The sequence below is a fragment of the Vibrio sp. 970 genome (assembly GCF_033339075.1).
Genome location: NZ_JAWOTW010000003.1, coordinates 403,701 through 461,371, shown reverse-complemented (window position 1 = coordinate 461,371; position 57,671 = coordinate 403,701). Strand labels below are relative to the sequence as shown.

Below are 57,671 nucleotides of genomic sequence, written 5' to 3'. Positions count from 1 at the left end.
AGCTCAAGGTAGCCAGCAAGATGACAAAGCTGTTTTGGCAGAGCGCCAAGCGTTGGAAAAGTTGGGATATAAGGTAATACAGGTTAAAGCTAAAGGCGGGACAACAACGTTTGCCGAGGCGATGCAAAAGCTTGCGAAGGAAACTGGTCACCTGCCTAAGGAGTAAGTGAGTGTAACCTGCCACAGCCTTACAAGTTCTCCCACCAGACTATTTTTTCATTCAAAAGAGCCAGACCGTTAGGCTGACTCTTTTTTGTCCCCAAATGAGCTGAAATCAATTTCGAAGTGGATAATAGAGTCCAAGATTTTCAAGTATTTAATCTAATAGAAGGCAAGATCACACTCCTACGCTTATTGACAACATAAAGGGGGAGAATGTCTATTCCTTTACTTTAAATGTACTTAAACATTAACTGTTCAACTTGTGCCATACAGGCTCTTTATCGTCTCCCTCAACCACACGATTTTAGGGTTCTGGTTATTGCGCTTGTGCCAAATCATAGTAAATGGAATCAGTAGCTTGTGCTGATAATCTTCAGCAACGGGGATAGGCAACGCTATTAAGTTGGGGTGAAGCTGTTCGCAGTATCGCTGACAATATTTTGGTGCTGTGGTTAACATTTGATGGTCGGGCTTTTCTGCAACAAATAAAGCTTGCTCGAAACTCGCCATCGTTAGGCTAACGTTTCGAGTGTGTCCCTGCTCAGCCAAGATCTCATCTAACACCCAACTGTCATTTTTCTCCCATGCTACATTGATATGGGCATAGCTTAAGAAAGTATCCAAATTCCACTCTTGCTTGAGCGCAGGATGATCTTTGCGGACATACACCATAGGTAAATCTGAGAACAACACTTCGAAGTTAATGAAATACGGTAGCAGTTCTAACGACTCTTTGGAGCGAGGATGGCTTTCGCGGCCAGTAAAACCAATATCCACTTCACCGCTAGTGATGGCATCTAATGAGTCCTCATCCCAGTTATGGTACTTTACCGTTGAGTCTGGGTAAAAGTCATGGATTCGTTTGGTCAGTTCGTCGACCATGATGAGTGACAATGGCGACTCTACTCCAAGATGAAATTTAACTCCGCTTGGAACATCATCACCTCTGAGTGAAACAATCTGGTTACCGATCTGCATCCAGTCTGACAAAAGCACTTGCACGTTTGTCGCGAGATTTGTTGGTTTTAGGCCTTGCGGCGTATTCACAAAAAGCGGGTCATCAAACCAAGCGCGTAGTTTGCCTAGAGACTTACTCACGGTTGAGGGAGTTACATTAAGTTTTTTCGCCGTTTTAGTAACACTCTGCTCTTGCAGTAGCAATTGCAGAGTGAGCAGTAAATTAAGATCAAGTCGGGCAAGAGATTTCTTCATGAGGCTCACTAACGTTATGATTTGGAAATAATAATATTACGGAGAGTCCAATAACGCCACTAGCAACCAACGCTATCATTAACATCATCACGGCCGACACACCTAGCGTCGCCATCAACCAAATGTAAAGTGCAGACCAAGAAACCTGACCTATGCCAAGCATAGAGCTTGCAAGTCCAGCTTTGCGTGAGAACTGGCTTAACGCTTGGCTCATCGCCACACCAAACCCCATTGGAAAACTCATGCTGAGCAGAGTGAATCCTACCATATAAAGTGTCGGACTATCGCTATTCAAGTGAGCCGCGAGAATAACGATAGCCGACAGAAAATTGGTCATTTGTGCAGCGAACATCAATGTGGTTTGTTTGAAGCAAGAAAGAGCAAATGGAACTGAAAACGATGTCGTCATACCTACCATCGCGAGTAGTGCCATCGTTGTTGAATATTCGCCTCGAGTAAAACCAATTGAATCCATTATTATCATTGGTGACGTATTTACATAAGAGAGAATAGCTGTGACGCCTAAAGATGTATAAATAACGCGCGATATGAAAAAGCGGTTAGATAGTGATTCGTTCGAAGCTTCACTCACCTTTAAAGTTGTGCGCTTGGTTTTAGGCAAGGTTTCTTTCAAGACAAAGCAAGCAATTAAACCTATCACAACACCCATTATCGCCATGGCAGTGAATAACACGGGCCACGGAAACTTGATCATAATCAGATTGCCGATCACGGGGGCAAGTACTGGAATAGAGCAGATAATTCCATTAAGCATCGATAGAACCTTAGCTCGCTCTGGGTCCCCTAGAGTGTCACGCAAAATGGCAAAGGCCACTACATAGCAACATGCGGCACCTACGCCTTGGAAAAAGCGCATTATTAGGAAGCTATTACTGGTCTCAGCAGAGCCCGCGAACATTGATGCAAGGGTAAAAATCACTGCACCGCAAATGGCAACAGGTTTGCGTCCTAAACAATCAGCAGTTCGCCCAACAAAAACCATAGTCGATGCTAGACCAGCGAGGTAAATAGAAAAAGCAATATGAAGTTGTGATTCGCTGGCAGACAGGTCATGGGCGATTTGTGGTAAAGCAACCAAGTAGAGATCTATTGCCGTAGGATAAAGCAACACAAAGGCGAAGCTACATATCAGATATCGGGATAAATTAATTTTTTCCATTACTACCTCGTGAAGGAATTGGGCTTACGAGGATGATATGCAACATTACTCATCTTGGCGCGTTACCTTTCTGACAACAGGTATTTCCATATACGACATCAGTAACGATTGTGGCTATAGCAGTCAAATTTGCCCTAAGAAGAACCGTGGTATTGGGAGAAAGTAATCTATACAACCGAGTCCACTACATTAGTTAAATAGACAACGATGGACATTAGTGACCTGGAGTTTTCTCAAGCTATATTAAGCTCTCAAAACCACAGGGCTTAAATAGTGTGGTTAAGCCTTTGATTCGGATGTGGCCTGCCTTTGTAATCTCTTTCCCCAAAATACAATGTGTTTTGTTTTACAGGAGTCAGAATGCCTGACTCCTTTTCCCTTTGCTTGTCGTGAGCTCTACCATCTTGGTCGTAGAGTATTGGTTATCGAAATCATTAACTCATGTTAGTGAAAGGAAGTTCCTGAACCCTATAGTGCTTCTTTCACCAATCTTCTGTTTGGGCCATTATCTCTAACATCCAGACGCGAAATAGCATAAGATACACGGCCTTTACTAGCACTGAGCCACTCATCGTAATGACAGATAAAACACAGCAAGCGACATTTGCCGATCTTGGCCTGATTCCAACATTAGTCGAGCGACTAGAAGCGTTGGAATACAGCCAACCGACGCCCATTCAATCCCGTTCTATTCCTGGTATCCTTGAAGGGAAAGATATTATTGGTGGTGCCAATACGGGGTCTGGTAAAACCGCTGCTTTTTCGCTGCCAATCTTGCAAAAAATTGTTCAGCAAGACGAATCAAACAATCGCCGTGGCAACTTCGTTTCCCACCTGATTTTAGTACCAACTCGTGAGTTGGCATCACAGGTGGCATATAACGTCAAATCTTACTCATACCATCTCAGAGATAAGATCAAAACGGTTGCCGTATTTGGTGGTGTATCGGTGAACCCACAAATGCTAGCGCTTCGCGGTGGCTGTGACATTATCGTAGCTACGCCGGGTCGATTACTTGATCTGGTATCCAGTAACGCGATTAAGTTGAACCAAGTAGAAACGCTCGTCCTTGACGAAGCCGACCGAATGTTGAGCCTCGGATTTACCGAAGAACTGAATAAGATTCTTGCGTTACTACCAGAGAAGAAACAGACGCTGTTATTTTCTGCAACTTTCCCTGATAAAGTGACGACGTTGGCTCAGCAGTTGCTCCGCGACCCTGTTGAAGTTCAGTTGCAGAGCGCAGAAGCCAGCACTTTGGTGCAGCGCGTGTTTAGTGTAAATAAAGGTGAGAAGACGGCGGTACTCGCGCACTTAATCAAACAGCATCAGTGGCGACAGACTCTGATTTTTGTGAATGCTAAGAATGCCTGTAATCATTTAGCTCAAAAGTTGTCAAAACGCGGTATTACCGCTGAAGTTTTCCATGGTGATAAAGGGCAGGGCGCTCGTACTCGTGTCCTTGACGGTTTTAAGTCTGGCGAGATTCAAGTTCTTATTGCCACCGATATCGCAGCACGCGGCCTTGATATAGAAAAACTTCCAGTGGTGATTAACTTCGATCTTCCGCGTAGCCCTGCTGATTATATGCATCGAATCGGTCGTAGTGGTCGTGCTGGTGAAGTAGGTTTAGGGTTATCTCTTATCGATTACGACGACTACCACCATTTCAAAGTGATAGAAAAGAAAAATAAGTTTCAACTTGAACGCGAGCAGGTAGTCGGTTTTGAAGTGGAAGACGATCAGAGTGAAGCCTACTTTTTACCAATGAAGCCGCGAGCGAAGCCTGCAGGTTCGGGTAAAAAGAAGAAAAAGCGTAATCAATAGAAAACGTAAACTACATGTGAGTTTAATTACGGGAGTTGTTGGAGAAATGGAATGCTCACTAGCTTGAGTCTTCGCTTCTAGCCATTCCTTTAAAGAACAATAGAGCCCTGCTGGAGCTACCAGTAGGGCTCTATTGCTTTTGAAGATAGTGTTATTGGCGACGAGCAGGGCGCCCGCGAGGTGAACGCTTTTTAAATGCAGACGCTGCTTTGGCTTGTGACTTAAGAATAGAGTCAACGGTTAGCGGCATTGGCTCTTTAGGTTCAAGGCCATGAGGGAAGGTACGAGCTCTTGGTGGTAAGTTGTATTCTTCTTCGCTCGCGCGTGGCATGCGCTTAAAGCGATAAAGGTAAAAGTTTTCTAATTTTTCTCTCGCCCATTCGGTTTTCTTTAAATACTTCACGCTACTTGCAATCGAAGGCTTAGTGTTAAAGCAATTAAAGCGCATTGCTGTATCTAGAATGTCCCAGCCGTAAAAATCCACTAACTCTTGCAACATAGTCTCTAGCTTTAATCCGTGCAGTGGATTGTTCTGTTGCAGCTCGATTCTCTCTTCGTCAGTCATCATTTTTAAGGGCCTTACTCATTAAAGGGCGGAGTTTAACAAAGTATACAATGTAGAGATATCGATAGTTACTTTGCGATGGATGCGAGCACAGTGCTCTCTACCTTGAAAGTATAAATCGGAATTGGCCGCTCTACTTGGCTCTCTGCTCAAAAATGACTCTTAAAAGTTCAAGCGTCCCAGCTCGATGTTAAATTATTGTGTAATAAGTGAGATTTTTGTTGTTCTTTTACTAATGTCTAATATTCCTACCCATAGCAACACATGCTTAATAAGCTCAAAATCAAAATTGGTTCATGCCGCTTTCTTAGTATGGCCTAGAAGTTTGATGTGGGTGTTGTCTCGTATTGGTCGAAGGCCTGTCTACCAAGCGAAACTCTAGTTGACGTAGTTCAACGTTGAAACATAAAAGGATGACTCAATGTCTGACAAAAGTAAGACTTTTTACAGGGATGTGCGCAAAAAACCGCATGAATTTGAAAACCGAGAAGACTTTCTAAATCATGATTTAACCGTCATGAGTTTCCGTCGCTGGGGAATTCATTTGCCCTCACGTGATTACAGTATTGAAATCGAAGACTGGGTACCGGCATTAGCAGCAACCATTGGTAAAGTGGTTATGGTCACTGCCATGGTTTCCGCTTTTGCTGCTCAGTTTGGTTTATCTCCGGAATTCATTGCAGAAAACGTGCGTTACGAATTACTTATCGCTGGAGCCCTGTTCGTCATCCTGTTTTCTGCCATCCTAAACCCGAATGCAAACTTAGCGGGAACCCATGGCCCAATGATACCGCTGATTCCTATGATTGCAGCTGCAGGAGGGCACCCTCTCGCGCTAGGTTTGATGGTATGTGTTTTTGGGTTAATTCTCGCCTTAACCAAAGGTGGCTCTAAACTCATGACTCTGACTGGTATCGGGGTTCGAGGAGGGTTGTTGATCTACCTTGGTGCCGTTGGGTTGCTCGGGCAAATTAATAAGACGGAAGCGTGGGCTGCAAGTACGGACCAAGGTTACATTTCGTTTGTGGTCATAGGCCTAACCGTTATGGTTTACGCTTACTTAGCCAAGATCAATAAACGTTGGCTCGCTATCCCATTGTGCTCTGCACTCGCGGGTATTGTTGCTTATTTGATGGGCGCTGAGTTTGCCTTTACCACAGAACCGGGCCTGCCTAATTTCAGTCCATTCTACTGGTGGGGTGAAGATACAGGCTGGCAGCTAGGCTGGCCAACCCTAGAGCACTTTATTGCCGTGACTCCATTTGCTCTACTGGCAGTCGCTATGTGGTCCCCTGATTATCTCGGCCATCGTGTGTTTCAAGAACTTAACTACCCAAAAGAAGCGAAAGGTGTACTCATGGATGTCGACGACACGATGGTCGGAGCATCTGTTCGTCAGGGGGTTGGTTCACTCTTAGGGGGCGGAAACCTAGCTTCTTCTTGGGGAACGTACATGATTCCTGCCGCAATTGCCAAGCGTCCTATTCCAGGTGGCGCTCTGTTGACGGGTTTCATGTGTATTGCGGCGGCGGTAATTGGCTACCCAATGGATCTAGCAATGTGGGAACCTGTTCTGCGCGTTGCTTTGATTGTGGGTGTATTCTTACCACTTTTAGAAGCGGGTATGCAGATGATCCATAAGCATAAAGATTCACTCAGTGCAGGTATCTGTATTTTTGCCTGTGCATTCGTTAATCCAGTCTTCGGTTGGGCAATCACGATGCTGTTGGATAACCTCGGGCTTATCGGCGACCATGAGCGTGCTAACGAACTATCGCGCAAAGATAAATATCTGATTCCTGGCACTGCGTTTATCGTTTGTGCAGGCTCCCTTGCTATTGTTGGTCAGCTTCCAGGCATTCCAGCTCTTATCGGTTAATCGAATTATGCTCTAAAGGTATAGTGAGAGCAGTGAGTAAAGGGACTTGCTTCTTAAAATAGTAGACAAAAACAAAAAGCTACCTAGTACCAGGTAGCTTTTTGCATGTAGGGTTAGGCTACGGAGTTAGGCTATATGAGTGATTCAATGCCGTATTTTGCGCCGTAGTGTTCAACGACAAAATCAATGTCTTTGTCACCACGGCCTGATAAGTTGATCAAAATCGAGCCGGTTTCTCCTTGCTGTGCGAGTTTAATTGCGTAAGCGACAGCGTGTGAGGATTCAATAGCAGGGATTATTCCCTCTTCACGAGACAGCTCAAAGAAGGCATCAATCGCTTCGTCATCACTGATTGAGCCGTAATTGACACGGCCAATGTCTTTTAAGTAACTATGCTGAGGCCCAACCGATGGGTAATCCAAGCCACTTGCTACAGAGTACACTTCCTGAGGTTCGCCTTACGCATCTTTAAGCATGTAAGACTTAAATCCGTGCATGATACCTGGCTCACCGAGTGTGAGTGTTGCAGCATGCTCGCCAACCTTTTGCAAAGAGCGGCCCGCAGGTTCAACGCCGTGAATGGCGACTTGTTCATCCTGTAAGAAAGCAGTAAATAGCCCCATCGCGTTAGAACCACCTCCAACGCATGCGACGAGATTATTGGGTAACTTGCCGGTCATTTCTTTGAATTGAACTCGTGCTTCGTTACCGATAATTGATTGGAAATCTCGTACCATTTTAGGGAATGGGTGAGGGCCAACGACAGAGCCTATCGCATAAAGTTGTGTATCAGGATCTTTCAGATAAGCTTCGAATGCAGAATCTACCGCTTCTTTGAGGGTTTTGCGCCCATGAGTGGCAGGAATGACATTAGCACCAAGGATTCTCATGCGGACGACATTCGGATGCTCTTTGGCGATATCAACTTCACCCATGTAAATATCGCATTTCAAGCCAACCAATGCCGCGGCTGTAGCAAGCGCAACACCGTGTTGCCCTGCGCCAGTTTCAGCAATCAGTTTCTTCTTACCCATCTTTTTAGCGAGAATGGCTTCCCCTAAGCAGTGGTTAATTTTATGTGCGCCTGTATGGTTTAAGTCTTCGCGCTTTAGGTAGATGTCTGCTCCGTATTTTTTAGACAAGTTTTCCGCATGGAAGATTGGGCTAGGTCGTCCAACAAAGTGCTTATACAGGCGAGCGAGTTCCGCTTTAAATTCAGGATCTTTGCTGCATTCCTAATAAGCTGCGTTGATGTCATGCATGATTTGTTCAAGCTCAGGTGGAACAAAACTACCACCGTATTCACCAAAGTATCCTTCTTCGTTGGGCATAGTGAGATCAAACGAGTTTTTCATTATTTACATCCTAGTTAGCGAAAGTATTGATACTTTTATACCCAAAATTTAGAAGTGGTTGTGTGATCAGTTGCTTAAATCAGAGTTCGCGATCTAGTGCACTAGTTAAAAAGTACAGCTTGTGTAGGGGATAATAGTTGTGATGTAGAATCAGGTGGTTTGAATCGGTGCAAAAAAGCCTCGAGAGATCCTAGGCTGTCATAAGAACCTCTCGAGGCAAACAGAGTGCTGGAAATACACTCTGCGATGGTGTCTGGAAACAAAAATTAGATTCGTTTCCTTTGTCAGATATTAGGGTTTTAGAATGAGTCGATGTCAGCGAAATGTCACAAGTTAATTGCGGTATTAAAAGCTTATTTTTTATTTTTGATTAATGGATTAGAAAGTAACCTAAAACAGACTAACCTACCGTGTGTTCTGCATCTTTTAAATTGAACATGATCTTTCTTTGTTTCGAATCGACGTTTTTAACCAATACGTGCACTTTAGTCCCTAAAGTAAACGTGGTGCTCTGGCTAGAAATTTTTTGTTTGACTGCATCAAATTCGAACTCACCATTTTGGAAACTTGATAAAGGAATGAGACCTTCGATTCGGTTTTCCTCTAACTCAACAAATGCTCCGAAGTGTGTGAATCCAGACGCTGTCCCTATAAAGTGTTGTCCGATAAATGGCTTCATGTAATGGCATTTCAGTGCAAACTCAATCTCTCAGCTAGGGATAATGTGCTCGTAATTATTAGAATTTATTGATTGAGCAGATATATTTAATTTCATTTTTTCTCTTATATTCGCCAATCGCTTTTATTTTATAAACTTTATTTTTATGAGCAAAGCATGAGGCGAAGTGATTCAGATATGAATGAGATTAATTTAGTTCCAAACTGGAATTGCAAGGTAGGCGGTGTGATTACCTAAAGATGTATACCAAAGTGACTTTATTGAAAGTGATTAATGATGGTGTGGGAGAGGTAAGTGATTTGGGTATATAAACTTAGATAGAGAATAGTAAGGGCAGTAATAAGTGGAAGGGGATTGTGGCACCAACAACATTGATGCCACACAAAGAATTACAGTGCAGTTACTTCAGCTGCTTGTAAACCTTTGTTACCTTGTTCAACAACGAACGATACTTTTTGGCCCTCAGTAAGAGTTTTGAAGCCTTCAGAAACAATAGAACGGAAGTGAACGAATACGTCATCACCGCCATTGTCTTGAGAAATAAAACCAAAACCTTTAGTTTCGTTGAACCATTTTACTGAACCAGTTAATTTATTAGACATAGATACCTCTATATTTGATTGTTTTAAATATTGAATTTTTAGCTAATATCAAGTGCTACTATATGATTTTAGAGATAACTATTTTGTCGCAGGAACGTAAACGAGGAATTCGATGTGGAACTGAGAGAAACTTTGATCTTTAATTACATTAATAGCTCTTTCCGTAAGAGCTGATGTGCAGTATACCGACAAAATTAATAAAGGCTAGCCTTTTCTTTTTTATTTTTTGAGTACACCAAGCGCATTGCTTTCAAAGCATACGCTTGGTGTATAAGACGGCGTGATGTTATAGGTGGCGTCGAGCGCTTAGTGTTTTCTGGTTGGGCCGTTACGAACGATGTCTTTACCATTGTCATATACGTGCTGCGAAACCCAGCGACCGAGGAGCAATTGGTGCTTTTCTCCTAATACGGCAACAAATGGACGGCCATCGGTATTAGAGGTGGCTAGCGCAACGCCAGTGACACCTTCAAGACCCAGAGCGCCGCTTTCTACTAAATGCAGAAATGCCTCTAACTCTTCAATCGTTTCGATTACATGGTTATCAATATTCATTGTATTCAATCTCTTCGAATTGCATTGCGGTCGCGTACTCTACCTAAGTTAAGCGTGGAAACCAAGCTTCTACGTGCGTCATGTAATGAGAGAACCTTGCCCTGCCACTAATCATCAATAAGTTAGTCTCGATAGTCCGGAACTTGCCTAGATTCAATGAGGCAGAAAACACTCTCTGGTTAGACATGAGTCACATAATGTTGTCTGGTTTATCTCATCAATACTTTTGCTATTGGATGGGGTGAAGGGGAGTGCAATAATTTGTGAAACTCTTTTCCTAAAGGCTGTTATGAAGAAAGTCCTGATTACCGGTTTTGAACCTTTTGGTGGTGACGCCATTAACCCCGCCTTAGAAGCGGTCAAGCAATTAGAGGCCGCGGCCATAAAAGGAGGTGTGATAGTTACTTGCCCAGTCCCCGTAGTTCGATATGACTCGGTGAAAGTCGTTATTGAAGCAATAGAAGCGCACCAGCCAGACTGTGTGATTACTGTAGGGCAAGCGGCCGGGCGTAGCGCGATAACCCCAGAGCGTGTCGCAATCAATGTCGATGATTTTCGTATTCCAGATAACGCTGGTCATCAACCGATTGATGAACCCGTGGTGGCTGATGGTCCTGATGCTTACTTCTCGACACTACCGATAAAGCGTGTTGTGCAAACATTGCAAACGCAGGGTATACCTAGCCAGATTTCCAACAGTGCTGGAACATTTGTATGTAACCACCTTTTTTATGGCATCCAACATTACTTGAAAGACAATCCGATTCGTCACGGGTTTGTTCATATTCCATTATTGCCAGAACAAGCAGCAGATGGCAGTCAGCCTTCTATGTCTCTGGAGATGATAGTCGAAGGGCTAAGGCTGGTGGCGCAAGTTTGTATTGCCAATGAAAACGACATATTGGTCAGCGGCGGGTCGATTTGCTAGTAAGTGTTTTAAAATCCAGTAAGTATATGAAAGATAATAATAAGCTCGTCGTTTGATGTTGTAGTAAATGTTAGCTTTGTCAAATTTCACAAGTAGCGAAAGGAGTAGCATTGAATAGTCAGGTTGGATGTTGTTCAAACTGGCATTCCTCTAGTACAGGAGGTGTTAGGGGCTAACTTTACGAAAGGCGAGTTATTATGAAAAGCAACAAAAGTAAGTCAATCGCACTTATCTCTGTCGTTGTTTTCGCGTTGGCTATTGCTGCGCTTAAATTCGAAAACACGCTCGGAGTTCTTCCCATCGTAGTCGCTATTATCGCGTTTTTTACTTGCGTTATTTATACCAGTAGATACCTGTCTGATATGAAGCGTTCAGAGTTGATAAGTCAACCCAAACAAGCTCGAAAAATGTGTTCCAACGCATCACGCAATGAGCTTGATGCGTGCGATAAAAAGCGTTGAAGCGAGTCACATTCTCCGTATACTTTGCTGGAGCATTAATGCACTAACGTGTCGGAGATAAGCATGTCAAATCGAGTACCAACCAACATACTGACCGGATTTTTGGGTGTCGGTAAAACGACCACGATTTTAAATCTACTGAAGAACAAACCGGAAAAAGAAAACTGGGCGGTTTTGGTCAATGAATTTGGTGAGATTGGCATCGACGGTGCATTGATGACCGACCAAGGCGCGCTGATTAAAGAAGTGCCGGGTGGTTGTATGTGCTGCACTGCGGGTGTGCCGATGTCGGTAGGTATCACCGCATTATTGCGTCAAAAACCGGACCGTTTATTGATTGAGCCGACAGGCCTTGGTCATCCAAAACAGGTTATCGCGACGCTTACCTCACAGCAGTATGAACCTTACGTTGATCTTAAAGCGACGATTGCCTTGGTTGATCCGCGTAACTTAAGTGATGAAAAGTATCTTTCTAACCAAAACTTCGTGGACCAGTTAGACAGTGCAGATGTGGTTATTGGTAGTAAGGTTGACCTATGTTCCAGCCACGACCTTGATGTGTTTAATGACTGGGTGACGGACCAATCCCCTTCAAAAGTATTCAGTAAGCTTATTCATGACGGTGAGTTGCCGATAGAAGTCTTGGATATTGAGCGGGTTTACGGCAGCGCTTCTTCCCATATCGAGTCACATCATCATGACCACGCTCATCAAGAGCCTCAATTCCAATTGGCGCCTGGTGAAGCCTTTGTGCGCAAAGAGAACAAAGGGCAGGGTTATTTTAGTTGTGGGTGGTTGTTTGGGGCAGAGTATAAGTTTGATTTTGAAAAGCTTTTCTCTATGCTTTCGGACTTGACCGCAGAGCGTGTTAAAGCAGTGGTCAATACGGATCAAGGTTGTTACGCGTTTAATGTTGCCAACCGAGTCGTGTCGGTGAATGAAATCAGCTTAGAAGGCTTTGAATCACGATTAGAAGTGATAGATTCTCAGCTGTTGCCATGGGATGAGCTTGAGCGAATTCTCCTTCAGTTATCTGGCATCAAACATTAAATCGCGCAAAGGTTAAACGAAAACGGTGAACCACTAATATATCTGTGCTCACCGTTTTTTCTTTTGTAGGATTTCAATGAGAAAAGTGAGATAAATCACTCAAATTCGGGTATAGTGCACGGCTAAATTTTTAAAGCTATTTTTAGTGGTTTGTTTAAGGAATACGCTCAATGTCATTTTCATCTCAAGGTTTTGCGCCAGAAGTGGTTAAAGCACTGGCAGAATGCGGTTATGAAAAGTTAACGCCAATTCAACAGAAGGCGATTCCAATGGCTCGCAAAGGCCATGATATTTTCGCTACAGCACAAACAGGTACTGGTAAAACGGCTGCGTTTTCTCTGCCTATGATTCAGCAGTTGCTAGACAGTAACCGTAGCGCTTCTCGTAAGACTGCTCGCGCACTTATCTTGGCTCCAACTCGTGAGCTTGCTGAACAAATTGCTGACAACATCAAAGCTTACACGAAGTACACGAACCTGTCGGTGGCTGCGATTTTCGGTGGCCGTAAAATGTCTTCTCAAGTAACGGCATTAGAAAACGGTGTAGATATCCTAGTGGCTACACCAGGTCGATTGGAAGAGCACATTGAACAAGGTAATGTCTCGGTCGCACACTTAGAGTTTTTAGTGTTTGATGAAGCAGACCGTATCTTGGACATGGGCTTTATTCACGCAGTACGTAAGATCATGCTAGATGTGGATACTGATCCGCAAATTATGATGTTTTCAGCAACGACTTCGAGCCAACTAAATCTGTTAGCAAAAGATATCCTGCGTAAGCCTAAGCGTATTGAAGTTGAGCGAGCGAATACGACAGCACAGACAGTTGCTCACGTGTTATATCCAGTTGATCAAGAGCGAAAAACGGAACTGCTTTCGGAGCTGATTGGTCGTAAGAACTGGAAACAAGTGTTGGTATTTGTGAACTACAAAGAGACCGCAAACGAAGTAGTAAAAGAGCTGAAACTTGATGGTATCAAAGCGGTGGTTTGTCATGGTGACCGTGCTCAAAGTGCTCGTCGTCGTGCGTTAGAAGAGTTCAAGTCCGGTAAAGCACGTGTCATGGTGGCTACCGATGTCGCTGCTCGAGGTCTAGATATTGAAGATTTACCTCACGTTGTGAACTATGACATGCCTTTCCTAGCGGAAGATTACGTTCACCGAATTGGTCGTACAGGCCGTGCAGGTAAACAAGGTCATGCCGTTTCATTTGTAAACCGAGATGAAGAGCTCACGGTTGTTCAGGTTGAAAATCTAATCCAGCAGCGAATTCGCCGTATTGAGCTTGCAGGCTATGAACCAAAACAGCGTGAATCTTACATTGAAAAGCTGCACTCAAAACCAGCGTTTAAGAATCGTCAAGGTCGTCGTAATAACCCGAACCAGTCGGCAACAGACCAAGGGTCGGCAGAGCGTCGTCTTGCTATGGTGAAGCGCCTGAAAGCGCGTCGTGGCGCAAAGTAAATTACATCCGTTTTAGATGAAAAGAGCCCCTCAATATAGGGGCTTTTTTTGTTTTGTCGTTTCGCGTTAATTTAGGCCAAGCATATTTGGCTCACCACGATAAATAATGCGATCGTTTCCTCGGTGAACACCAAACGTAACTGTAACAGGTGGATTTTCCTCTTCACTTGTCGTGTTATCCCAATCGTATTTCAGCCAAGGGATGCGATTACCTGAGCCGTCTAAATCCAGGTGGAATTGTATTTGCTCGCGTGCTGAGTCAATTTGGCTTGCAACGATATCGGTCATTCTGCCAATACTCATCGTTCCAACGCCAGAAAGCAGGGCGTTGTTTGCTAGCGCATGAGACCAAATTGGCGTGCTGAAGTAATATTCACCACTCGCCGTTGTTGAGCTGTCATCGAAGTTAGTCGTAAATCGACCGTTTTGCCAAATTTCCACATCAAGTGGCACTTTGATCACCATGCCTTGGTTGCCACCTACATCTTGAAAGTTCAAACGACCGAATCGAATGTCTGGTTGTTTTGTGAGCACTTCGCTATCGTCGAAGAAGTTTACCTCATCAACGGCTTTAGTCGTGACTAAACCTATTTGGCTGCTGTCACTGTTAGTCCCTTTATTAAATGGGCCATCAGGGTATTGTTTATCTGTCGTGTTCTTTTTCCAACATGGGCTATTGTTACAAGTCGCATTGGTCGAGGGCTTCTCGATCACAAACGTTCCAACACTCGCGCTACCCAGTAGTTTCCAGTCTACCTTCTTAGGCTTAGGCGGCAAAAACCGATCGGAGTATGAGCTTAGCTCGCCTAAGTCGAAATGTTGTTGAAGGTTAGATGAAAAGTGGACGTAGTTCTTCACGTTTTCCTTATTCGCATTGAGTGCGACAACATCGTAAGTGACTTTCTCAAAAGGTTGATTCATGTAAGCAAAAGTTTGGCCATGTGGGTAGTGCCATTCTTGGTCTTGCACTTGAAAATATTTTGGGTAAAAACGACCGATGTAACGATAGCTTTCGTTAACAGTCATACCTAGATATTTACTTTCTAGGTTTGCTTTTACTCTCAAGCTCCCGACTTCTTCCCAATATAATCCATTAAAGACGAATTGATCATTCTTGGCTGAATTATGCGCCTGAGCCAGTGAGTCACTACTTTTTAGCAATTTTGAGGTTTGGTTCGCTGTCTCTGATGGCGTATGTTGCTCACTCGACAAGACAACCGATGCTGCTGGAGCGTCATCAAGCATAAAATTACGGGTGATAGAAGCATCACAATAGCGTGCTGATTCAACAGACCCACTTACAGAGCCGTCAGGTTGCCAAATGATTGGTTTCACCGTTAGAGAGAAAAGTTCTCCGGCAGCAAGAAACCCTTCTCCTTGTTCAGAGGTGCCAGAAGGCAAAGCACGTTGGTTGTCACAAATAGCGAGTGTCCATGGTCGCGAGTGCACATTAAATGTCCCTTTCACTTCCACTTTGCCTTCTTCTGGACATTCTTCAAATCCCTCACATTCAAAATGATCGGACAATGTCACTTCAAATATGCCGGACTCGTTCGTGATAAGACCATGTTCAGACAAGCCGTCTTTAAATTCCGCTGAATAGCTAAAGTTTCCTTCACTTCCTCCTAATGGTTGAACCAATGGATGAAAAATCTTAGGCGTACCATTGTAGTTGCTTGCCACTACAGGTTCGCCGGTGGAGGCACAAGCAAGCAATCGCGTATGCACGTTTTCTGGTTTACCTGCAATAACGCGTATTTCATTTAAAGTTGCGCTTTTCGTCTTTGAGTAGGCCTCAAACATAAATGGCGTAAACATAAAGCGAACAGTTTGATGCTTGCTCGTGTCTTTCGCCATAGTGAAAGTTAGTGTGTAGTTGGTATCTAACGAGATCGTATCAATATTATTCGGAACCACTCGAACAACAAGTTCACCATTCTCGTCAGATATAAATTGGTTGGCTCCTAATGTCTGCTGACCTTTAACCACCTCTAAAGTGAACAAGTCAGGGTGTGATAGGACAGCACTGACTTCTGCGCTTACAACTTCTCCATTATTGGTTGTTGTTGCTGTAAATTGCGGAAGATCGTCGCCGCACATCAGTGCCATGTCGTCCGATGGTGTGACGCTGAGGTTTAAGTCGTTCTCCGATGGAGGCTGCATGCTGCAATTCGGAACATCTTGAGGGGTGATTGGACAGACTTGGGAAGAGTAGTGACAATCAGCCTCGCCCAATCCACAGTATTGCGTGTATTTGTTGTCTTGTGCTTTCGTTTGTGCACTTCCTGGCGTTTGTTGGATTTCACCACAAACTTGACTAGGCTGATTTGGAGCGTTGTTGAAGTTCAATGTTTGGAAGTATTTAATTGCTGCGGTGGAACTATAGAATGAGCCACTTAATGTAGCTGACGATCCTACAGATTCAGCCGTACCATAGATCGACATATCTTTTATAATCAGAGATTTGTGCGCAGAAACATCACCGACGACAAAATGGTCTTGTAAAGGATGGTTTGTTTTTAGGTGTAGTGTTTCGCCTTGTGATTCGACCTTACCACAGATGTTTGTATTAAATATATTGGTCGTGCTGTGAGTCAAAATGTCACCAATAATGGTGTTGTACTCACCATTAATATGAAGGGCCTCACCTGTTAGCTCTATATCCCCATCGATGAGTACGTTATGCAGCTTTGTTGGATAAGCCGATAGAAGATCACCATAGATAACAGTGTGCTTGTTTTGGTAATCGTCGAGGTTTGATGCTTTCTCATTGTTAACCGTTAATCCGGTAGCGAGGGCGTGTAGAGAGATACGTTTATTGGGTTCACCAATTGTATTATTCCCCTCTAACACAATGCCATAATCTGCTTTTAATGTTATCTCTTTTTCCGGTAATGAGGAGACAATTTTATCACCAGCGGGTAGGACTAGTTTCCCTGTACAGCGATAAGTCGTGCCATCGCTTTCGATACTAAAACTCTTGTGTGAGCAAAGTTGGCCTAACTCAGATAGATCTTTTACGTCATAAGTGGTGGCGTGTGAGGTTAGCGGTAAAAAAAGAACCGCAGTGAAAATACTGCAAAGACGCATCATCAAATGTCCTAATGAGTGGAACAAGATGGCATCAAGCGAGCGTGAGCAAATGCTCACTGAAATTGGAATAGCTGCGGTACTTTTTTGTTCTGAAGCCGCTTAGTTATTGAACTTTGGTTATTTTTTATTTCGTATGTCATACCAAAGTTTAGCGGCCTTATTACAACGTAAGTGTCAGGTTAGTTCAAGAGGCAAGTGTGATGTGTGTCGATTTATATGTGTAACTATTTGTTAGTTAAGGATAATAAGTAAGCATGTTGGTTCAGAATCAGGAAGGACGCGATCCTGATTCTGAACGTTTATAACGCTAGGCAGCGTGAACGATGAGTGGAGCCATCTGATATAACTCTTCTAGTATGGCTTTCGTTTGTCTCGAATACACCAGACAATCTCGATCGCCAACGAGCTGAATTGCTCTCACTTTACCTGCAACCAAACATTGCCTAATCGTGCGTAGAACCATTTGGATATCAATTTCTGACGCGCCATCAAGGCTGTTTTTGGTTTTTAGAGATCCAAGGTCGATACTAATGATTATTTGGTCGCAGTGGTCTAGGTAATTGCCGATCTGTTGCTTAACATTATTGCGATGACGAAAAGAAAACTCTTTATCGGTTACCCAGTCACAACCTTGATCCTCCGCGTATTCCCACGTTTCTTGCTTTGTATCTTGTTCGCTAACACCAGCAAAAAATAATCGCACGTTTTGATAGCGAGAAAGAGCAAAATGAAATGCCGAGCCTAAACGTGGTTCAAGTGTTGGTTTCAAGTTCATGTCATGTCCAATATTTACCACACCCACTTCGTCTCGATAGGACACGACCACAGGTAACATGGACAAGATTGCCTCGGTACAGTTAGTGACTAAAACAGGAATTGAGTGGCGAGAAAGCGAAAGGCTTAATGCTTCCTGAAACTCGCCATTTTCCAGCTTGTCGTGGTTGAAGTGACCAAAGTTTTCAGCGGTTTCATGATCATGTTGTTGGTAAAGCCAATCACTAGCATTTTCCAAACTTTGATCAGCTAATTCAAACGCGCCCTTAGACATGGGTGGCAAATACTCACACACTGTCATAAAAGAAAAAGGGTAATGTTGCGGCTGTTTCACTGTGTGATGGAGTTTATAGCGTTTGAAAAAGCTTAACATGATGAATTACCTTTCTGGTGGTAGTGCCCTTGCCGCTTGCAGTACATGTAAAATAATGCGCTGCTTATCCTTTTCGACTCGGTGGGCCGGAGCCATCACCGAGACTGCGCCAATCAGTTTGCTTCCTTTCATTACCGGTGCGCTAATACCTGAAACACCAGGGTCAATCTCAGAAGTACTGACGGCATATCCGTGTTTACGGATGGTTGTGAGCTCTTTTTCCCACTCGTCGCGTCGGTGATCTTGATTAAAGTATCTCAAGATTTTCTCGCATCGACTTTGAGGCATAAAAGCGAGCATCACTTTAGATGAGGCACCGCGCAGCAGAGGTTGACTTTGACCCTGGACGAAGCTGCAACGCAGCGCCTGCATACTTTCTTTCTGTCTGACACAAAGCGCACGATAACCCGCTGGTACCATATAAGCGGCCATTTCCCCGGTTTGTTGTACCAACCTAGCCAGTATGGTTTCGACCATGTCGAGCCCATGTTGCGCGGTCTCATAGCTGTGCATGAGTAATAATGCCGCCGGACCAACGACAAATGTCTTGTCGTGAACGCTTTCTTCGATCAAGTTCCACTCTTTAAGCAGTTTTAAGTGTCGGTAAAGGCTGCTTAAAGGAACGTTCAATTGCTCGCTTAGCGTTTTCGCAGAAACTGGGAACGGACTAACTGCAACTTGCATTAACAACTGCAGTGATTTTTCGTTTACCTGGTTAGCATTAGCTTTGTTTGTCGTCATGAGAGTGTTGTAACGTGTTGTAGGAGTTACGACAAATATAATTCTTAATCACTGAGAAAAGAAAAATAATTTTAATGGGTAATTCTTACATGATGAGAAACAGACAGGTAAAGACTTTCGCAAGTACCGATAGACATAACATGGTGTCGAATTAAAGTCTCAGGTTTGAGGCGCTTGATACTAAATTGGAACAGGAGTGATTAAGACATTGTTTAGTTTGCGGTATTACTCAGCGTTTCGCATACTGAGTTAATCCAAACAAATAATGTTAAAAACGTGAGTTGCTAGCGGGTATCGGAATCGAGGTACCATCTCAGTAAATCGGTTTTATAAAAGGTTACTTTTATATGCTGAATAAGGCGATTTTTAAAAAAGCCATCATTTTTCTTCTGCCTATTCCTTTGGTTATTGGAGAGGTTTTGTATTTAGCTCGTGAAAGCGTGCAAAACAACCTCAATCATTTATTAGAAAAAAATGTGCAAATTGCAGATGAAATTTTATTCCAAATAGAGACAGAAAACCGCACGGCGCTGCTACACCCTGAACGATGTGAAGAGCTCCAGCAAAGCTTAATGTTTGAACGAGATATTGAAGAAATGCTCATTGTGAAAGAGGGAGTCATTACTTGTTCTTCGAAATTGGGAAGTATCTCTAAACCGTTAGCTGAGCACATCACCTTTCCCAAGGGACAAACGCTAGCGCTTGGTAGTGTTGATAGCTTGTACGATCAGTTTTTGCTAGTGGTAACGGAAGGAGAGCGCGGTTATCAAGCCGTAACGATTATCGATCATGACTACTTTAATGCGACAATAGGGTTTAACAACGATTTACGCCTAAAACGTTCTGCGCTGTTTATCCATGAGCAAGTTTCACCTGAAGGAGCATTAAGAGCGGGAAGTAATCCTATCGGTATCAAATCGTCGCAAATGTTTGAGTATGAAGCTTTGAGCGAAGCCAGCGATCTTTTCGTCAAACAGAGAACACTTTCCTATTTTTTGTACTCAATTCCAATTATTTTCGTGATCTACCTTTGCTTGTATGCGTTGAATAAGTTTATTGATCCTCATCGCAATTTGATACTGGATCTTAAAAGAGCGATAAAAAGAGGAGAGTTGACCCTGTATTACCAACCGCAAGTTAACGTTGATACCGGCCAGTTATTCGGGTTTGAAGCGCTAGTGCGATGGGAGCATCAAAGTAAGGGGTTCATTTCTCCGGATGAGTTTGTCCCTGCGGCAGAGCAAAGTGGATTGGTTTTTTTACTTACTGATTTCGTTCTGGATAAAGCGGCAGAGGACTTCAGTAAATTAGGCTTTGATCAGCCTGTCCACCTTGGTATTAACGTGCCGCCTGGTTATTTAGTCGGACCAAACGCGATCAGAAAAATTCAATTGCTCGACAGACAGTTGAGCCGAAACAAAGTCTCATTAGGGGTAGAGATAACGGAGCGTCAGCTCATTGATTCAGAGGCGAGAAAATGCATTGCAGCGCTGCGAGTGCATGGTATTGATGTGCTGATCGATGATTTTGGAACTGGCCAAACCTCGTTAGCATTTCTACAGCACATGCGCATAGATTACTTAAAAATCGATAAGTGCTTTGTCGAAACCATTGGTATTCCTAGCCTTAGTGCTTCTGTCTTAAAAGCGATGGTTCACTTCGCGGAAGAATTACAAGTACAATTGATCGCTGAAGGCGTGGAAACCATAGCGCAAGCTGAACACTTAAAGCAGATGGGAGTGAGATATCATCAGGGATACCTGTACTCCAAACCATTACCTTATGAGCAGCTTGCGCAGCGAAGTCATTATGATTGGTAGACGTTAGCTCTATAACACTGAGCATTTTCATCAAACACAAACTCTAACTCATTTTTGATGCTATCTAAGCGGTCTTCTTGGTAGTGAGACACATACAATAGTTGGCTTAAATTCTCTCTAGCGATGAGTTCAAGTGTGTTCTTAACTAACCGTCTACCCAAAAAATCTAACCCTTGATACGGCTCGTCCAAAATCAATAATGTGGGTTGTTTCACGATGGCTCTTGCAATCAGTAATAGTCGCTGCTGGCCGTACTCTAATTGCTTAAATGAGGTTTTTTTGTACTGGCTCATATGTAAGATATCGAGCCACTCGTTTGCAATATCCATCTCTTTGCGAGTTGGCTGGTTATACAACCCAATCGAATCGTAAAATCCTGACAAAATGACTTCTAATGCGCTGCAATTGACTCGATATTGGAGGTGTAGCGCTGAAGACACCATACCGATATGCTGCTTAATTTCCCAGATTGTCTCGCCAGTACCACGCTTTTTACCAAAAATATCAATGTCATTGCTGTAGCATTGCGGATGATCGCCAAAGATCAATCCAAGTAAGGTACTCTTTCCACAACCATTTGGACCTTTGACCTGCCAATGTTGGCCCTTGTCTATGCGCCAGTTCAAGCCAGTAAAAATCTTCTTATCGGTGTATTCAACAGCCCCATTCTTTAGTTCAAATATTGGGTTGTTGAATGGTGTCGAGTGCTGATGCTGACGTATCAAGCTCATCATTTCTTCACTCTGTTGTTCTGACTGAGATTTAATTTGTCCAATGATTGGATGATTATCCCAACTGGACTTATCCATTGTACTATCAAGCTTTCCTGCACTGAAAAGCGCGATGCTATTGATCCACTCAGGCATGTTAGATTCGCGAGAGAAGGTTATGAGTAGTTGCACATTTTGAGAAAGCGAGTGTAAATAGCGAGCGAGAGCAGCTCGGTGCGCAATATCTAAGCCAGTAAATGGATTATCGAGTAATACTAAGTCAGGTTGTGTGGCTAAAGCTCGGGCGAGCATTACTCTTCTGGTTTCTCCGGTAGAGAGAACACGGAAGCCACTATCTCTAAGATGACTTAGGTCGAGATCATTAACTAGCTGTTCAGTTAAGTTAGTGTCTTGGCTCTGTTCTAGGATTAATGAATAAACAGTGCTTCCTTGGTCGATACGATCAAGAAAATCCGTATCATCTTTTTCTAATTCTCTTTCCAGTAATCGCTGTTGCTCTGATAACGACACTTGCGCAACGGATAGCCCATTTAGCTCAATTTCCCCACTATTTGGTGACATTTCATCACAAATAAGGTCTCCAAGCAGAGAGCCAATATCTCCATCCGCGCTGAATATCCCCCAAGACTGCTGAGTGTTAATTTTCCAATCGTCAATAAACAAGTGTGTCGTGTTTCTCTTAGCTGCAAGCTGACGAAAGTGAATAGTCATTGTGTTTGTCTTCCTTGTTTTCGTTTTAGTGGATTACTTATAACAATTTACGAACTCAGTACGGAAGCGCTTTTGTGTATTAATTTTGAACAGTGCTCAGTCTTGTGCATATCAACGAAGCCTTGTATTAGAGGATAAAAATGCGACTAGAGTCATTAAGTAACAAGTAAGCTTGTCAATAATTTTGTTTTATTTTTGAATCAATCTATCATTATGCATGTAAATGTTATGCTGATAAATTCATATTTGCCGTTTGTTAATTAATCAATGTAAGGACACATGTTTATGAGTGAAACGGAATACGATTACCCTTCGAGTTACAGCCTAGTTTCCATTACCGATACCTCCAGTTACATCAAATATGCCAGTGAAAACTTTAATGAAGTAGCGGGGTTTGATGAAGGGGAGCTTATCGGTAAACCCCACAATGTTGTGCGTCATCCTGATATGCCAAAACAGGCTTTTAAAGATTTATGGACTCACCTGAAAACTGGCAAACACTGGATGGGAATGGTCAAAAATCGACGTAAAAACGGCGGCTATTATTGGGTTGACGCGTTTGCTTCTCCTATAAAATCTAATGGTGAAGTTGTGGAATACCAATCAGTGAGATTTAAACCTGAGCGTATACACATCCAGCGAGCGGAAAAAGCGTATTCGAAGCTTCGAAATAATCGTAAGCCGTGGAAAATGTATCTTCCTCGTACACGTTTGTGGATGAGATCGGCCTTCTTCCTTTTAATTTCAAACCTTCTTGGCTTACTCATTCTACAAATGAATCAATCACCAGTGATAGCGTTTGGCGTTGTTGCGTTACTTTCCGTTTTCTCTATTTATGTATTAACCAGACCAGTTGAGAAGCTCGCTAAACAGGCTAGGCAAGACTTCAACAATCCACTCATGGAATATATTTATTGCGGAAGAATCAACGATCTGGCTGAGATTGAGCTGGGTATGAAGATGCGTAAGCAATTTGCCAATGCGCTATTGGGGCGCGTTGGCGTGTCTGTAAAAGACTCTTGCGAAAAAACGCGCGCAAGTGCTAACAGTGCTGCGACAAATAGCCAGCAAGTGACGGAGAACTTAAGCGCACAGAAAGTGGAGATTGACTCGGTCGCAACAGCGGTCAACGAGATGCAAGCCTCTTCATCTGAGATATCAAATAATGCTCAAGCGACCGCCGAGGCTACGTTAGAAGCGCAAAATACGATGATAGACAGCCGTAGCGTTATCGATAATGTTAACCAATCGGTACTAGAGCTGGTGGGTGAGCTCGGCGAAATATCTAAAGTGGTCATACGTTTGAACCAACAAACCGAGCAAATTGGAACCGTTGTTGAAGTCATCAATGGTATTGCCGAACAAACTAATTTATTAGCGTTGAACGCTGCAATTGAAGCCGCGAGGGCAGGCGAACAAGGCAGAGGGTTTGCCGTTGTAGCAGATGAAGTGAGAACCTTAGCTAAAAGAACTCAGGAATCGACAACAGAGATTAAATCGGCCATTGAAGGGATTCAAAATGGGAGCAAATCAGCGGTTTCTGCGTTAGAGAAAGGTAATGAAATGTCGACCGGAACGGTAACATTGCTAGGTACTGCTTTGGATAGCATTCAACAACTGGAGTCCCTTGTTCAGGACGTCGTCGAACGAAACCAACAAATTGCGGTCGCGATAGAAGAGCAGGTTTATGTAACGGATGAAATAAATGAAAACATCCAGTCGCTTAATTTAAAGTACAGTGAATCGTATGAACTGATGACTGAAACGAATCATATGAACACCAAAGTGCAAAATTGCACCAATGACCTGTCTGAAATGATTAAGAAGTTTGCTTAAACTTTAGAAAATCGAAGTTAAAAGCCCGCTAAACATTAGCGGGCTTTTAACTGGAATATAGTGAAGTGCTGGATTCGCTTACGAGCGAGGATTTCTAAATCTCGTTTTTGTAAGAGCTAAAACGACGAGAGCTCGCAATAAATGCGAGCTCTCTAAATAAGTGGCGGAGAGATAGGGATTTGAACCCTAGATACGCTATTAACGTATGCCGGTTTTCAAGACCGGTGCTTTCAACCACTCAGCCATCTCTCCGTTGTGGGCGGTATAATAAGGAGCATAGTCCGACTTGTAAAGTGCTGAATTATAATAGAAGTACTGTTTGCTTGTTTTATGATCACTGATGTGATGTTGGACAGTTTGAAAACGGAGTGAAAAAGGGACAAAAAGTACCAATTTATAGAGTTTTTACTTTATATTGGCGCACGTCAATAAAATGGTGTTTTATTGTTATCTTGCTGATATATAAGACATAACATGCTTTTAGGGTACATGTGTTCGCCCGAAAGTATTTGCAAGACTTTGTGAACTAATTCAAAATTAACTGGTATAGCCAGTTGTGCTTAGAATTCTTAAGGGTGTTTATGAAGGTCACAAATCTATTTAAAGACAAAGTTGATGCGATTTCTGCTCATCAATCCGAGTTTATGAATTGGATGTCTCCAACGTTACGCGATTATTGGAGTGACTTTTTGGGGAAAGCTCAAAATAGCTTTCTTTTCTCAAAAGTTCGTGATCACCAGCAGCCAGCCGTCAACGAAGAAGTTGCACCTCAACCTGCACCGATCGTAATGGCACCTGAGGCTCAAAAGCTTTATGACGAGTTAAGTGAAAAAATTGGCGAAGTTATTCACACTGGTGATTGGGTTCATGTGTCTCAAGAACGTATTAACCAATTTGGTGCGGTAACGGAAGACATGCAATGGATTCATACAGATCCAGAGCGTGCTTCAACTGAATCTCCATTTAAGACAACTATCGCTCATGGCTTTTTAACATTAGCATTGCTGCCTAAACTGACGGATTCAGTCGATCCAGACAAGCCAATGTTCCCAACAGCTAAAATGGTAGTTAACTTGGGTTTAAACCAAGTCCGTTTCCCTTACCCTGTCAAAGCAGGCAATAATGTTCGTGCAGTCAGCACGTTAACAAAAGTAACGCCAATCAAAAAAGGTTTGGAGATTGAGCGCGAAATTAAAGTGGAAATTGAAGGTATTCGTCGACCTGGTGCGGTTGTGGTCTCTGTAATTCAACTGCATTTCTAATTCCGAAACCGGATAGAACACGACATAGTAAAAGAGAGCATCAGGGTGCTCTCTTTTTCATTTTTACTGATTAAAGTTTTTTACTGGCGTATAACCGTAATCTGCAATCGCTTTTTGTCCCTGCTCTGAACGAAGGAAAGCGATAAAACCTTTACCTGCATCGCTAATCTTATCTACTTTGTATAGCACTAGGAATGGTCGCGCCAACTTGTACTTATGATTGCTAATGTTTGTCGAGGTTGGGTCAATACCATCTAACTGAATCGCCTTGATCGAGCGATCTACTGACCCTACAGAGATAAAACCAATGGCGCGAGTGTTATGGTTAACAATGGTTTTTACCATGCTGTTGCTGTTTACAACCAAGTTGTTTGGGCTGATATCCGAGACAAGGCGATCATTAACGATTTTGGTCAGTCCCAGCAAGCTTTCGAAGCTGTAACGTGAACCTGAAGACGCTTCTCTAGTAACCACCGCGATAGGCTGATCTGCGCCCCCGACCTCTTTCCAATTCTTAATCTTACCTTTGTAAATATCAAACAGCTGTTGCTGAGAAAGGTTTTCTACAGAGTTGGTACGGTTTACAACAACAGCGAGGCCATCATAAGCGATAGGGTATACATTGAGATCTTCACCTTTTTCGCTTTCAGTCAGATAGCGAGAGCTCATGCCTATTTCGGCTACTCCTTTATTGACCATGGTGATACCAGCACTCGAACCAATGCCCTGAACAGCAACGTAATCGTCTGGGTGTGTTTTGTTGTATTCCTCAGCAAGTACATCCATCACACGAGCAACCGAAGTTGAACCCGAGATGTTGATTTCTTTTGCAATGGTAGGGAGGGAGACTGCTATGGCCAATAACGTCGCCACAGTAAAACGTAACATATTAAACTCCATATACGGGATAAAGCAGAGTTTATGATATTGCGTTCAGGTTACACTTTTGTGAACTGTTAGCGCTAAACAGGGGAATTGTTTCTAGTCAAGAGGTGATGGAGCTAGCGTTTCCAAGTGGATTGAGATGATAATCTGGGCAAATGATAATATAGCTATCTTATACTTGAGTTAGGTAGATAACTACCATCGGTGATGATGTAAAGGTTATATACTAGGATCGACAGCTCTAACTATCATCCATCGGGAGAACGTTGATGTCAGTGTCCCAAATGGCGACAAGTCGTTTATACAAATCAGTTCAATCGCTCTGCTCTGCGCGTAATGCTAACTTGCCTGTCGAACAGGGCAAGTGCCTCTATGAGCTAGTAGAAAATGGCGTTGAGCTTCATCGGGCGCATTTTCTCCTCGACTCCCAGCATAGCGAGTATACTTCTCCCGTCGCGAAGATCATGTTTGATGAGGACAACCAACTTTGGTATTTCTATGTTCCCACATATCACAACGAGCTGTTAAGGTGGGTGCCTTATAAGCCACTTCCATTTAGCCGAATGCTTGAGGACTTACTCAACGAATTGGAGCGTGATCCTCAAGCGTGTTTTTGGGAATAGGGTGAGCCCAACGGATGCGAATGCCGACATGATTTATACTTTAGGCTTAACGACTTGGTTTCTAAAGTCTTTGGGGGTCATGTTGTAAACGGATTTAAATGCTGTACTGAAATGCGCTGCACTTTTAAAACCAGACTCAAACGCTATTTCTGTTATTGATTTTTCTGACTTGCGCAGTTGGGTTGCTGCGAAGTTTATCCGTTTCACCTTTAATATCTGAGAAAACGAAAGATCATCTGCGGCGAGGCGACGTTTTAAGGTTGCGATGGACATGCTCATATGAGCCGCTAAGCCTTCTAGCGTGATGTCTTTTTCAATATTACCCTCAATGTACTTAATGGCTTTTTGAGAGTCGCTCAGGCTACTTGCGTCATCTATGATAGATAGGATGTTTGGCTCTACCTCAACCATCAACGACAGCAATGCCATTGCGATATGGCTTTGTGTGTAGTCTGGAGCGTTGCGACTCGCTAACTTAACCAACATGTCCTTCAATTGTGCTACTTCGCCACTGGATTGCGTTGAAAAAGGATAGAAGCGCCTTTCTTCCGTTTTGGAACGTAGCATCGGGTGCGCTTTCTTAAAGTCACAGAATATATTTGGATTGAAGACTAAAGCCAGTGCTTTAAAGCCTCCGTCACTAGAGACGGCTTCTGCACTGCTCAGATCTGCGGAGTTATAGAGTGTGAAATCTCCGGCTTTAAGTTCAAATTGCTCGCCATTAGGTTGATGAACTAATAGGGCACCTTCTTCAACAATATATAACCCATTATGTGTTGCAGTGTAACGCTCACTTTTGCGCGCAGTGAAGTGATTAAAGCGAATGATCTCAATGTTCGGCATACTCTTTCTTATCGTTTTACATAACAAATAAAAAAGGCGCTCAATAGAGCGCCTTTTAACTTCATTCGGTATTACTCACTTACAGTCTGTTCTGTTTGTGCTGCTGGTTGTTCAGCGAATACCTGGGTTGGCTTTGCAACTAAACTGCGGTTTTCTTGGTTTACGTCCGTAAGGACAATTTCCAATGTATCCCCAAGTTTGTATACGACCTCTTTATCGATAGAGATGGTACCGTTGTCGCCATTGCACTCAATTCTTTCTTTATTATCAAGAATTAGTGCACCAGGAATAAAGGCTGCTGCGCCATTTTCGAGAAGTCGGACACGTGCGCCTGCACGATTAATATCGAAAATCTCACCTGTGAAACAAGTTTTCTTACTCGGCTCATCAGCAAGCGTGCGTGCATATAGCCAATCTGAGACATTTCGCTCAGCGATTTTATGATGTTTACGATGTAGAGCTAGCTCTTCGCCTACTTGGTCATCTGGTTTTTGTACGGGTTCTTTACCAAGGATGACGGCCTTCAACATACGGTGGTTGATCATATCACCGTATTTACGAATTGGTGATGTCCAAGTTGCATAGATGTCTAAACCCATTGCGTAATGAGGCAGAGGCTGATTACCCACCTCACTGTATGCTTGGAACTTACGAATGCGGTTATCTAGATAAGACGTTTCTTGAGCTGCCAACCAGCGGCGCAACGCAGCAAAGCCTTCTAGCGTAGCAATAGACTCCGCTGTGAACTCCAACTGGCCTTCTGGATTGACAAGTTGAACCACTTCTTCAATCTTCTCGTTCTTGATACCTGCATGCGTATTGAAGACACCTGTTTCAAATTTATCGCGTAATGTACGACCTGCACAGATGTTTGCGGTAATCATGGATTCTTCAACAAGACGGTTTGCACTGCGGCGCATGTCTGCGTGGATAGCGATTACATCGTTATCTTCACTGAGCTCAAAACGGTAGTCAGGACGATCAGGGAAGACCACTGCGTTTTTCTCACGCCATTCAGCGCGAGCAAGAGAGAACTCATAAAGATCACGAACGATGGTCGCGATCTCTTCAGATGGCGTCCATGCTTCAGAGCTGCCGTTTTCTAACCAATCAGACACATGATCGTATGCTAGGCGTGCATGTGATTTGATGTTTGCCGCGAAGAATTTAATATCGTCGCCAATCACACCATCTTTACTTACCGTTACGGTACAGCAAATAGCAGGGCGGGTTTCACCTTCAATCAGAGAACATAGGTTGTCCGCTAAATCGCGAGGTAGCATCGGGATGTTGCGTCCTGGAAGATAGATAGTATAGCCACGCTCACGCGCTACTTTATCCATTTCATCTTCAGGTGTGATGTAAGCGGTTGGGTCCGCAATAGCGATGGTGAGTTCGAAATCGCCAGATACGGTTTTCTTCGCGTACAGCGCATCGTCCATATCTTTAGTCGATTCACCGTCGATAGTGACGAATGGAACATGAGTCATGTCTACGCGTTCTAGCTCCGCGTCGTCTTTCAGTTCCCAGTTATCGATGCCTGCTGGCTCAGAGTTTGGTAGATCGTTTTGAGCAAGCGTTACCCACCAAGGCGCAATTTTATCATTCGCGTCAGTGATTTTTTCAGAAATTTCTACGAAGAAAGAGTTATCGCCTTTTAGAGGGTGGCGAATAAGATGTGCGACAACCCAATCACCTTCGGCGAACTCGTCAGGTTTTAGACCTTTCTTTAGTTTCGCTTTAAGAGATAGCTTTTTAAGCTGTGGGTGATCAGGTGCTACGTTGAGCTTGCCTTTGAACATTTTTACTCGACCAATAAAGCGAGTCACGGCTTGTTCTAGCAGCTCTTGTGGCTCTGCAACTTCGCGTTCATTTTCGGTGCGGATAATGGCGATGACTTTGTCACCGTGCATGCACTTTTTCATGTACGCAGGCGGGATGAAGAAGCTCGTCTTACTGTCCACTTCCAAAAAGCCAAAGCCTTTATCTGCGGCTTTTATTGAGCCTTCTTTTTTAGGCAGGTTTTCTTGGATTTGCTGCTTAAGCTGAGCGAGTAGTGGGTTATCTTGAAACATCTTTTCTTAAATTACCTATGGAGTTGGGCACACTATAATCATTGCGAGCTATTATTACTACCTGTGGAGCGTAATTTCGCCGTGAATTTTGCCAATTTAACCACGAGAAATTGGCTTAAATATTGATGAAATTCTCATCTGTGAGTTACGCGAATCTACGGGGAATGGTAGGGTTGGTGGAAAAATATGCTAAAAATACCATTGTTGAGAATAAATTGTGATGTAATTCAATTTTTTCTGGATTTTTTTATGCTTTTAAGGAATAATCCGCCTCCCTTAGTCGTCCCTAATGGCTTATCGCGGTTGTGTACTGTGCTGTGTTCCCGTCTGAATGGAATCAGTATCTGGATGGATCAGTATCGAATTGGAAGAGCATATGGGACTGTTTTTTTGTTTAATTAAGTAGGATCCCAATGCAAGATTCTGTTATTCAATTCAGTGATTTATCTCTGAATGATTCTATCCTTTCTGCTCTAGACGGAATGGGTTTCGTGTCACCAACTCCAATTCAGGCTGCGGCAATCCCACACCTATTGGAAGGTGCTGACGCGCTGGGTAAAGCTCAAACAGGTACAGGTAAAACAGCAGCGTTCTCTCTGCCTCTTCTCAACAAACTCGATCTAAACCAACGCAAACCGCAAGCGATTGTACTTGCTCCGACTCGTGAGCTGGCAATTCAGGTTGCAGCGGAAATGAAAAACCTTGGTAAAAACATCAAAGGTTTGAAAGTTCTAGAGATTTACGGTGGCGCATCTATTGTCGACCAAATGCGTGCTCTTAAAAGTGGCGCTCATGTAGTTGTCGGTACTCCAGGCCGTGTTCAAGATCTTATCAATCGCGAACGTCTACACCTAGACGAAGTTAGTACTTTCGTTCTTGATGAAGCAGACGAAATGCTAAACATGGGTTTCGTAGATGACGTAACTGCGATCATGGAGCACGCTCCAGAGTCAGCACAACGCGTTCTGTTTTCTGCAACTATGCCTCCAATGCTGAAGAAGATCGTTGAACGTTTCCTTCGTGACCCTGTAACGGTTGACGTTGCTGGTAAAAACCACACTGTAGACAAAGTTCAACAACAGTTCTGGGTAGTGAAAGGTGTAGAGAAAGATGAAGCAATGTCTCGTCTTCTTGAAACTGAAGAAACTGACGCGTCAATCGTATTCGTACGTACTCGTCAAGATACTGAGCGTCTGGCTGACTGGCTATCTGCACGTGGCTTCAAAGCAGCTGCACTGCACGGTGACATTCCTCAGTCTCTACGTGAACGTACTGTTGATCACATCAAACAAGGTGTTATTGACATCCTAGTTGCAACTGATGTTGTAGCTCGTGGTCTTGACGTTCCACGTATTACGCACGTATTTAACTACGACATCCCATTTGATGTTGAGTCATACATCCACCGTATCGGTCGTACTGGCCGTGCTGGACGTAAAGGTAAAGCGATCCTTCTAGTTCGCACTAACCAAATTCGTATGCTTCGCACTATCGAGCGTGTAACTAAGTCATCTATGGAAGAAATCCAACTTCCTCTACGTGACCAAGTTGCTGAAGCTCGTCTAGCTAAGCTAGGCGCTGAGCTTGAAGCAGAGAAAGAGCACAAAGCACTAGACAAATTTGCTGAGCTGGTAGAGAAACTACAAACTTCTCTAGACATCGACCCAGCAACACTTGCTGCTATGCTTCTTAAGCGTCAGCAAGGCAAACGTCCTCTGTTCTACATTGGCGAAGACCCAATGGTTGAAGCAATTGAGCGTGACAAGCAACGTCGTAAAGAGCGCCGTGAAGGTGGTCGCGATGGCGGTCGTAACTTCAACAACCAAGACTGGGATACTTACCAGCTTCAAGTTGGTCGTGAGCAAGGCGTTCAAGTTAAAGACATCGTTGGTGCTCTAGCAAACGAACTAGGTCTAGGTAAAGGTTCTATCGGTGCGATCAAGCTAGCTCAAGGTCACACATTCGTACAGCTACCTAAAGCAATGACTTCAGACGCGGCGAACAAGCTAAGCAAACTACGTATCCGTCAACAAGATGTTGGTGCTGTAGTATGTGACTTCGATGATTTCCGCGAGTCTCGTGGTGGTCGCCGTGACGGTGGTCGTCGCGATGGTGGTCGTCGTGATGGCGGTGGTTACCGTGGCAACCGCGAAGGCGGCAATCGTGGTGGTGATCGTCGTGAAGGCGGTCGTCGCGAAGGTGGCTTCCGCGGTAACCGTGACGGCAACCGCGATGGCAATCGCGAAGGTGGCGAACGTCGTTTCGATCGCAACCGTGGTGGTGATCACCGTGGTGCACATCGTGGTGAACGTGGTCACGGTCGTGGCCGTCGTACAGACGCATAATCACGAGTGATTAAAGCGACGGTTTAAGTTGCTACACAAAGAATTGAAAGCCGAGCAAAGCGCTCGGCTTTTTTATGCGCGTCTAATACGGTTTTGCTTTTCATCGTGTTTGTTTACCCAACTTATTACTTCGTCTAAGGGCAGGGCAGGACAGAACAAGTAACCCTGAATGATGTCACATCCTCGACTTCTCAAAAAATGCAGTGTGTCCATGTCTTGAACGCCTTCTGCTACGACCGAATACCCTAATCCATGTGCTAGCGCAATCGTGTTCTCAACGATAGAGCGGGAGCCTTCTGTGCGGCTTGCTGTGGAGAGAAATGAGCGGTCGATTTTAATTTGATCAACCGGAAGATCTCTTAACAGTGACAAAGATGAATACCCAGTGCCAAAATCATCCAAGCTGATCTTTATACCTAATCCTTTAATTTGATGAATTAAGGGGTTGAGCTCAACGACCCTATCGATCGCCATCGTTTCAGTGATCTCTAAACTTATTAGGTCAGCGAATTGCGGGTTTACTTTGAGCAAAGTTTCTAAGCGATTAAACAGCAAGTTAGATGAGAGATCTTTCGCTGATAAGTTTACGTGGACAGGAAGCTTAATGCCTTTCTCTATAAATGTTTGCAGATCCCTTTCTACTTGGTTAAGAACCCACATGGTAATGTTGTGCACCTGATTGCTACGCTCTGCGATAGGAATGAAGTCGTTGGGTGAGATCGTTTTACCATTTTCGTCATGCCAACGAATCACTGCTTCAAAACCGACAGCTAAGTTAGTGTGTGCATCAATCAACGGTTGGTAATACAACTGAAACTCCTCTTTTTCAAGCGCACATTGAATACGAGAAGATATCTCAAGTTGGTACTTAGCCCCGACGTTCATATCCTCATTATAAAACGCAAAAAGATTGCCATTACGCTTGGCGTGATACATAGCGATATCTGCGTGCTTGATCAAAAGATCATTGGTTAGGGCGTCATATGGGTAGGTGCTTATACCAAAAACAACGCGGCAGGAAACTTGAAACTCATCTAAATGAAAGCGTTCAGACATTGCAGAATCTAGTTCTTCTATGAGTTTTTTACCCGTTTCCTCGCATGCAGAAGATGTCAGGATGACAAATTCATCACCACCAACGCGGAATATCTGGTCATTGCCTTTCAGTTTCCCCTGAAGGCGTTGACCAATTTGAATAAGTAACTGGTCTCCACAAAAGTGACCCATTGCATCGTTGACCTGTTTAAAATTAACCACGTCAAAAAGGATCACCGAGAATGGGTCTCTAGATTGTATTCTGCCTTCGATAGACTCAAAGCAGTATTTACGATTAGGGAGCCCAGTAAGAGCGTCATGGACAGCATTGCGCTTCTCTCTTTCAGCAACGGTATGAAGCTCTAATATCGAATCGTTGCTCCACTTAATCACCAGCACGACAAAGATACTGCCGCCAAAAAGTATAAGAGAAACCCCAGTTTCTAAGAGAGAAGCAATAGGTTTTTGCATGATGGCGTGCAAAAAAACGGCATAAGCAAAAATGAAACAGCTGATTAACAATAATAGGAAAGTCCACCCGGTTACGTCAGTTTTCGAGCAGATGTTTTTTGTCATCTGCCATCCCCAGCAGAGCAAAATCAAACCTAAGATCACTAATAGAAATGCAATAGTGGGCACATTATTACCCCGACTTATTGATTGGTTTGTTATTTTTGTTCACCCAATAAACAACGTAGCTTATATATCTGACTTTGTACAAATTGACCTATTCATAAATTATGTTTAACAAGTGATATTTTTTAGTCTTCAAATAAAATCAAAACTTGCTACAGATCAACAAAATTTGTTCAATCAAATCGCTTTTACTAAAAGATTGTTGAAAGATTAAAAAATTATTGAATAATAGAGGGGCAAACAAGAAGTACGCAGCGCACAAGCGCTATTACAACCTCTGCTCTACAACAGGATAACTATTTCATGTCTAATTCGTTTGTACTGGTGATCAACTCTGGTAGCTCTTCATTAAAATTTGCTGTTATTGATTCTGAAACCGGTGAAGCTTTGGTATCAGGTATTGGTGAGTGTTTTGGCCTACCTGAAGCTGAAATCAGTTGGAAATATCAGGGAGAAAAAACCGTTGAAGCAATTCCAGCTGGCGGTAACCATCATCAGTACGCTGTTGAGCGAGTGGTAAAACTACTCGAAACTCTAGGTTTGAGCTCAAAATTTGTCGCTGTAGGCCATCGCATTGTCGCAGGCGGTGAAACCTTTAAAGGAACTGTGAAAGTTGATGAAACAGTTATTCAAGAAGTAGAGCGCCTTGCTGAACTTGCACCACTTCATAACAAAGCGAACGCTGAAGGCATGAGAGCGGCAATGGCGGCGTTCCCTTCACTGCCTCAATTTGCTGTATTTGACACTGCTTTCCACCAAACAATGCCAGCCAAAGCCTTTATGTACGCACTTCCTTACGAGCTTTACGAAGAGCATAAAGTGCGTCGTTACGGTGCTCACGGTACAAGCCACTACTACGTAAGCCGTGAAGCAGCGAAAATGCTAGATAAGCCGGTTGAAGAAAGCAGCTTTATCACTGTGCACTTAGGTAACGGTGCATCAGTGAGTGCGGTTAAAAATGGCGAATGTGTTGATACAAGTATGGGTTTGACGCCGTTAGCTGGCCTAATGATGGGCACTCGCTGTGGTGACCTCGACCCAAGTGTTATCGAGTTCCTTTTCCGTAAAGGCTGGGAAAAAGACGAAGTGTTCGAGATGATGAACAAGAAGTCAGGTTTCTTAGGTGTATCTGGTGTGACAAGTGATGCTCGTGGCGTACTAGAAGCAATGGAAGCGGGGAATTCACGTGCGAAGTTGGCATTTGAGATCTTCACTTACCGCGTTGCGAAATACATTACATCCTACCTCGCGGCTCTGGATTCATTAGACGGCATCATCTTCACTGGTGGTATTGGTGAAAACTCACTACCAATTCGTCGTGAAATCTTGAAAAACCTAAAACTGTTAGGTTTTGTTGAAGATGAGAAAGGTAACGAAGATGCAAGATTTGGTAACGCAGGTGTTATTGCAGCATCTGAGTTGTTAGGTGCCAAAGCTCTTGTTATTCCTACTAACGAGGAATTTGTGATAGCTAAACAATCGGTTGAGCTATTGTAATATATAACGAAAACAGAAAGTTAAAAGCGAGCCTCGTGCTCGCTTTTTTATTTAAAGCAATTTGGTAATTACTCTTTGAGTTTCAGAGCTTCGCGCTTTTCGATTAAAAAATCCATCAAGACGCGGATTTTTTTCGGCATATGCTCTCGTGAAGGCATATATAAATAAAACCCTGGAAACTCTTTGCACCAAGGTGTCAGAACTCGGGTCAATCTTCCCTCATCTATGTGCTTTTCCACCCATAAATCAATATGCTTCACTAAACCCACACCCTGTATTGCAGCTTGTAACATACTATAGTCATCATTAAAAATAGCATTACCTTTAGGCTCGAAAACGAGGGTGCGCTTTGCAACATCTGGAGAGGTTAGCGACCAATGATCAATTGTTCCGCTAGAGGTAAAACGATAAGCAAGGCAATTGTGATCTTCTAAATCCTCAGGAGTTTGAGGTAGTCCATTTTGCCTAAAGTATTCAGGAGAGCTCACTATTGCCGTTGTTAACGGCGGAGTAATAGGGATCGCAACCATATGTTCATCTAAGCTTAATCCTAAGCGAATGCCAGCGTCAACGCCTTCTGCGACGATGTTAGAAAACCCATCATCCATGATTAGCTCTAGGCGTATTTTAGGATAACGAGAGAGGAACTCACCTAGATAGGGCTCAATAAGCAGCCGAGCAGCGGTTCTTGATACACTGATACGGATTAATCCCGAAGGCTCAAGATGAGAGTCGTTCAATTCGTTAACGACCTGCTCAATGTTCACCAATGAAGGTTGCAAAATATCAAGCAGACGTTGGCCTTCTTCCGTCAGCGACATACTTCTGGTGGTTCGATTAATTAACCGAACTTGTAGCTGTTGTTCTAACGCTTTTAGGTGTTGTGATAAGGCAGCACGGGTTACCCCCATTTCTAAGGCTGCTTTAGTGAAACTGCGATGGCGAGCAATATGTGCAAACCACGTCAGTGATGAAATTAAAGAAGGTTCTATTCTCATTTGTTAAGTATAACTAAACAGTCATGTAGATAAAACGATATTTATCCGAAACAGTGTGTTGACTAATATTACATCGAAGCTTAGGTCAGCCTGAGATGAACAGTTAACCTCTAATGGAGAATGTCGCTATGTCTAAAGTCACTTTCAAAAATCTCAATGGTCAAGGTATTGAGATTTCAGCGGTTATCAACTTCCCTACAGATTTTGATGCAAGTAAACAATATGCGGCGGTTGTTGTTTCACACCCAGGTGGTGGCGTAAAAGAGCAAACCGCAGGCCTATATGCGAGTAAACTTGCAAAAAGCGGCATAATTGCCATTGCGTTTGACCGTTCGTATCAAGGTGAAAGTACAGGTGAGCCTCGCCAAATGGAAAACCCTTACACGAGTACTGAAGACGTGAGCGCAGTCGTCGACTATCTGACAATGTTAGAGTACGTCGATAACGATAAAATTGGCGCAATGGGGATTTGTGCTGGTGCGGGCTATAGTGCAAATGCAGCGATCAATGATCGTCGAATCAAAGCTCTGGGTATGGTTAGTGCCGTAAACATTGGCCAAATGTTCCGTAATGGTTGGGATAATTCGGTTAACGATGCTGACGCTGTTGGTTACTTAGAATTTGGTTCGAATGCTCGCACAACCGACACGAATGGTACAGAATTCGCGACTATTCCTCTAGCTCCGATGCGTGAAGAAGATGCCTCAAATGCAGAGCTACGCGAAGCTTGGGAGTATTACCACACACCACGTTGTGAACATCCAAATGCGCCGGGTTTTGCTCTAACTCGTAACTTAAACCAGATCATTACTTACGATGCGTACCACAAAGCGGAAGCATTCCTAACTCAGCCAATTCTTGCTGTCGTTGGTAGTGACGCAGGCAGCAAATGGATGAGTGATGACCTGATAGAGCGTGCAGCGAGTTCAGATAAAACCTTGTATGCCATTGATGGTGCAAACCATATGTCGCTTTATGATGTTGCCGAATACGTCGATGACGCAGTATCCCAACTCGCATCTTTCTTCCAACGCACTCTTTAATATTCCCGATGAAAGGCTCAATTGCTTCGAGCCTTTCTGCTCTCAAGGCTTTTTACTCTTAAGGTATTGATTATGAATATGCAAAAAATCACTTTTAGAAATGCTGATATGGCTTGGGATATGTCTGCATTAATTTTATTCCCAAAAGGCTTCAATGAATCGAAACGCTACCCAACAATGATAAGTGTTCATCCTTTTGGTAGTTGTAAAGAACAAACATCCAGCGCTGTCTATGGTAAAGCCCTTACTGAGTTAGGTTACGTCGTGATCGCATTTGACGCGAGCTTCCAAGGAGAATCGGGGGGATTGCCTCGCTACGTAGAAGACCCAAGTCAACGTGTTGAAGATATCAGTCGCGTTATCGACTATGCAGTAACTTTACCATATGTCGATGAGAATAGAATTGGTGGACTCGGTATCTGCGGCGGTGGTGGTTACATGATCAATTCAGCCCTAACCGAAAAGCGCTTGAAAGCTGTCGTAGGTATTACGCCTGTTAACTTAGGCCGCTTGTTCCGTGAAGGCTTTAGTATGTACGACCCTATCGCCAATCTTGAAGCTATGGCTGCACAGAGAACAGCCGAAGCTCGCGGCTCAGAGCTGAAAATCGATGAACTTCTTCCTCCAAATATTGAATTTGCAAAAGAAAATGGATTAACAGAACGAGACGTGTTCGAAGCTACTGAATACTACAAAACATCACGTGGACAAACCGAAGGTGGTGCAACTCGTATGCTGTTTTCACATGCACAGAAAACACTGAGCTGGGATGCCTTTGCATTTGCCGAAACGTTATTGACTCAGCCTGTTATGGCCGTGGTAGGGCAAAAAGTCGGGGCGTTTGGTGCTTATCGTGATGGGCAGGAAATTTATGGCCGCTCTGTTCAATCAAAAGACCGACAGCTGGTTAATTTGGAAAATTGGTCTCACTATGAACTGTATGACCATCCAGAAGCAGTCGGCATTGCAATGGACAAGGTTTCTGCATTCCTTGAAACACACTTAAAATAATCTAATAAGTTAGAAGCGTTTTGTAGAGTTGCAAAGCGCTTATTTTTAACAGCGTAAGATGTAGTTCGAAGCGAGTAGGTCGGTAAATCTTCGTGCGAATAACCTCATCTACAGGCTATTGACTAAATACCACTGCCAAATACTGTTTAAGACAATGTACACTGAAACCTAATTAAAGGCGTTAGATAGGAATGAAGTTTAATTTATGCGCAAATCAGATAAGAAGGTCGAGAATCTAATTAGAGAAGTGTTGACCGAAGTTTGTGAAGATACGCTAAAAGGCTACGATGGCTTTCTTTGGGTGACTCATACCGTCAAATTCTCTTCTTTTCCACAAAGCTTAGAAATAGTCTGCGTCTTCGAAACGAAGCAAGATCGAGCTAACTTTTTTGAAGGAGAGGGCCGCCAGCATGTTTCCACAACTATTCAAAAGGCATTTAATAAGGTAGGAGTGCAACTAAAGAACGTCAGTAAGCAAATCAGTTACGATACAAAACAAAAGCATTAGCCGCGCAGCAATGGTCCGTAATAAAATGGTGCTTGGCTACCTTGCTATAAAAATGCAAAGGGCACTGGATGGGCAATGAAGCTTCGGCTCACTTAGATATACATCGGTGTAACTATGAGTTATGGAGTTATGGATTGTGAATACGGTTGGTTTTCTAATGTTGCCTTAAGAGGCAATGATTAGTCGTTTACAATGAGTAAAGTACGAACTTCTGCATGGTGGATATCCGCAGAAAATTATTGAAAAGAAAGGCTCTAGCTGGAGCGGTCTATCATTTTCTTTGGGTTACCTCGACTATGAATAGCTTAATTGCTGTGTTTCGCAAAATATATGGAGAATCTCCTGCGCGTTATTTTTCTAGATGCCGTGCAGAATAATGTGTTGACCGACTGAGGGAAAAATGAAAACCAAAATAATAATGTCGTTTCTACTCGCTACATTGTGTGTCAGTGCCAGCGCCAGTACGAATGAGCCGAAATACCATTCTGCGCTAACAATCAAAACGGGATTCAGTGAAGACAGAGATAAGCCAGTAGAAGTCTATTATTGGTATCCCACAACGAACGAAAAAAACAATTTCACGTTTGGTAGGGGGAACATTTTTAAATCAGTCGAAACGCAGTTAGATGCCCCTTTAGCAAGTGGAAAATTTCCCGTTGTGCTTTTGTCGCAGGGCGGAACACGGTCAGCGTTTTCCCACAGTGGTTGGATAGCCTCGAGCCTGGCGCAACAAGGTTATGTCGTTGTGGTACCAAAGCCTCCTGCACCGAACGAAATCAATGCAGAAATGGCTGTCGATGAAATCACATTCAGAACCAGTGATTTGGTGCTTGGGCTGAACGAATTAAGTTCGGTCGGGATACTGTCCGGAGGCGTAGATACTGATGCAGTGCAGGGGGTCGGCTTTTTTCTGGGCGGCACATCTATGCTGATGCTCTCCGGAGCGCAAATAAGCCCGGAGAAATATCGAACATCGTGTCACAACGCCACCAATGTAGACTGTCATTGGTTACGTGAAAATAACGTTGATATTACCAGCATCCCGGATCAAAAATTTCCCCGATTTCAGTCTGAAAACAAACTGAAATCGGTCGTCGTTATCAACCCTGAGCTAACGAAAACTTTTGTCCCTGAAACTCTGGCCTTGATGAACAATGCTATCACCGTGGTGGCGCTCTCTGATCGGCTATATCCCGCACTGACACCAGCCGAATCACTTGTTGCTCTTCCCAATGTAACATTTCAAGAGATCCCCAGTGCGAGTCAGTTTAGTGCGTTCGCAGAATGTACTGAGCGTGGCATTAAAATTCTCGCATCAGAAGGGGAGGAAGCACTTTGCCAGGAGCGTGACGAGGTTTCCAGAAAGGACAATCATCAGCACATTTTGGATGTAATTCTGGCCAGGTTAACAAAGTCATAAGAGTGCAACAATGAGGAGCTTTCTTACACATTGTGTGCTTGGACCAGCAAAGCGAGAAGTAAGTTTTTGCAGGCTTATCCTTTCACCATAGTGCAAGGCCTACTAGTGACCGTGTTATTTGCTCTAACTAAGTACTTGTACCAACATTTTGAAACTTAGAAGAACACACAAAATACCAACGATTTTCTTAAGAACTTTATTTGGGAAATACTCTGCACAACGCACGCCGAGGCTAGTAGTTAAGTAGCTACTAATGGAGAAGCTGAGCATTGCAGGAAGGTATATGTATCCTAAGACTAAGTTGTTCCAATCTGTATTTTCCCATCCGTTTAACATGTAACCGAGGCTTCCTGACAGCGCGATAGGGAAACCTATCGCAGCAGAGGTTCCAATAGCACGTTTTACTTCAAAATTTTGCTGGACAAGATAGGGGATGATCAACCCCGCACCGCTTATAGAGACAAGTGCTGATACAGAGCCAATGACCGAGCCTACAGTGATATTACCGATAGCCCCATGTGGGTTAGGGTTGTACTCATTTTCAGTGTTGAGAAACATCTTATAAGCAACATACAACATGAATACGCTGAAAAAGCCTGCCAGATAGACGCCTTGTAGATACGATGCTACGAATGTGGCGCAAAATGTTCCGACTAGAACTCCGCTCAACATTTTTACTACCATTGTCGAGTCTACATTCTCTTTTTTGTAGTGAGCGCGCATGCTGCCCAATGTTGTAACAATCATCGAAGCCATTGATGTCCCCAACGCAAGATGCACTACTTCCGTATCAGCTATTCCCTGTAGTGAAAATAGAAACGCAAAAATAGGGACGGCCATTCCACCACCACCCACACCAACGAGTCCTGCGAGAAAGCCAATGCCCAAGCCTGCCGTAATGTAATAGATAATAAAGATAGGTTCGTTCATGATGGTTCTGCCTTCGATAAAATGGTCGTTGCTAAAATGTTACTCGAACGCTAACTTGCTATGGTAACGTTAAGAGGACAGAAAATAATGAATAATGGCCAAAATGGAATTGAGTAAATAAAGTGACAAACTCTGATTACAGCGAATGGAAAAATGGCGCCGCACTGAGCGTTAAGGAGTGGCAGCATGAAAGGAGCGACTTCAACCATTTGGATCAACGGCCACATAATTGGCACAGTCATCATCGAGGCCAGTTACTGTGTATAGATGAAGGGCTAATTCAGGTCAAAACCGATGAAGGAACGTGGATACTACCACCTCACCGAGCTGGTTGGATCCCCCCGGGTGCGATGCACAGTGTTTATTTTTGTGGTTCTCTGAAAGGTCGTTCATTACTGTTTACTCCAGAGAGTTGTGAGCGGTTTCCAATGAGACCTTGTGTTATCCAAATGAGCGATGTGTTGAAAGCCCTATCGGTTAGAGCATCGATATGGAGCAAAACAGACGATCTATCCATACAGTCTTTACGTATTCTTGCCGTAATATCCGATGAAATCGTCAATAGCCCTCATGAGTCACTCCACATCCCGCTGCCCAGAGATCCGAGACTGCAAAAAGTTACTCAAGCAATTTTAATAGACCCAAACAGCAAACATTCTGTGGAGCATTGGGCCAATATTGGGGCAGTCTCATCTCGGACGTTAAGACGATTGATTCGAAGTGAGTTAAACATGAGTTTTAATGAATGGCGGCAACAAGTACTGCTAATACATTCATTAGAAATGATAGCTCGAGGGGAATCTGTAGGAGCGGTTGCACATGCTTTGGGTTATTCGACGCCCAGTAACTTTATTGCGATGTTTCGTCGGGTCTATGGCGATTCACCTACGCGTTACTTTTCTAATCGCGGAATATAATTTCCGTGCTCGCATGCTCATGATGTTCCCCTAATTATTTTTAATCAAAAAAGGTAAATATTGAAAAGATTAATTGTTATGTTATAACATTGCTTTGTTTGGGGCTCTACAATTTGTTGTTTAAAGAATTGATCTCACAACCAGTAGTCTCCTATTGAGAGAGAGTAAACGTTGATTTCTTCACAAGCGTTGTCTGACTTGACTCTACATGGGGTGGGACTGTGTCAATATGTCCGTGAACTAGAGCGAAATCGTAACGATTACTAGGTCTCATAGCCCTAGAAAATCAACGTTATTAAAACCTTTACCTGACCTTTTTAACGCTTGGGAGGAAGATATATGAGCATTGATGTAGTTGAGAACCCGCTTCGTGTCCAAACAACATCATCGTTGGCGATATCGACATCAGCGAACATACTTAGCGACATCTACAAACCAGAGCACAATATTGCCATATGGCAGCGAACGCTCTCGAAAGAGTTGACGAAGGACATTAATCTGATGCTGGCACAGGAGCCTAGATTGGCACTGGTACAAAGTGTCACGCCAGATGATGCTGCACAATGGGTACGAAGCAAGTTAAAGGGCTATGCGTGTGCTGATGCGCTGAGTGAAGATGTTGCTTTAATCGTCGATATGTTCTGCTGTTTGTTTGAGGTTAAAGAAGCAGGTTTGAGGCTAACTCGCCTAGACAGCCCGATGTGCCCGAAATTTCACTTTGATCGTGTGCCTTGCAGACTTGTCATAACTTATACCGGCCGAGCGACCGAATGGTTAACCAACGATACCATTGATCGCACTAAACTCGGTGCCGGTAGTCTTGGTCAACCTGATCACCTATCGGGCTTATACGACTCTGAAAGTGCCATACGACGAATGCAGCCTGGCGATGTTGCCCTGCTCAAAGGAAGTGGTTGGGAAGGCAATGAAGCCACTGGACTTATACATCGCTCTCCACATGTTGCAGACAATGAACGTCGCTTACTACTCACATTGGATTTCATCTAGAGATATGAGAAAGCTCAAAACGGTAGATGACGTCATGAAGCAGGTAGAGAAAATCTGCCTGCTGCGAGGTAAACAACTCACTACTAAACGGAAATTGATACTGACTTCACTGCTATATGCGGAGAAGCCGCTTTCTGCCTACGAACTAGTTGACTACTGCAATCACAACTTTTCTCAAAACATTCAAGCGATGTCGGTTTATCGAATACTCGATTTCCTTGAAGCAGAGCACTTTGTCCATAAGCTCAATACATCTAGTAAATACGTCGTTTGTTCTCAAATCGCGTGCGATCAGGAGCATGGCGTTCCACAGTTTTTGATTTGCTCTCAGTGTGGAAAGGTTAGTGAAATAGCGGTTGAAGCCAATGTTATTTCTAGCGTATGTGCGAAAGCCATACAAGAAGGCTTCACCGTTCTTAGCCCACAATTTGAGATTTCCTGTGTTTGCGATGAATGCGCAAACCGCCCCCTATGAGGCAGACACACGATCTCCCCTTATAGCTTCACAAGGTGACCGAGTATTGGCCACCTTTTCAAATTATCTAAAAGAATGAATTATGTCAGCAACATTGATTAAAAACGCTCGGGTGGTCAACGAAAGAGCCATTACCGAAACAGATTTACGTATTGTTGATCAAAGAATTGACAAGATTGCTACTAATATATCCGTACAACACGGAGATATTGTAATTGATGCTAAAGGGGCTTACTTACTGCCAGGCATGATTGACGATCAAGTGCATTTCCGAGAACCTGGGCTGACACATAAAGGCACAATTGCAAGTGAGTCGCGGGCGGCGGTGGCCGGCGGTATTACAAGCTACATGGAAATGCCCAATGTTAGTCCGGCTACAACGACTATTGACTCGTTAGAGCGCAAGTTCGCTCTCGCTAAAGAAAGCTCGTTTGCGAATTATTCTTTCTACCTCGGTGCAACCGAAGACAATCTTGAACAGATTAAACAACTTAACCCCAAACAACATTGTGGTGTGAAAGTATTTATGGGGGCATCAACAGGAAATTTGTTAGTCGAAGATCCGCAAGCGTTAGAGTCAATTTTTCGTGACTCTCCAGTACTCATTGTTACTCATTGTGAAAGTGGGACTGTTATTAAACAAAACCAGCAAAAGCAAAGGCTTAAGAAGCTAGGTTTCACTATCGAAGACCATCCCATTTTGCGTGACGAAGAGGCCTGTTACGCTTCATCTTCTTATGCGGTAGAACTTGCCAAAAAGTATCACAGCCAACTGCATGTGCTGCACATCACAACGGCGAAGGAGCTAGCACTTTTTGACGAGGGAGACATTCGAGACAAATCAATCACCGCGGAGGCTTGTGTTCACCATCTTTGGTTCAGCAACAAAGATTATGGCGCTCTTGGTAACTTGATCAAATGTAATCCTTCAATCAAGTTTCCTAGTGACCGCGATGCGTTGTTAAAAGCGTTAAATACGGGGCAAATAGATATCATTGCAACAGACCACGCTCCTCACACTTGGCAAGAAAAACAAGTGCCTTACGAGCAGGCTCCAGCCGGACTGCCGTTAGTTCAGCATGCGTTACTTACTCTCTTCGAGCATGTCCGTTTAGGTCATATGAGTTTGACTCAAGTAGTCGAAAAAACTGCGCACAACCCGGCCATTCGCTATGGCATTCAAGGCCGAGGTTTTATCCGTGAAGGTTACTACGCCGATTTGGTGTTGGTTGATGCTCATACCCCAACACGAGTTAGCAACGAAAACAGTTTATATCATTGTGGTTGGTCGCCTTTTGCTGGACATGAATTTTCAGCTCAAATTCAAAAGACTTGGGTCAATGGCGCGCTAGTTTATGACAATAACAAAGTCATCGATAAACCAGCTGGAGCGATGCGTTTATCCTTCAATCGTTAAGTCGCTGACCGTAAAAAAAGAGCCATAAACAAACTGGAAGCATTATGTTAAGAAGAAACCCAACGGGCCATATGCCACAGGTGTCCTCAACAGCCTTTATCGATCCAACCGCTATTATCTGTGGCAAAGTCATTATTGAGGATAACGTTTTTATTGGACCCTATGCTGTTATTCGAGCTGACGAAGTTAATAACCATGGAGACATGGAAGCTATCGTCATCAAACGTGACACCAATATCCAAGATGGTGTCGTAATTCACTCTAAGGCAGGGGCTGCGGTGACCATTGGTGAGCGCTCATCCATTGCTCATCGTTCGATTATTCATGGTCCTTGCCAGGTTTGTGATGATGTTTTCATTGGCTTCAACTCCGTCGTGTTCAATAGCGTCATCGGTGAGAGGTGTGTTATTCGTCATAACTGTGTCGTCGATGGCCTCGATTTACCCGCTTATTTCCATGTACCACCGATGACCAATATTGGTGTCGGTTTTGATTTAGAGAGTATCTCTAAAGTGCCGCCAGAATATTCAGCTTTTTCCGAATCCGTCGTTTCTGCCAACCATGAACTAGTCCAAGGCTACCGGAGAATTGCCAATGAACTTTAATAAGCCACTGATTTCGCGAGTGCCGACTAACATCATCACTGGCTTTCTCGGGGTGGGGAAAACATCGGCAATAATGCACTTATTGACCCATAAACCGAGTCATGAACGTTGGGCTGTATTGGTCAATGAATTTGGCGAAGTTGGTATTGATGGCAGCTTGTTACAAGGCCAAAAAAAACAACAAGACCAAGTGTTTATTCGAGAGGTCCCCGGGGGATGTATGTGCTGTGCAGCAGGTCTTCCGATGCAAATCGCCTTAAATCAATTATTGTCTGAAGCAAGGCCAGATCGATTGTTGATTGAACCTACAGGCCTTGGTCATCCTAAAGAAGTACTGCAAGTGCTATCGACCGAGTATTATCGTCAAATTCTCGCTTTGCAAAAAAACATTACTTTAGTCGATGCACGTAAACTATCGGATCCTAAGTACACTGAGCATGAAACGTTTAACCAGCAAATCACTATCGCAGATACAGTGGTAGGTAATAAGCGCGATCTCTATCAAGATGAAGATGAGCAAAAGCTGACGGCTTATATAGCAAAGCTCGGTCTGCGGGAAACAAAAGTGATTTTCGCTGAACATGGCGCTATCCCTTTTCATGAATGTGAGGGAGCGACTCGTATTGACGTGCAAAAAACGCCCTCTGTTCTTTATCGTGAAAGAGAGAAAAAGTCACTTGTTCCTGAGTTGCCTATGCCTGAGAGCGGCATTCTAAAAGCAACCAATCAGGGGGAAGGTTTCTACAGTATCGGTTGGCGTATATCCGCTGAAAACGTGTTCGATCATCAAAAGCTGAGATTATTGCTGCTCGACCTCAAGGTCGAACGAATGAAAGCGGTTTTTATCACGGGAAGCGGTATTTTTGGTTACAATCTAACATCAGATGGACTCACAGAGTTTGAACTAGACGAGTGTTCAGAAAGCCGCCTAGAACTGATCTCTTCCGGTCTAGATGACCAATTTGAAGATAGATTATTTCGATGTTTGGAGAAGGCATCATGATAGAAAAGAGAAAACTCTCCTTTTAACCATAATGTCTTACCTCCTTAAAATTCTAGTGGGGTTTCTTTTAAAGCTGCGCTTAGGGCACTTATGCTGCCGTATTAGGGTGGGGTTAGTACCCGTATTTTCTGCCTATGCGGTTCAGGCACAGTTTTATTCATGGGGTGAGGTATCCACGTTACACGTGGCCTAATTACTTGCTTTAAGTTACACGGAAGAAACACGTCTTTTTTTAGCGAGGGCCATTGCTATATTTGCGGTACTGTAGGCGCTCTCATTGATAAAGTGCGGGTAAATTTCCCCTTTGCCATTCCAATGGATATCATAACCAGCGAAAGTCGCTAATAAAGGTGCTCCTGGTTTGACCGCCTCAAAATCTCTGCCACAAATAGTAGGGTGTACTAGTGCTTGCCGCATACCCTCTTGATCAAGTGGAACCCTGATTTCTTCGGTGTAAAAAAACGCCTCATAATCGCTCAGTAAGCCTATTTGGTTGAGGTTGTGCTTTTCAACATAGTCCAATACTGCGGTAAGCATCTGTTTCATCAACTCCAACGTACTGTACTCTAGCGCACCATGTGCTTGCGCCCCGACCTCAATCATTATTCCATATTGCCCAGCAGTACAAAGGTAAGGTTGCTCTTGCCATTCTTTTCGCTCTTCGAAAAGGACATGTGCTGATGGCATTCGTTGTTTGACGTACGCGCCCAGTTTCCGATAAAACACATCGTTAGAAAGCAGAATCAACGTCGCTCCCATATTGCTTGTTGTATTGTGCAGGTCAACAATCAACAGTTTTTCTTGGTTTGCATATTTCTCGATAAATTGATGTGCAATCTTGCTTTCATGCAAATCAGGACAATGATTGCTATTCATTGCTGAGAACTCGCGATTTAAGTCTGTATTGATGTATCGGACGTTGTGTTTTGCTGCTTCGGAGTTTGCGATGATCGAGCAGGCTGAAAAGGTTGATCTATTGACAGAGTAACGTTTTTCTTTGATTAGTTTATGTAAATAAATACCAGAAAGTTCGTTTCCGTGTGTTCCTGCAACGATAAGTGCTGAATTGAATGTGTTCATTATTGAGCCTTCTCAAAGAGAATGGGTTGAATGACTGGTCTTCTCTTAGCCAATCCAGTGAACTGAATAAACGTTTACTAAACTGAGTAAAAACAATCCTAGATATGTTATAACATAACAATCGTTGTTATTGATACTTAGTTTCTCATGAGTCAGTTTAAATTTATTGCTTTAATCGTTGCTGTGTTTTGTTTTTCGGTCGCTTTGCTTCTACCTACAGAGGATGAGCCAAATCAAGATAGTCACAGCACTCAACTGAATCAAAGCAGTGATTCGTCACCACCTCCATCATCAAAGATAGTGGTTCCCTCAGATAGCAGTTTGACTCCGTTGCCTAAACCTAAACAAATACACTACATAGTTAAAGTGGGAGATACGCTCAGTGGTATCTTCGCTCAATTGGGTCTCCCTTACGGTATTTTGCAGCAAATTCTCTCAGTTGATCTTGATCACCTCCAGCTAGATATGATTAAGCCCGGAGAAGAGCTTGAATTAGTGATGGATGACATGGGGCAATTGAGTCGACTAATTTATCATATGAGCCTTGTAGAGAAGGCTATCTACACTAGAGAAAACGATGGCTCCTTCTCTTACGAATTTCAGGAAATTTCAGGGGAATGGCGTGAAACCTTATTTTCGGGAGAAATCAAAGGGAGTTTTTCAGTCTCGGCACATCGAGTAGGATTGGCATCAGGCCACGTCGCAAATATTACGCAGGTGATGAAAGATAAGATTGATTTTGCGCGATCTCTTAGAGCCGGTGACCGTTTCGATATATTAGTGAAACAGCAATATTTAGGTGAATACAAAACTGGCAATAGTGAGATTAAGGCTATTTCTTTTAACTTAGCGAAGGGCGAAGTCGCTGCATTTCTAGCCGAGGATGGACGGTTCTATGATAGAGCTGGTAACAGTTTGGAGCGAGCGTTTAACCGTTATCCTGTCGATAGGGCATACCGCCGAATCACCTCTGGGTTTAACCCTAAGCGTAAACACCCAGTGACGGGAAGAGTCACCCCGCATAACGGAACGGATTTCGCGACACCAATCGGTGCGCCAGTTTATTCTACTGGGGATGGAAAAGTAATTGCGGTCCGCAAGCACCCTTATGCCGGTAATTATTTAGTGATTGAACATAACAGTGTGTACAAAACTCGTTACCTACACTTGAATAAAATCTTGGTTAAAAAAGGTCAAGTTATAAAGCGTGGGCAAAAAATAGCCCTCTCTGGGAATACTGGTCGTTCAACCGGACCACATTTACATTTTGAAGTTTTAGTTCGTAATCGTCCGGTTGATGCAATGAAAGCCGACTTACCTATCGCGAAGTCGCTTCCTAACATCCAGAAACCTTCATTTTTGGCGCGAGTATCAGAGTTTGATTATCTAGTAGAAACGAAAAACTGAGTCCGACAATTTGTTAGGGCTCAGTTATGCTATTTTGTGTTATGAGGTTGGAGCAATAGGTGAGTCTCAATATGTGTTCCTAGAAGAATAATGACTGCGATTTTTTCTTTTACGTGCGTCCACATCCGCAACATCGGACGCTTTGCAACAATCTCCGCCTTTGATCGGCCTACGTGAAAACATCACACCAATTGCGAGCATCGCAATACAACTTAGGAAAATAAGAACGGTAAGAACTAAAGTCATAACACCACCTCCTATAAATCGCTGTATTGTCATCTTTCTCCAATTTTATAAACAAAGCAATGGTCGTTTTGTAACCACTTATTATTTTTATCAATAGTCAGACCTTTGCTGGTGATGAAACGTGCTGAGAAACGAAGGCGAGTTCTGAAAAATCAGTCTCTGTGGTCTTTACCGATTCTTAAGCTTTGGGTCTAAGACAGCAATTGGATTCCTTCTATAACTCATCAAATTGTTATGTTATAACATGTGTTTATTCAGAGTTTGTAGGTCAAAGGTATGCCATCAATTCCAGTCACTATTTTGCATGGGTTTCTCGGGTCAGGGAAAACCACTTTTTTACGCAACATTCTTCAACAAGCCGATTCTTCTGGTATTGATCTTTCCGTTATTGTGAATGACATGAGTGAGTTAGACGTTGATGGCGTGCTTATCTTAAATACCGATGCGGTGAGTGAAGAGCAGGGCAACTTTGTCACGATCAGTGGAGACAGCATCAGCAGCCCGAGTGGTGTAAGGCAGCTCGATAAAGCCCTTAAAAAGCTCTGCGCAGAAAAATGGCCAGAATGGATTGTGATTGAAACGTCGGGCAGTAGTCATCCTTTGCCTTTGGTTGAGTATTTTAAAAACAACGCACCATTCGCTCTCAAAGACGTGATTACGTTGGTGGATGCGACTTGGTTGCGAGATGACTATCGACAAGGCTCTGCCTTAATTCCGAAGTGGCAAGAGAACGTAAAGCAGGGTGTTCGCGGCGTTGAAAACTTGTTGGTAGAGCAAATTATGTTCTCAAACCGTGTCATGCTCACCAAGACGGACAAAGTGGATGACAATACCGTTCGCAACATCGCGCAGGGGATTCATCCGCTTAATGTTTACACCGAGATAATCAAAACGTCATGGGGAAACTTGGATATCCGCATGTTGAAAGGTGAGCAAGACTACAATTTCTTCCTTGTTGAGCAGTTAATCGCAGAACTTCGTGAGACGGTGAATGAGCCGTTGAATCTCTCTGATAAAGACGAACAAAGCCTTGTCGCCAAAGTGATCAAAGATGATCGACCTTTTCATCCTGCGCGTTTGTGGAGTACCTGCCACCAGTATTTAACTAAAGGTGTGTTCCGCAGTAAGGGGTTCTTTTGGTTTCCAACTCGAGACGATGTTTCACTGCTTTGGAGCCAAGCAAGCGGCAATGTGGGGCTTGAAATTACAGGCTTTTGGCGCGCTTCGGTAATCAATGACGAATCGCAAAACTTCACTGAGGAACATCGTCAAATCCTGCAAGATAAGATAGACAGTGTTGAAAGCCGCTTTGGTGATCGTCGTTGTCGCTTAACGGTGATTGGGCAAGAAAACGAAGTCGATGTGTTTATTGATGCGCTGGAAAACTGCTTTTTAACGGATGCGGAATTGGAGCAATGGCAACAGGGGGCAACATTTGAAGATCCTTGGCCAAAGAAAATAGCTAAGTTGAGCCAGAAGAAGACAGTTTGAATGTACTGGTGAGGATTCCCTTGGTGCATGTTTGAATCTCGGCTTGTACCAAGAACGGACTTACTGAATTGGCTCGGTATACCAAAATTGGCTCTGTGTAACGAAAAAGCCTCCCGAATGGTGGGAGGCTTTTTTGAATCTCAGTCGTTTACTGTTCCCATTCAGGGAAAGGGTCTTCCAGAGATAACCAATAGTCGAGCCCTTGCTCCATCTCATCTTCTGTTAACAAGCATTCGTTTAGACGAGCAATCAATTTCTCTTGCTCTAATCCCTGACCAATGAACACCAATTCTTGTCGCATATCGCCATAAGGTTCTTGCCAAATGTCGTTTATAGCATCTAAGTAATCTTGAGCCGTCGGCCATTCCTCTTTCGGAATTGCTTTCCAAAACATACCCGCAACACCATAACGTGCGATGCCTCCCGCTTGGCTCCATTGACCGACAAACTCTGGTCTGGTTGCTAGCCAAAAGTAACCTTTGGAACGAATCAGTTTGCCGTAATCTTTCGCATTGTGGAGGAAGTCGTAAAACTTCTCTGGATGGAAAGGGCGTCTCGCATGATAGGCAAAGCTGGAAATGCCGTATTCTTCGGTTTCAGGTATGTGCTCGCCTCGCATTTCTTTCAACCAACCTGGGGCTTGTTGCGCCTTTTCAAAACTGAAACTTTGTGTGTCGAGTACGGCATCAAGTTCTACTTCACCATTCGAGATAGGAAGAATAGTGGCCGATGTGTTTAGGGTTTTAAGAATCGCAAGAAGCCTTTCGATTTCTGATTTCTCAGCGAGGTCGGTTTTACTTATCAGGATCACGTCAGCGAACTCGACTTGATCGACGAGTAAGTCGGCGACGCTGCGTTCATCGTCTTCACCTAAGGATTCGGCTGTCTCTGTTAAGAACTTAGCTTCATCGTAATCACGCAGAAAGTTAATCGCATCAACCACCGTAACCATGGTGTCTAAACGTGCAACGTCTGAAAGTGATAGCCCGTTTTCATCAGCAAACGTAAAAGTCTCTGCAACGGGAAGTGGCTCGGCGATGCCAGTGGACTCGATAACTAAGTAATCGAATCTGCCTTCTTGCGCGAGTTTAGTGACTTCTTCAAGTAGATCTTCACGCAGGGTACAACAGATGCAGCCGTTACTCATTTCAACCAACTTTTCTTCACTGTGGTTGAGAGAAACTTCATTCTGAACAGTTGCCGCATCGATGTTGACTTCGCTCATGTCGTTGACGATGACCGCGACTTTTCTGCCTTGTCTATTGTTAAGAATATGACTTAAAACGGTTGTTTTTCCTGCGCCTAGAAAGCCGGATAAAACCGTAACAGGGAGTTTCTGGGTGTTCATGTTCATGCTCTTTATAGTGTAATGTTATAATGTAACAATTAATATAGTCGGTGATCTTAACTCTGGCATCAAGCAGTTTGTTACTGTGTCGAGTACTGCACCTTATTGGCGGCTTTATTTGTCGTTTAGTTGCACAGGTTCAGATGTCCGGAATTTAGAGATCGAACTCTTATCTCGGTGTGGAGGTTCTATGAACGAAGAGAAAAAGCATGTCATGACAGAAGAAGAAATTCTTGCAGCGCCCGAGGCGGATTATATGAATGAAGCTCAGCTCGCGTTTTTTGAAAACCGATTATTTGAGCTTTATGAATTGACGTTAGCGCATATTGAACGCGCGAAAGAAGAGATGATTGCGCCAATGGAATTCAGTGACGAAAGCGATAGGGCGTCCAGTGAGGAGCAATCTGCAATCGCATTAAGAATCATAGATAGAGAGCAAAAGCTGTTACCTAAGATTCAACGATCGTTGGCTCGCTTGCGCGCAGGGGAGTATGGCTATTGTTTAGAGTCCGGAGAACCTATCGGCATTCCAAGGTTATTGGCACGACCTACTGCTGAATATAGTGCAGAAGTAAAAGCTCAAATGGAGTCAAAAGAGCACTGGTATAAACACTAAAGCCTCACTATCTTATGACGTCGATATTCTTCTCGTTCACTTGTTTTTTTTGATGTTCTCTGAGAAGTCTAAAGCGATGGCGACTACCGTTAGGTATGGTAGTCATTACCTTTGAGATATTAATAGTTATCGATAGGATAGAAGTAAGTTCTGTATTGTAAATAACGCACCATTTTTGTTTTTCTGAATGAGCTCTCGCTATGTTAGCGTCAAACATTTTCTCTGCTACTTCAAGCTGATCTTCTATCCTTAAAGCTAAATTGGTACTGGAGAAAGTAGCATGATTGACTTTGTGGCAACTTTTATCTTTTTCTTTGCTGTCATCGATCCCATAGGTACTGTGCCCGTTTTTATCGCAGCCACAAAAAGCTATGAAGAAGTGGCAAAGCGTAAGGTCGCTCTGTTTGCGACTCTATTCTCCGCTGCTATCCTACTGTTTTTTGTTGTTGCTGGTGAAATCATACTTACAGCAATGCGTATTCCCTTGTCTGCGTTTCAAATCTCGGGCGGTATCGTATTGTTCTTGTTTGCTTTGACTATGATATTTGGTGAGAGTAAACCAGCAGAAGAAATCAGAACGCTCAATAGTCATCATGATACAGCAGTTTTTCCTCTAGCCATTCCATCAATTGCTAGCCCTGGCGCAATATTAGCCGCCGTTTTACTCACAGAGAACGTGCGGTTTAATATTTGGGAGCAAGTCCAGACAGTGGCTATGATGCTGCTGGTACTATTGGTTGTTTATATCTTGCTATTAATGGCCAGCGGCATACACAGGATTATTGGGAATACAGGAGCTAGTGCTGTAAGTCGGATCATGGGGTTGATATTAGCCGCTGTGGCCACGACCAACACTCTGAATGGGATTGAAAGTTACTTTGACCTTTAAGGCTTTTTCGCAAACTGAGCTGAAGGTATGCGTTAAGAGCTAATTTTACGGCGAGATGACCGACCACCTGACAATCACTTTTCTGGCGGTTACTTTTAGCCGGATGTAATCCTTCAGGCTATTCGTGACGACCTTGTTTAAGAGGATCACGGAAAAGTTGAAATTAAAATACATAGATGTTGAGGGTATAAATCAGATGGGGAACTGGAGCAACACTTGCCCCATTGAGCTGTGCCAATACTCAAAGATTAGCTGCTAGAAAATAATATCGATAATTTCTCCGCCTAGGCACTACTCTATAATCTTGTAGTCTAGCAGTATATAGAGCCTAGCATGGAGGAATTTATTAGCTTCCAACGTGCCAAGACAAGACTTTTTCATGCCTTGAGAGTATCTGAAAATTCGGGAGGCTGAGAAGTTTATTCAGTATGGCTCTTATTGGGCAGTTTATGGATCAGCCAGTAACCAAGACTCATACTAAGAACTACAGCCGCAATTCCAATCAGGTACATTGGAGACAAGGTTTCAAAGTCTATAATAATGACCTTTCGGGAGATTGCCATCAGCGCGGTGGCCATGACGATTTTTACATGAATAACATTTTCTCTCAGGTAAATAGTTATATTGATGAAAATTTCAATAGCAATTAAAACGGCCATAAAAGCACCAAAAGTGGCTAGCATATCTGAAATCGTCAGAATGAGTTTAGGTGGCGTGATAAGTTTTTGATATATCGTCCATGCAACATCTATCACACCCATGACGATTACAAACAACATAACTATCGACAATACTCTTACAGACCAATGAATCACTATCTGTAATTTTTTTGTTAACTTATCATTTTATCGACTTCCATGGCCCTGTTTCCTTCGCTTGTTTATGTTCACTTAACCTTCATATGTTGAAGCTAGACAATTGAATACATGTCGTTTTAAGCATAGTTGCTGTGGTGAGAGATAGAAGCGCCCGAGGGAAGGAAGTTATGAAACTTAGGAGTGGGCACAATGTTGGACACACAATGTAATCTCTGGTGTCATGCGTTATTACCTCATTACCTCATTACCTCATTTCTGATCGTGACGAGTCGACTGGTGAGCTGGTGATTCATCACCTTCACGGCAAACTGAATGAGCGGATACCACAACGTATTGATACTGGGCAAATCGATGCGCTTGTTGCTGGTTCCTCCGTGCGTTGTTAATAGAAATACAAGCGAATAAGGAGTGGGTAATCGCTCAAAAGTCGGGTGGAAAAGCGGTAAAACGGCGAAAATTATTGGAACTAAGTCAAGGCCCTTTTTTTAAATGAAAAGGCTTATTGATCTGAACACACCACTTCTCCATATAAGTATATCCACAAATACAAACCTCAAATTGGCGATAAAGAGCTTTAATATTGATAAATATATAAACAACTTGGGTGCTGAAGAAATTTCAGTATACTGCGCTTAGGTTACACTGGAGAAAAAATCGCCGTATTCCCAGCGGGGTCCTTTGATAAGAAATAGAAATCGCGTTTGAATATGCAACCAAACGATTTTGCCGCTTGCAGTTTATTCGGTATACAAATAATAAACCTTTGACTAATCCGAAGGTCGGTCAAATGAGAGAAAGTCATGTTTTTTAATAAGTCGCTTCAACAAGAAAATCAACGATTAAAGCAGGAGTTGCAAATCCTGCAGCAAATCCAAACCAGTTTAGATGAAGAGATGATCCGCTTAACATTGGATAGTAAAGGCCTCATTACTTCTGCAAATACCAAACTACAGCAAGAACTTTTCTTACATGATGATGAGATCTTAACGAAATCAATTACTGAATTGGTACCGTCAAATTCGCGCAATACAGACCACTTTCATCGAATGAAGAAAGCCGTCCAAGATAAAGTGTTCTGGAATGGGGCATTGCAAGTACGGAAAGGTAATGGTGAGGAAGCCTGGTTAAGAACGATTATCCAGCCTGTTTTAAATGAGCGCAGAGAAGTAGAAAGCTTTTTTGTTTTTGCTTCTGAACTTACGCGAACGATCAAATCATCCCGTGAGCAAGAGGACATGCTAAATGCATTAAGTCGTTCTATGGCGGTGATTGAGTTCACATTAGATGGCCATGTTTTAAAAGCCAACGATAATTTCCTAAACACAATGGGTTATGCGCTTGATCAGATTCTAGGGAAGCATCATCGCATGTTTTGTGATCAGGAAGAGTCGAGCTCTCAAGCTTACCGTGAGTTTTGGCAACGTTTAGCAAAAGGGCAATTTTCATCAGAGCGATTCAAACGAGTTAACCGTTATGGTGAAGAGGTGTGGCTAGAGGCTTCATATAACCCTATCCATAACGACAGAGGAGAGCTCTACAAGGTCGTTAAGTTCGCGACAGATATTACCCAGCAGGTGATGCAGGAACAGAAAATGGCCCAGGCTGCGCAATTGGCGAACGAAATCTCCCAAGAAACTGGTACACAAACCCTGCAAGGGCAAGAGGTTATAGGCTCAACGTTAGAAAAGATGCAGATACTTTCCGAGCAAATGCAGCAAGCGAACACCGCGATTGACGAGCTTAAAGCGCACTCATCGCGTATTAGCGAGTTGGTAAATAGCATCAGTGGTATCGCTGACCAAACTAACTTATTGGCGTTAAATGCGGCGATAGAAGCGGCTCGTGCGGGTGAGCATGGTAGAGGTTTTGCCGTTGTTGCTGATGAAGTCAGACAGCTTGCTACAAGAACCAATGCAACCACCGATGAAATTGTCACAATGGTCAGTGAAAACCTACAGCGAACAGATAACGCAGTTAAGCTGATCGCTAAATGCCAAAAAGAAGCACTAGATACGCTAGAGCTCTCTGAAAAAGCAGGCAATGTGATGAATGAAATACAAGATGGCGCTAGCCGTGTTGTAGAGGCCGTGGAGCAATTTAACCGCTCGTTGTAGTTAATCAATAGGTTTTCATTGTAGGGGCGATGGGTAAAAAGCAATTCACCTTATTCAACCTGTATTGAGGAGCGTTGAAGTCGCAATACTACTCCTGCCGCAGTCAAGTTAAGCGTTTTGAAGGGGAGGTAGTTCGACACCCGGTACAGGTTTTAGCCAGTTTGCTTGCTGTATAGAATGCTAAAGTAATTTAGTATGCGAAAAGGCTTGCCTTAATACTTTGCCTGCATTTAATGTATCTAGCAGCAGAACTTCAATCTGCGTGACAACAATACAGGAGAGGATCGGGCTTTCACTTTTTCGCTCGACACAAACCCCTTTCAAATTTACACAATAGCGCAGTAAAAACTCTCTTGCTGCGCTATTGTGTGTTCCATATTTTGTGAGTACTTATGTTTAACTCAGAACGTAAAGCGACGGTTATTCTGGTTGCGACGACGATGATCGCGGCACTTGGCTGGATATTCTCTAAGGAAACAATACAGGGTTTACCACCTTTTGGCTTTATTGGGGCGCGATTTACTATCGCTTCGCTCTGCTTACTGCCTCTATGTTACCGACCTTTGCTGAAAGCAAACTTAAAAGATGTGCTTTCTGCTGGTGGTGTCGGGCTCCTGTTAGGCAGTGCCGTTATGACATGGATTTACGCTATTTCTATCAGTGATACTCTCGGGGAAGGCGCATTTATCATGAGCCTTTCCATGCTGTTTGTGCCGATTGTTGCATGGGTTATGTTTCGTCAACGACCACAACGAATTTTCTGGCTTTCTTTGCCTATCGCTGTATTAGGTCTTGCTTGTCTTTCTTTAGTTGGTGGCTGGAAACAATCGGCCAGTCAATTGTGGTTTCTTGGTGCAGCACTGGTTTTGGCGCTTCATTTTAATGTGAACAGCAAATACTCTCAAAAACTACCTGTGCTCCTGCTTACTTGCGTGCAACTTTTTTCAGCAGGTTGTTTAGGTTTGCTGGTTTCATTTTTTATGGAATCTTTCCCGGCAGAGGTGGACTCCTCTATTTGGTGGTGGTTTGCGTTGAGTACCTTATTAGCGACGAGCTTGCGTTACGTAATGCAAACTATGGGGCAAAAATTTGTTCAGGCAGGTAACGCTGCTCTAATTATGATATTAGA

Annotated in this window: 47 protein-coding genes, 1 tRNA gene and 4 pseudogenes (2 of these 52 cut by a window edge); 31 read left to right on the top strand and 21 right to left on the bottom strand. The window is 43.4% G+C overall.

Going from position 1 to position 57,671, the window contains the following annotated elements:
- Positions 1-166, top strand: partial view of a hypothetical protein gene (locus R7Q11_RS06955; RefSeq protein WP_017821096.1) — the 3' portion only. 80 nt of this gene lie to the left of the window's left edge; the window shows 166 of its 246 coding nt (coding positions 81-246); the start codon falls outside the window, past its left edge; its stop codon occupies positions 164-166.
- Positions 167-417: 251 nt separating this feature from the next.
- Here the strand turns inward: R7Q11_RS06955 and yidZ are convergent, their stop codons facing one another.
- Positions 418-1,374: an HTH-type transcriptional regulator YidZ gene (yidZ, locus tag R7Q11_RS06950; RefSeq protein ID WP_033907131.1), complete on the bottom strand. Its 957-nt coding sequence runs from the start codon at positions 1,372-1,374 to the stop codon at positions 418-420.
- On the bottom strand, positions 1,349-2,554 hold the full coding sequence (locus R7Q11_RS06945) for an MFS transporter (protein WP_053307823.1): 1,206 nt from the start codon (positions 2,552-2,554) through the stop codon (positions 1,349-1,351). Before R7Q11_RS06945 ends, yidZ begins: the two co-directional genes overlap by 26 nt.
- Positions 2,555-3,130: 576 nt before the next feature.
- Here R7Q11_RS06945 and R7Q11_RS06940 point away from each other — a divergent pair.
- Positions 3,131-4,381 carry a DEAD/DEAH box helicase gene (locus R7Q11_RS06940; protein WP_225466323.1) on the top strand — a complete coding sequence of 417 codons (1,251 nt, stop codon included), beginning with the start codon at positions 3,131-3,133 and terminating at the stop codon, positions 4,379-4,381.
- A 151-nt stretch (positions 4,382-4,532) separates the two neighbouring features.
- On the opposite strand, the gene R7Q11_RS06935 is transcribed toward R7Q11_RS06940, so the two are convergent.
- Positions 4,533-4,949 carry a VF530 family DNA-binding protein gene (locus R7Q11_RS06935; protein ID WP_005375544.1) on the bottom strand — a complete coding sequence of 139 codons (417 nt, stop codon included), beginning with the start codon at positions 4,947-4,949 and terminating at the stop codon, positions 4,533-4,535.
- Between the two features lie 418 nt (positions 4,950-5,367).
- Here R7Q11_RS06935 and R7Q11_RS06930 point away from each other — a divergent pair, with 418 nt between their 5' ends.
- Positions 5,368-6,825, top strand: a complete 1,458-nt coding sequence (locus R7Q11_RS06930) for a DUF3360 domain-containing protein (RefSeq protein WP_005375642.1) — start codon at positions 5,368-5,370, stop codon at positions 6,823-6,825.
- A gap of 131 nt (positions 6,826-6,956) precedes the next feature.
- Here R7Q11_RS06930 and trpB read toward each other — a convergent pair.
- The 4 genes and pseudogenes from trpB to R7Q11_RS06910 form a co-directional block, all read right to left on the bottom strand.
- Positions 6,957-8,180: pseudogene (gene trpB / locus R7Q11_RS06925) on the bottom strand (tryptophan synthase subunit beta).
- 400 nt (positions 8,181-8,580) lie between these two features.
- Positions 8,581-8,889 (bottom strand): annotated as a pseudogene (locus R7Q11_RS06920) (S1 RNA-binding domain-containing protein); the annotation flags it as partial.
- Between the two features lie 359 nt (positions 8,890-9,248).
- Positions 9,249-9,461: a cold-shock protein gene (locus tag R7Q11_RS06915; protein WP_005375644.1), complete on the bottom strand. Its 213-nt coding sequence runs from the start codon at positions 9,459-9,461 to the stop codon at positions 9,249-9,251.
- Positions 9,462-9,767: 306 nt separating this feature from the next.
- Positions 9,768-10,016: a hypothetical protein gene (locus R7Q11_RS06910; protein ID WP_005375646.1), complete on the bottom strand. Its 249-nt coding sequence runs from the start codon at positions 10,014-10,016 to the stop codon at positions 9,768-9,770.
- Between the two features lie 289 nt (positions 10,017-10,305).
- Here R7Q11_RS06910 and pcp point away from each other — a divergent pair, with 289 nt between their 5' ends.
- The 4 genes from pcp (at position 10,306) to R7Q11_RS06890 (ending at position 13,918) form a co-directional block, all read left to right on the top strand.
- A complete protein-coding gene (gene pcp / locus R7Q11_RS06905; protein ID WP_017821091.1) occupies positions 10,306-10,944 on the top strand; it encodes a pyroglutamyl-peptidase I in 639 nt (212 codons plus the stop codon).
- A gap of 197 nt (positions 10,945-11,141) precedes the next feature.
- Positions 11,142-11,405, top strand: a complete 264-nt coding sequence (locus tag R7Q11_RS06900) for a hypothetical protein (protein WP_005375648.1) — start codon at positions 11,142-11,144, stop codon at positions 11,403-11,405.
- Between the two features lie 63 nt (positions 11,406-11,468).
- Positions 11,469-12,455 (top strand): CobW family GTP-binding protein, encoded by a 987-nt coding sequence (locus R7Q11_RS06895; protein ID WP_017821090.1) that lies wholly within the window; start codon positions 11,469-11,471, stop codon positions 12,453-12,455.
- A 170-nt stretch (positions 12,456-12,625) separates the two neighbouring features.
- Entirely contained in the window at positions 12,626-13,918 is a 1,293-nt protein-coding gene (locus R7Q11_RS06890; RefSeq protein ID WP_005375652.1) for a DEAD/DEAH box helicase, read from the top strand.
- A gap of 66 nt (positions 13,919-13,984) precedes the next feature.
- On the opposite strand, the gene R7Q11_RS06885 is transcribed toward R7Q11_RS06890, so the two are convergent.
- The 3 genes from R7Q11_RS06885 to R7Q11_RS06875 all read right to left on the bottom strand — a co-directional run bounded on the left by R7Q11_RS06885 (position 13,985) and on the right by R7Q11_RS06875 (position 18,899).
- Positions 13,985-17,011 (bottom strand): DUF6701 domain-containing protein, encoded by a 3,027-nt coding sequence (locus R7Q11_RS06885; RefSeq protein ID WP_225466322.1) that lies wholly within the window; start codon positions 17,009-17,011, stop codon positions 13,985-13,987.
- 307 nt (positions 17,012-17,318) lie between these two features.
- On the bottom strand, positions 17,319-18,158 hold the full coding sequence (locus tag R7Q11_RS06880; protein ID WP_025768977.1) for an arginase family protein: 840 nt from the start codon (positions 18,156-18,158) through the stop codon (positions 17,319-17,321).
- A gap of 6 nt (positions 18,159-18,164) precedes the next feature.
- Positions 18,165-18,899 carry an IclR family transcriptional regulator gene (locus R7Q11_RS06875; protein WP_005386192.1) on the bottom strand — a complete coding sequence of 245 codons (735 nt, stop codon included), beginning with the start codon at positions 18,897-18,899 and terminating at the stop codon, positions 18,165-18,167.
- Between the two features lie 347 nt (positions 18,900-19,246).
- Here R7Q11_RS06875 and R7Q11_RS06870 point away from each other — a divergent pair, with 347 nt between their 5' ends.
- Complete coding sequence (locus tag R7Q11_RS06870) at positions 19,247-20,719, top strand: EAL domain-containing protein (RefSeq protein ID WP_025768976.1); 1,473 nt, start codon at positions 19,247-19,249, stop codon at positions 20,717-20,719.
- Here R7Q11_RS06870 and modF read toward each other — a convergent pair.
- Entirely contained in the window at positions 20,707-22,161 is a 1,455-nt protein-coding gene (gene modF, locus R7Q11_RS06865; protein ID WP_225466321.1) for a molybdate ABC transporter ATP-binding protein ModF, read from the bottom strand. The two genes, R7Q11_RS06870 and modF, sit on opposite strands and share 13 nt — an antisense overlap.
- Positions 22,162-22,446: 285 nt before the next feature.
- On the opposite strand from modF, the gene R7Q11_RS06860 reads away from it, so the two are divergent.
- Entirely contained in the window at positions 22,447-23,997 is a 1,551-nt protein-coding gene (locus R7Q11_RS06860; protein WP_025768974.1) for a PAS domain-containing methyl-accepting chemotaxis protein, read from the top strand.
- 161 nt (positions 23,998-24,158) lie between these two features.
- Here the strand turns inward: R7Q11_RS06860 and R7Q11_RS06855 are convergent.
- Positions 24,159-24,249, bottom strand: a tRNA-Ser gene (locus R7Q11_RS06855).
- A gap of 329 nt (positions 24,250-24,578) precedes the next feature.
- Here R7Q11_RS06855 and R7Q11_RS06850 point away from each other — a divergent pair.
- Positions 24,579-25,259: a MaoC family dehydratase gene (locus R7Q11_RS06850; protein ID WP_005375670.1), complete on the top strand. Its 681-nt coding sequence runs from the start codon at positions 24,579-24,581 to the stop codon at positions 25,257-25,259.
- A gap of 63 nt (positions 25,260-25,322) precedes the next feature.
- On the opposite strand, the gene R7Q11_RS06845 is transcribed toward R7Q11_RS06850, so the two are convergent.
- Positions 25,323-26,147, bottom strand: coding sequence for a phosphate ABC transporter substrate-binding protein (locus R7Q11_RS06845; RefSeq protein ID WP_017635752.1), 825 nt, complete (start codon positions 26,145-26,147; stop codon positions 25,323-25,325).
- 266 nt (positions 26,148-26,413) lie between these two features.
- On the opposite strand from R7Q11_RS06845, the gene R7Q11_RS06840 reads away from it, so the two are divergent.
- Positions 26,414-26,767, top strand: coding sequence for a DUF3024 domain-containing protein (locus tag R7Q11_RS06840; RefSeq protein ID WP_017635751.1), 354 nt, complete (start codon positions 26,414-26,416; stop codon positions 26,765-26,767).
- Positions 26,768-26,800: 33 nt separating this feature from the next.
- Here R7Q11_RS06840 and R7Q11_RS06835 read toward each other — a convergent pair whose 3' ends face one another.
- The gene (locus R7Q11_RS06835; protein ID WP_064354616.1) at positions 26,801-27,610 is read right to left on the bottom strand and encodes a helix-turn-helix transcriptional regulator; all 810 of its coding nucleotides are present in this window, start codon (positions 27,608-27,610) and stop codon (positions 26,801-26,803) included.
- Between the two features lie 71 nt (positions 27,611-27,681).
- A complete protein-coding gene (gene rnb / locus R7Q11_RS06830; RefSeq protein WP_225466320.1) occupies positions 27,682-29,685 on the bottom strand; it encodes an exoribonuclease II in 2,004 nt (667 codons plus the stop codon).
- 413 nt (positions 29,686-30,098) lie between these two features.
- Here rnb and R7Q11_RS06825 point away from each other — a divergent pair, with 413 nt between their 5' ends.
- Entirely contained in the window at positions 30,099-32,030 is a 1,932-nt protein-coding gene (locus R7Q11_RS06825) for a DEAD/DEAH box helicase (RefSeq protein WP_005375680.1), read from the top strand.
- Positions 32,031-32,102: 72 nt separating this feature from the next.
- On the opposite strand, the gene R7Q11_RS06820 is transcribed toward R7Q11_RS06825, so the two are convergent.
- Entirely contained in the window at positions 32,103-33,641 is a 1,539-nt protein-coding gene (locus R7Q11_RS06820; protein ID WP_031781023.1) for a putative bifunctional diguanylate cyclase/phosphodiesterase, read from the bottom strand.
- 363 nt (positions 33,642-34,004) lie between these two features.
- Between R7Q11_RS06820 and R7Q11_RS06815 the strand changes: the two genes are divergently transcribed.
- Entirely contained in the window at positions 34,005-35,198 is a 1,194-nt protein-coding gene (locus R7Q11_RS06815) for an acetate/propionate family kinase (RefSeq protein ID WP_053350660.1), read from the top strand.
- Between the two features lie 68 nt (positions 35,199-35,266).
- On the opposite strand, the gene R7Q11_RS06810 is transcribed toward R7Q11_RS06815, so the two are convergent.
- On the bottom strand, positions 35,267-36,196 hold the full coding sequence (locus R7Q11_RS06810; RefSeq protein ID WP_062730945.1) for a LysR family transcriptional regulator: 930 nt from the start codon (positions 36,194-36,196) through the stop codon (positions 35,267-35,269).
- Positions 36,197-36,324: 128 nt separating this feature from the next.
- Between R7Q11_RS06810 and R7Q11_RS06805 the strand changes: the two genes are divergently transcribed.
- The 4 genes from R7Q11_RS06805 (at position 36,325) to R7Q11_RS06790 (ending at position 40,178) form a co-directional block, all read left to right on the top strand.
- Entirely contained in the window at positions 36,325-37,239 is a 915-nt protein-coding gene (locus R7Q11_RS06805) for an alpha/beta hydrolase (protein ID WP_225466319.1), read from the top strand.
- A 72-nt stretch (positions 37,240-37,311) separates the two neighbouring features.
- Positions 37,312-38,250 (top strand): alpha/beta hydrolase, encoded by a 939-nt coding sequence (locus R7Q11_RS06800; protein WP_225466318.1) that lies wholly within the window; start codon positions 37,312-37,314, stop codon positions 38,248-38,250.
- A gap of 205 nt (positions 38,251-38,455) precedes the next feature.
- Positions 38,456-38,758 (top strand): hypothetical protein, encoded by a 303-nt coding sequence (locus R7Q11_RS06795; RefSeq protein WP_005375707.1) that lies wholly within the window; start codon positions 38,456-38,458, stop codon positions 38,756-38,758.
- A gap of 400 nt (positions 38,759-39,158) precedes the next feature.
- The gene (locus tag R7Q11_RS06790) at positions 39,159-40,178 is read left to right on the top strand and encodes an alpha/beta hydrolase family protein (RefSeq protein ID WP_062730946.1); all 1,020 of its coding nucleotides are present in this window, start codon (positions 39,159-39,161) and stop codon (positions 40,176-40,178) included.
- Positions 40,179-40,301: 123 nt separating this feature from the next.
- Here R7Q11_RS06790 and R7Q11_RS06785 read toward each other — a convergent pair whose 3' ends face one another.
- On the bottom strand, positions 40,302-41,108 hold the full coding sequence (locus tag R7Q11_RS06785; RefSeq protein WP_062730947.1) for a sulfite exporter TauE/SafE family protein: 807 nt from the start codon (positions 41,106-41,108) through the stop codon (positions 40,302-40,304).
- Between the two features lie 122 nt (positions 41,109-41,230).
- Here R7Q11_RS06785 and R7Q11_RS06780 point away from each other — a divergent pair, with 122 nt between their 5' ends.
- From R7Q11_RS06780 to R7Q11_RS06755, 6 genes are all read left to right on the top strand, one after another.
- Positions 41,231-42,025: an AraC family transcriptional regulator gene (locus R7Q11_RS06780; protein ID WP_225466317.1), complete on the top strand. Its 795-nt coding sequence runs from the start codon at positions 41,231-41,233 to the stop codon at positions 42,023-42,025.
- Positions 42,026-42,364: 339 nt separating this feature from the next.
- Positions 42,365-43,033: a DUF1826 domain-containing protein gene (locus tag R7Q11_RS06775; RefSeq protein WP_005375711.1), complete on the top strand. Its 669-nt coding sequence runs from the start codon at positions 42,365-42,367 to the stop codon at positions 43,031-43,033.
- A 4-nt stretch (positions 43,034-43,037) separates the two neighbouring features.
- A complete protein-coding gene (locus R7Q11_RS06770) occupies positions 43,038-43,508 on the top strand; it encodes a Fur family transcriptional regulator (protein WP_017821073.1) in 471 nt (156 codons plus the stop codon).
- Between the two features lie 82 nt (positions 43,509-43,590).
- Complete coding sequence (locus tag R7Q11_RS06765; RefSeq protein WP_225466316.1) at positions 43,591-44,925, top strand: dihydroorotase; 1,335 nt, start codon at positions 43,591-43,593, stop codon at positions 44,923-44,925.
- Positions 44,926-44,969: 44 nt separating this feature from the next.
- Positions 44,970-45,530 (top strand): carbonate dehydratase, encoded by a 561-nt coding sequence (locus R7Q11_RS06760; RefSeq protein WP_017821071.1) that lies wholly within the window; start codon positions 44,970-44,972, stop codon positions 45,528-45,530.
- Complete coding sequence (locus R7Q11_RS06755; RefSeq protein ID WP_021707804.1) at positions 45,520-46,533, top strand: CobW family GTP-binding protein; 1,014 nt, start codon at positions 45,520-45,522, stop codon at positions 46,531-46,533. The genes R7Q11_RS06760 and R7Q11_RS06755 overlap by 11 nt, the downstream gene beginning before the upstream one ends.
- A 207-nt stretch (positions 46,534-46,740) precedes the next feature.
- On the opposite strand, the gene R7Q11_RS06750 is transcribed toward R7Q11_RS06755, so the two are convergent.
- The gene (locus R7Q11_RS06750) at positions 46,741-47,613 is read right to left on the bottom strand and encodes an aspartoacylase (RefSeq protein ID WP_132936372.1); all 873 of its coding nucleotides are present in this window, start codon (positions 47,611-47,613) and stop codon (positions 46,741-46,743) included.
- 147 nt (positions 47,614-47,760) lie between these two features.
- On the opposite strand from R7Q11_RS06750, the gene R7Q11_RS06745 reads away from it, so the two are divergent.
- Together R7Q11_RS06745 and R7Q11_RS06740 are read left to right on the top strand one after the other, a co-directional pair.
- Positions 47,761-49,020, top strand: a complete 1,260-nt coding sequence (locus R7Q11_RS06745) for a peptidoglycan DD-metalloendopeptidase family protein (protein ID WP_005375721.1) — start codon at positions 47,761-47,763, stop codon at positions 49,018-49,020.
- A gap of 522 nt (positions 49,021-49,542) precedes the next feature.
- Positions 49,543-50,757 (top strand): CobW family GTP-binding protein, encoded by a 1,215-nt coding sequence (locus tag R7Q11_RS06740; protein ID WP_176311604.1) that lies wholly within the window; start codon positions 49,543-49,545, stop codon positions 50,755-50,757.
- 148 nt (positions 50,758-50,905) lie between these two features.
- Here R7Q11_RS06740 and zigA read toward each other — a convergent pair whose 3' ends face one another.
- Positions 50,906-52,105, bottom strand: coding sequence for a zinc metallochaperone GTPase ZigA (gene zigA, locus R7Q11_RS06735; protein ID WP_017821067.1), 1,200 nt, complete (start codon positions 52,103-52,105; stop codon positions 50,906-50,908).
- Positions 52,106-52,295: 190 nt separating this feature from the next.
- Here zigA and R7Q11_RS06730 point away from each other — a divergent pair, with 190 nt between their 5' ends.
- Positions 52,296-52,721, top strand: a complete 426-nt coding sequence (locus tag R7Q11_RS06730; RefSeq protein ID WP_064354628.1) for a TraR/DksA C4-type zinc finger protein — start codon at positions 52,296-52,298, stop codon at positions 52,719-52,721.
- 280 nt (positions 52,722-53,001) lie between these two features.
- On the top strand, positions 53,002-53,610 hold the full coding sequence (locus R7Q11_RS06725) for a MarC family protein (RefSeq protein ID WP_017635732.1): 609 nt from the start codon (positions 53,002-53,004) through the stop codon (positions 53,608-53,610).
- A 419-nt stretch (positions 53,611-54,029) separates the two neighbouring features.
- On the opposite strand, the gene R7Q11_RS06720 is transcribed toward R7Q11_RS06725, so the two are convergent.
- Positions 54,030-54,389: a phosphate-starvation-inducible PsiE family protein gene (locus R7Q11_RS06720; protein WP_169674288.1), complete on the bottom strand. Its 360-nt coding sequence runs from the start codon at positions 54,387-54,389 to the stop codon at positions 54,030-54,032.
- A 302-nt stretch (positions 54,390-54,691) separates the two neighbouring features.
- On the opposite strand from R7Q11_RS06720, the pseudogene R7Q11_RS06715 reads away from it, so the two are divergent.
- The 4 genes and pseudogenes from R7Q11_RS06715 to R7Q11_RS06705 form a co-directional block, all read left to right on the top strand.
- Positions 54,692-54,808, top strand: a pseudogene (locus tag R7Q11_RS06715) (universal stress protein); the annotation flags it as partial.
- Between the two features lie 420 nt (positions 54,809-55,228).
- Positions 55,229-56,008, top strand: a pseudogene (locus R7Q11_RS29845) (PAS domain-containing protein); the annotation flags it as partial.
- Positions 56,006-56,542, top strand: a complete 537-nt coding sequence (locus R7Q11_RS29840) for a methyl-accepting chemotaxis protein (protein ID WP_372036153.1) — start codon at positions 56,006-56,008, stop codon at positions 56,540-56,542. The pseudogene R7Q11_RS29845 and the gene R7Q11_RS29840, both read left to right, overlap by 3 nt.
- 392 nt (positions 56,543-56,934) lie before the next feature.
- A protein-coding gene (locus R7Q11_RS06705) for a DMT family transporter (RefSeq protein ID WP_005375761.1) crosses the window boundary here: on the top strand, positions 56,935-57,671 show its 5' portion. 142 nt of this gene lie beyond the right edge of the window; 737 of the gene's 879 nt are visible here — the first part of the coding sequence; its start codon is at positions 56,935-56,937; its stop codon lies beyond the right edge, outside the window.

Excerpts from the sequence above, each read along its gene's own strand:
- R7Q11_RS06805 (WP_225466319.1), top strand. The coding sequence starts at position 36,325 with ATGTCTAAAGTCACTTTCAAAAATCTCAATGGTCAAGGTATTGAGATT.
- R7Q11_RS06940 (WP_225466323.1), top strand. The coding sequence starts at position 3,131 with ATGACAGATAAAACACAGCAAGCGACATTTGCCGATCTTGGCCTGATT.
- rnb (WP_225466320.1), bottom strand. The coding sequence starts at position 29,685 with ATGTTTCAAGATAACCCACTACTCGCTCAGCTTAAGCAGCAAATCCAA.
- R7Q11_RS06770 (WP_017821073.1), top strand. The coding sequence starts at position 43,038 with ATGAGAAAGCTCAAAACGGTAGATGACGTCATGAAGCAGGTAGAGAAA.
- R7Q11_RS29840 (WP_372036153.1), top strand. The coding sequence starts at position 56,006 with ATGCAGGAACAGAAAATGGCCCAGGCTGCGCAATTGGCGAACGAAATC.
- R7Q11_RS06930 (WP_005375642.1), top strand. The coding sequence starts at position 5,368 with ATGTCTGACAAAAGTAAGACTTTTTACAGGGATGTGCGCAAAAAACCG.
- R7Q11_RS06720 (WP_169674288.1), bottom strand. The coding sequence starts at position 54,389 with ATGTTGTTTGTAATCGTCATGGGTGTGATAGATGTTGCATGGACGATA.
- R7Q11_RS06775 (WP_005375711.1), top strand. The coding sequence starts at position 42,365 with ATGAGCATTGATGTAGTTGAGAACCCGCTTCGTGTCCAAACAACATCA.
- R7Q11_RS06825 (WP_005375680.1), top strand. The coding sequence starts at position 30,099 with ATGCAAGATTCTGTTATTCAATTCAGTGATTTATCTCTGAATGATTCT.
- yidZ (WP_033907131.1), bottom strand. The coding sequence starts at position 1,374 with ATGAAGAAATCTCTTGCCCGACTTGATCTTAATTTACTGCTCACTCTG.
- R7Q11_RS06915 (WP_005375644.1), bottom strand. The coding sequence starts at position 9,461 with ATGTCTAATAAATTAACTGGTTCAGTAAAATGGTTCAACGAAACTAAA.
- R7Q11_RS06750 (WP_132936372.1), bottom strand. The coding sequence starts at position 47,613 with ATGAACACATTCAATTCAGCACTTATCGTTGCAGGAACACACGGAAAC.
- R7Q11_RS06840 (WP_017635751.1), top strand. The coding sequence starts at position 26,414 with ATGTCAGTGTCCCAAATGGCGACAAGTCGTTTATACAAATCAGTTCAA.
- R7Q11_RS06880 (WP_025768977.1), bottom strand. The coding sequence starts at position 18,158 with ATGTTAAGCTTTTTCAAACGCTATAAACTCCATCACACAGTGAAACAG.
- R7Q11_RS06760 (WP_017821071.1), top strand. The coding sequence starts at position 44,970 with ATGTTAAGAAGAAACCCAACGGGCCATATGCCACAGGTGTCCTCAACA.
- R7Q11_RS06910 (WP_005375646.1), bottom strand. The coding sequence starts at position 10,016 with ATGAATATTGATAACCATGTAATCGAAACGATTGAAGAGTTAGAGGCA.
- R7Q11_RS06885 (WP_225466322.1), bottom strand. The coding sequence starts at position 17,011 with ATGATGCGTCTTTGCAGTATTTTCACTGCGGTTCTTTTTTTACCGCTA.
- pcp (WP_017821091.1), top strand. The coding sequence starts at position 10,306 with ATGAAGAAAGTCCTGATTACCGGTTTTGAACCTTTTGGTGGTGACGCC.
- R7Q11_RS06890 (WP_005375652.1), top strand. The coding sequence starts at position 12,626 with ATGTCATTTTCATCTCAAGGTTTTGCGCCAGAAGTGGTTAAAGCACTG.
- zigA (WP_017821067.1), bottom strand. The coding sequence starts at position 52,105 with ATGAACACCCAGAAACTCCCTGTTACGGTTTTATCCGGCTTTCTAGGC.
- R7Q11_RS06810 (WP_062730945.1), bottom strand. The coding sequence starts at position 36,196 with ATGAGAATAGAACCTTCTTTAATTTCATCACTGACGTGGTTTGCACAT.
- R7Q11_RS06745 (WP_005375721.1), top strand. The coding sequence starts at position 47,761 with ATGAGTCAGTTTAAATTTATTGCTTTAATCGTTGCTGTGTTTTGTTTT.
- R7Q11_RS06845 (WP_017635752.1), bottom strand. The coding sequence starts at position 26,147 with ATGTTACGTTTTACTGTGGCGACGTTATTGGCCATAGCAGTCTCCCTC.
- R7Q11_RS06870 (WP_025768976.1), top strand. The coding sequence starts at position 19,247 with ATGCTGAATAAGGCGATTTTTAAAAAAGCCATCATTTTTCTTCTGCCT.
- R7Q11_RS06815 (WP_053350660.1), top strand. The coding sequence starts at position 34,005 with ATGTCTAATTCGTTTGTACTGGTGATCAACTCTGGTAGCTCTTCATTA.
- R7Q11_RS06945 (WP_053307823.1), bottom strand. The coding sequence starts at position 2,554 with ATGGAAAAAATTAATTTATCCCGATATCTGATATGTAGCTTCGCCTTT.
- R7Q11_RS06935 (WP_005375544.1), bottom strand. The coding sequence starts at position 4,949 with ATGATGACTGACGAAGAGAGAATCGAGCTGCAACAGAACAATCCACTG.
- R7Q11_RS06835 (WP_064354616.1), bottom strand. The coding sequence starts at position 27,610 with ATGCCGAACATTGAGATCATTCGCTTTAATCACTTCACTGCGCGCAAA.
- R7Q11_RS06895 (WP_017821090.1), top strand. The coding sequence starts at position 11,469 with ATGTCAAATCGAGTACCAACCAACATACTGACCGGATTTTTGGGTGTC.
- R7Q11_RS06795 (WP_005375707.1), top strand. The coding sequence starts at position 38,456 with ATGCGCAAATCAGATAAGAAGGTCGAGAATCTAATTAGAGAAGTGTTG.
- R7Q11_RS06850 (WP_005375670.1), top strand. The coding sequence starts at position 24,579 with ATGAAGGTCACAAATCTATTTAAAGACAAAGTTGATGCGATTTCTGCT.
- R7Q11_RS06875 (WP_005386192.1), bottom strand. The coding sequence starts at position 18,899 with ATGACGACAAACAAAGCTAATGCTAACCAGGTAAACGAAAAATCACTG.
- R7Q11_RS06860 (WP_025768974.1), top strand. The coding sequence starts at position 22,447 with ATGAGTGAAACGGAATACGATTACCCTTCGAGTTACAGCCTAGTTTCC.
- R7Q11_RS06765 (WP_225466316.1), top strand. The coding sequence starts at position 43,591 with ATGTCAGCAACATTGATTAAAAACGCTCGGGTGGTCAACGAAAGAGCC.
- R7Q11_RS06785 (WP_062730947.1), bottom strand. The coding sequence starts at position 41,108 with ATGAACGAACCTATCTTTATTATCTATTACATTACGGCAGGCTTGGGC.
- R7Q11_RS06725 (WP_017635732.1), top strand. The coding sequence starts at position 53,002 with ATGATTGACTTTGTGGCAACTTTTATCTTTTTCTTTGCTGTCATCGAT.
- modF (WP_225466321.1), bottom strand. The coding sequence starts at position 22,161 with ATGACTATTCACTTTCGTCAGCTTGCAGCTAAGAGAAACACGACACAC.
- R7Q11_RS06800 (WP_225466318.1), top strand. The coding sequence starts at position 37,312 with ATGAATATGCAAAAAATCACTTTTAGAAATGCTGATATGGCTTGGGAT.
- R7Q11_RS06755 (WP_021707804.1), top strand. The coding sequence starts at position 45,520 with ATGAACTTTAATAAGCCACTGATTTCGCGAGTGCCGACTAACATCATC.
- R7Q11_RS06820 (WP_031781023.1), bottom strand. The coding sequence starts at position 33,641 with ATGACAAAAAACATCTGCTCGAAAACTGACGTAACCGGGTGGACTTTC.
- R7Q11_RS06790 (WP_062730946.1), top strand. The coding sequence starts at position 39,159 with ATGAAAACCAAAATAATAATGTCGTTTCTACTCGCTACATTGTGTGTC.
- R7Q11_RS06900 (WP_005375648.1), top strand. The coding sequence starts at position 11,142 with ATGAAAAGCAACAAAAGTAAGTCAATCGCACTTATCTCTGTCGTTGTT.
- R7Q11_RS06740 (WP_176311604.1), top strand. The coding sequence starts at position 49,543 with ATGCCATCAATTCCAGTCACTATTTTGCATGGGTTTCTCGGGTCAGGG.
- R7Q11_RS06730 (WP_064354628.1), top strand. The coding sequence starts at position 52,296 with ATGAACGAAGAGAAAAAGCATGTCATGACAGAAGAAGAAATTCTTGCA.